42 protein-coding genes (2 of these 42 running past the window's edge) are annotated in these 57671 nt (G+C 47.1%); 25 read left to right on the forward strand and 17 right to left on the reverse strand.

Features of this window, described 5'->3' with window-relative positions; genetic code table 11:
- Positions 1–828, reverse strand: the 5' portion of a protein-coding gene (locus MESINF_RS08660; RefSeq protein ID WP_169699448.1) for a serine/threonine protein kinase. Its footprint begins 33 nt before the window's first position; 828 of the gene's 861 nt are visible here — the first part of the coding sequence; it begins with the start codon at positions 826–828; its stop codon lies beyond the left edge, outside the window.
- 50 nt (positions 829–878) lie between these two features.
- Here MESINF_RS08660 and MESINF_RS08665 point away from each other — a divergent pair, with 50 nt between their 5' ends.
- Positions 879–1721 (forward strand): PHP domain-containing protein, encoded by an 843-nt coding sequence (locus MESINF_RS08665; protein WP_169699449.1) that lies wholly within the window; start codon positions 879–881, stop codon positions 1719–1721.
- Here the strand turns inward: MESINF_RS08665 and MESINF_RS08670 are convergent.
- Genes MESINF_RS08670 through argS form a run of 4 tightly spaced genes read right to left on the reverse strand, consistent with a single transcriptional unit; the run spans position 1693 to position 5764 of the window.
- A complete protein-coding gene (locus MESINF_RS08670; protein ID WP_169699450.1) occupies positions 1693–1881 on the reverse strand; it encodes a MoaD/ThiS family protein in 189 nt (62 codons plus the stop codon). The two genes, MESINF_RS08665 and MESINF_RS08670, sit on opposite strands and share 29 nt — an antisense overlap.
- Positions 1878–2774, reverse strand: a complete 897-nt coding sequence (locus MESINF_RS08675) for a bifunctional enoyl-CoA hydratase/phosphate acetyltransferase (protein WP_408631272.1) — start codon at positions 2772–2774, stop codon at positions 1878–1880. Before MESINF_RS08675 ends, MESINF_RS08670 begins: the two co-directional genes overlap by 4 nt.
- Positions 2775–2793: 19 nt before the next feature.
- Positions 2794–4116, reverse strand: a complete 1323-nt coding sequence (rlmD, locus tag MESINF_RS08680; protein WP_169699452.1) for a 23S rRNA (uracil(1939)-C(5))-methyltransferase RlmD — start codon at positions 4114–4116, stop codon at positions 2794–2796.
- 19 nt (positions 4117–4135) lie between these two features.
- On the reverse strand, positions 4136–5764 hold the full coding sequence (argS, locus tag MESINF_RS08685) for an arginine--tRNA ligase (RefSeq protein ID WP_169699453.1): 1629 nt from the start codon (positions 5762–5764) through the stop codon (positions 4136–4138).
- A 163-nt stretch (positions 5765–5927) separates the two neighbouring features.
- Between argS and argF the strand changes: the two genes are divergently transcribed.
- The 5 genes from argF (at position 5928) to MESINF_RS08710 (ending at position 9762) form a co-directional block, all read left to right on the forward strand.
- On the forward strand, positions 5928–6869 hold the full coding sequence (gene argF / locus MESINF_RS08690; protein WP_169699454.1) for an ornithine carbamoyltransferase: 942 nt from the start codon (positions 5928–5930) through the stop codon (positions 6867–6869).
- 8 nt (positions 6870–6877) lie between these two features.
- On the forward strand, positions 6878–7816 hold the full coding sequence (arcC, locus tag MESINF_RS08695; protein ID WP_169699455.1) for a carbamate kinase: 939 nt from the start codon (positions 6878–6880) through the stop codon (positions 7814–7816).
- Positions 7817–7910: 94 nt separating this feature from the next.
- A complete protein-coding gene (locus tag MESINF_RS08700; RefSeq protein WP_169699456.1) occupies positions 7911–8462 on the forward strand; it encodes a TetR/AcrR family transcriptional regulator in 552 nt (183 codons plus the stop codon).
- Between the two features lie 15 nt (positions 8463–8477).
- Entirely contained in the window at positions 8478–9275 is a 798-nt protein-coding gene (locus tag MESINF_RS08705; RefSeq protein ID WP_169699457.1) for a ParA family protein, read from the forward strand.
- Positions 9247–9762: a hypothetical protein gene (locus MESINF_RS08710; protein WP_169699458.1), complete on the forward strand. Its 516-nt coding sequence runs from the start codon at positions 9247–9249 to the stop codon at positions 9760–9762. Before MESINF_RS08705 ends, MESINF_RS08710 begins: the two co-directional genes overlap by 29 nt.
- On the opposite strand, the gene MESINF_RS08715 is transcribed toward MESINF_RS08710, so the two are convergent.
- The gene (locus tag MESINF_RS08715; protein ID WP_169699459.1) at positions 9754–10398 is read right to left on the reverse strand and encodes a hypothetical protein; all 645 of its coding nucleotides are present in this window, start codon (positions 10396–10398) and stop codon (positions 9754–9756) included. The two genes, MESINF_RS08710 and MESINF_RS08715, sit on opposite strands and share 9 nt — an antisense overlap.
- Positions 10399–10474: 76 nt before the next feature.
- Between MESINF_RS08715 and MESINF_RS08720 the strand changes: the two genes are divergently transcribed.
- Positions 10475–11569 carry an AI-2E family transporter gene (locus tag MESINF_RS08720; protein ID WP_231936689.1) on the forward strand — a complete coding sequence of 365 codons (1095 nt, stop codon included), beginning with the start codon at positions 10475–10477 and terminating at the stop codon, positions 11567–11569.
- A 112-nt stretch (positions 11570–11681) separates the two neighbouring features.
- Here MESINF_RS08720 and MESINF_RS08725 read toward each other — a convergent pair whose 3' ends face one another.
- A complete protein-coding gene (locus MESINF_RS08725) occupies positions 11682–13313 on the reverse strand; it encodes a capsule assembly Wzi family protein (protein ID WP_169699460.1) in 1632 nt (543 codons plus the stop codon).
- A complete protein-coding gene (locus MESINF_RS08730) occupies positions 13313–14701 on the reverse strand; it encodes a hypothetical protein (protein WP_169699461.1) in 1389 nt (462 codons plus the stop codon). The genes MESINF_RS08725 and MESINF_RS08730 overlap by 1 nt, the downstream gene beginning before the upstream one ends.
- Before the next feature lie 42 nt (positions 14702–14743).
- Here MESINF_RS08730 and MESINF_RS08735 point away from each other — a divergent pair, with 42 nt between their 5' ends.
- Positions 14744–15904 carry an MFS transporter gene (locus MESINF_RS08735; RefSeq protein WP_231936690.1) on the forward strand — a complete coding sequence of 387 codons (1161 nt, stop codon included), beginning with the start codon at positions 14744–14746 and terminating at the stop codon, positions 15902–15904.
- On the opposite strand, the gene MESINF_RS08740 is transcribed toward MESINF_RS08735, so the two are convergent.
- From MESINF_RS08740 to MESINF_RS08755, 4 genes are read right to left on the reverse strand one after another with little or no spacing between them, the layout of a single operon-like run.
- Positions 15897–16988 (reverse strand): YncE family protein, encoded by a 1092-nt coding sequence (locus MESINF_RS08740; RefSeq protein WP_169699462.1) that lies wholly within the window; start codon positions 16986–16988, stop codon positions 15897–15899. The genes MESINF_RS08735 and MESINF_RS08740 overlap by 8 nt on opposite strands.
- The gene (locus MESINF_RS08745) at positions 16985–18778 is read right to left on the reverse strand and encodes a peptidoglycan DD-metalloendopeptidase family protein (protein ID WP_231936691.1); all 1794 of its coding nucleotides are present in this window, start codon (positions 18776–18778) and stop codon (positions 16985–16987) included. Before MESINF_RS08745 ends, MESINF_RS08740 begins: the two co-directional genes overlap by 4 nt.
- A 5-nt stretch (positions 18779–18783) precedes the next feature.
- The gene (locus MESINF_RS08750; protein ID WP_169699464.1) at positions 18784–19665 is read right to left on the reverse strand and encodes a DUF881 domain-containing protein; all 882 of its coding nucleotides are present in this window, start codon (positions 19663–19665) and stop codon (positions 18784–18786) included.
- A gap of 58 nt (positions 19666–19723) precedes the next feature.
- Positions 19724–19996: an HU family DNA-binding protein gene (locus MESINF_RS08755; RefSeq protein ID WP_169699465.1), complete on the reverse strand. Its 273-nt coding sequence runs from the start codon at positions 19994–19996 to the stop codon at positions 19724–19726.
- Positions 19997–20211: 215 nt separating this feature from the next.
- On the opposite strand from MESINF_RS08755, the gene MESINF_RS08760 reads away from it, so the two are divergent.
- From MESINF_RS08760 to rpsB, 9 genes are all read left to right on the forward strand, one after another.
- Positions 20212–21132, forward strand: a complete 921-nt coding sequence (locus MESINF_RS08760) for an ABC transporter substrate-binding protein (RefSeq protein ID WP_169699466.1) — start codon at positions 20212–20214, stop codon at positions 21130–21132.
- A gap of 22 nt (positions 21133–21154) precedes the next feature.
- A complete protein-coding gene (locus tag MESINF_RS08765; RefSeq protein WP_231936692.1) occupies positions 21155–21877 on the forward strand; it encodes an ABC transporter permease in 723 nt (240 codons plus the stop codon).
- Positions 21861–22550, forward strand: a complete 690-nt coding sequence (locus MESINF_RS08770) for an ABC transporter ATP-binding protein (protein ID WP_169699468.1) — start codon at positions 21861–21863, stop codon at positions 22548–22550. Before MESINF_RS08765 ends, MESINF_RS08770 begins: the two co-directional genes overlap by 17 nt.
- A 61-nt stretch (positions 22551–22611) precedes the next feature.
- Positions 22612–23148, forward strand: a complete 537-nt coding sequence (locus MESINF_RS08775) for a YceD family protein (protein WP_231936693.1) — start codon at positions 22612–22614, stop codon at positions 23146–23148.
- A gap of 17 nt (positions 23149–23165) precedes the next feature.
- A complete protein-coding gene (gene rpmF, locus MESINF_RS08780) occupies positions 23166–23348 on the forward strand; it encodes a 50S ribosomal protein L32 (RefSeq protein ID WP_169699469.1) in 183 nt (60 codons plus the stop codon).
- A 3-nt stretch (positions 23349–23351) separates the two neighbouring features.
- The gene (plsX, locus tag MESINF_RS08785) at positions 23352–24347 is read left to right on the forward strand and encodes a phosphate acyltransferase PlsX (protein ID WP_169699470.1); all 996 of its coding nucleotides are present in this window, start codon (positions 23352–23354) and stop codon (positions 24345–24347) included.
- Positions 24348–24352: 5 nt separating this feature from the next.
- Positions 24353–26176: a glutamine--fructose-6-phosphate transaminase (isomerizing) gene (gene glmS / locus MESINF_RS08790; protein ID WP_169699471.1), complete on the forward strand. Its 1824-nt coding sequence runs from the start codon at positions 24353–24355 to the stop codon at positions 26174–26176.
- A 32-nt stretch (positions 26177–26208) separates the two neighbouring features.
- The gene (gene rsfS / locus MESINF_RS08795) at positions 26209–26577 is read left to right on the forward strand and encodes a ribosome silencing factor (protein WP_231936694.1); all 369 of its coding nucleotides are present in this window, start codon (positions 26209–26211) and stop codon (positions 26575–26577) included.
- Between the two features lie 91 nt (positions 26578–26668).
- Complete coding sequence (rpsB, locus tag MESINF_RS08800; protein ID WP_408631273.1) at positions 26669–27439, forward strand: 30S ribosomal protein S2; 771 nt, start codon at positions 26669–26671, stop codon at positions 27437–27439.
- A 49-nt stretch (positions 27440–27488) separates the two neighbouring features.
- Here rpsB and MESINF_RS08805 read toward each other — a convergent pair whose 3' ends face one another.
- Positions 27489–28652, reverse strand: coding sequence for a cytochrome c biogenesis CcdA family protein (locus MESINF_RS08805; RefSeq protein WP_169699474.1), 1164 nt, complete (start codon positions 28650–28652; stop codon positions 27489–27491).
- Positions 28653–28876: 224 nt separating this feature from the next.
- On the opposite strand from MESINF_RS08805, the gene MESINF_RS08810 reads away from it, so the two are divergent.
- The 5 genes from MESINF_RS08810 (at position 28877) to MESINF_RS08830 (ending at position 39476) form a co-directional block, all read left to right on the forward strand.
- The gene (locus tag MESINF_RS08810; protein ID WP_169700981.1) at positions 28877–30076 is read left to right on the forward strand and encodes a DDE-type integrase/transposase/recombinase; all 1200 of its coding nucleotides are present in this window, start codon (positions 28877–28879) and stop codon (positions 30074–30076) included.
- A gap of 375 nt (positions 30077–30451) precedes the next feature.
- Positions 30452–30775 carry an integrase core domain-containing protein gene (locus MESINF_RS13785; RefSeq protein WP_169699475.1) on the forward strand — a complete coding sequence of 108 codons (324 nt, stop codon included), beginning with the start codon at positions 30452–30454 and terminating at the stop codon, positions 30773–30775.
- Positions 30776–31090: 315 nt separating this feature from the next.
- The gene (locus MESINF_RS08820; protein ID WP_169699476.1) at positions 31091–33340 is read left to right on the forward strand and encodes an InlB B-repeat-containing protein; all 2250 of its coding nucleotides are present in this window, start codon (positions 31091–31093) and stop codon (positions 33338–33340) included.
- A 112-nt stretch (positions 33341–33452) separates the two neighbouring features.
- On the forward strand, positions 33453–37613 hold the full coding sequence (locus tag MESINF_RS08825; protein WP_169699477.1) for an InlB B-repeat-containing protein: 4161 nt from the start codon (positions 33453–33455) through the stop codon (positions 37611–37613).
- A 150-nt stretch (positions 37614–37763) separates the two neighbouring features.
- A complete protein-coding gene (locus MESINF_RS08830; protein ID WP_169699478.1) occupies positions 37764–39476 on the forward strand; it encodes an InlB B-repeat-containing protein in 1713 nt (570 codons plus the stop codon).
- A 237-nt stretch (positions 39477–39713) separates the two neighbouring features.
- On the opposite strand, the gene MESINF_RS08835 is transcribed toward MESINF_RS08830, so the two are convergent.
- Complete coding sequence (locus MESINF_RS08835; RefSeq protein ID WP_169699479.1) at positions 39714–44483, reverse strand: InlB B-repeat-containing protein; 4770 nt, start codon at positions 44481–44483, stop codon at positions 39714–39716.
- Positions 44484–44734: 251 nt separating this feature from the next.
- Between MESINF_RS08835 and MESINF_RS08840 the strand changes: the two genes are divergently transcribed.
- The 3 genes from MESINF_RS08840 (at position 44735) to MESINF_RS08850 (ending at position 51098) form a co-directional block, all read left to right on the forward strand.
- Complete coding sequence (locus tag MESINF_RS08840) at positions 44735–46225, forward strand: right-handed parallel beta-helix repeat-containing protein (RefSeq protein WP_169699480.1); 1491 nt, start codon at positions 44735–44737, stop codon at positions 46223–46225.
- Between the two features lie 526 nt (positions 46226–46751).
- The gene (locus MESINF_RS08845; protein ID WP_169699481.1) at positions 46752–47606 is read left to right on the forward strand and encodes a hypothetical protein; all 855 of its coding nucleotides are present in this window, start codon (positions 46752–46754) and stop codon (positions 47604–47606) included.
- Positions 47607–47786: 180 nt separating this feature from the next.
- On the forward strand, positions 47787–51098 hold the full coding sequence (locus tag MESINF_RS08850) for a hypothetical protein (RefSeq protein ID WP_169699482.1): 3312 nt from the start codon (positions 47787–47789) through the stop codon (positions 51096–51098).
- A 54-nt stretch (positions 51099–51152) separates the two neighbouring features.
- On the opposite strand, the gene MESINF_RS08855 is transcribed toward MESINF_RS08850, so the two are convergent.
- From MESINF_RS08855 to MESINF_RS08865, 3 genes are all read right to left on the reverse strand, one after another.
- Complete coding sequence (locus tag MESINF_RS08855) at positions 51153–56237, reverse strand: InlB B-repeat-containing protein (protein WP_169699483.1); 5085 nt, start codon at positions 56235–56237, stop codon at positions 51153–51155.
- A gap of 487 nt (positions 56238–56724) precedes the next feature.
- Entirely contained in the window at positions 56725–57186 is a 462-nt protein-coding gene (locus tag MESINF_RS08860) for a hypothetical protein (protein ID WP_169699484.1), read from the reverse strand.
- Between the two features lie 22 nt (positions 57187–57208).
- Positions 57209–57671, reverse strand: the final stretch of a protein-coding gene (locus MESINF_RS08865) for a hypothetical protein (protein WP_169699485.1). The gene runs 605 nt beyond the window's last position; only the last 463 of its 1068 coding nucleotides appear in the window; the start codon falls outside the window, past its right edge; it ends in the stop codon at positions 57209–57211.

Raw genomic sequence — 57671 nt, forward strand, 5'->3', positions numbered from 1 at the left:
GAATTTGTCGGAGTCACGGTATCTTTTTTTTGGAGAGAAGGACATCGCTTTCTCAATAATCAGCCTGGCCTTTCTGTTTGATATGAGGCTCATTTCGAGAGGAATTCCCTTGACCCTTTCCGTGGCTGGAACTGGGTCTTTGCCACTCAGAAGAAAGAACATTATGCCTCCTATGGAATAAATATCCCAGGAATAATCAGGTACAGACGAAGCGAAGAATTTCTCGGGACATGAATAGCTTATCGAAATAACCTTGGCAGAAAGAAAAGAGAAGAAGGCATCCTTGAGACATGCGGCGCCAAAATCCATGACCTTTATCCTCCCATCGTCCGTGGCCATGATGTTTGTGGGCTTGAGATCACCGTGTATGTACCCCCTGTCGTGAATAGAATCCACGCCGTCCAGGATGTCAAGCAAGATTCTGTAACATGTTTTCAGGTCGGGTATTCCGTTGCTTTTAACATATTCTTTGAGGTTCAAACCATCTATAAACTCCATTACATAGTACGCCGTGTTATTCTCCGTGAAGAAATCCAGAACCTTCACAACGTGGTCGTTGCTTATGGTGGAGATTATCCTGAACTCTTCGGAAAAGGACGAGAGTTTGTCGTAATAGACCTCCTTCAAGTCGTCGGCAACGGGACTCACATCGTTACCGCTCCTCTCCGCACCTCTGGGAAAGAATTCCTTCACGGCGACCCTTTCTCCGCTCTGAAGATCGGTGCACAGATAAGTTATTCCGAAGCCGCCCTTTCCAAGAGGTTCGTTTATTCTGTAACGTCTGTTCAAAATCGTTCCCTGCTCCAGGTAGTATTCTATTAATATCACCTCTTGCGTCCGGATAATAGCATTTTACCTCATTAACGGGGGTGTTTTACATGTTGGTAGATCTACACTGTCATTCCGATCGTTCAGACGGCACAGATCCTGTCCGATCTCTGGTCAATAAAGCCTGTGAGAAGGGGATTAAGATCCTATCAGTAACTGATCATGACACAGTTGCTGCCCAGAATGACGCCAGGGTTTTCGCTGAATCGAAAGGAATAACCTATGTCAGCGGACTAGAAATAAGTTGCGATTATCATGAAACTCTCGACATTCTCGGATACGGGTACGATCTGGACCTCGATTATCTCGAGAAGACTCTTTCCCGACTGAGGGATATGAGAGACGATCGCAACGGTCAAATTCTGAGAAAGCTTCGAGAACTCGGCATCTCTCTCGATGAGAGAGAACTTGAGGAGAACTTTCCCGGCGAAAGCTTGGGAAGGCCCCACATAGCAAACCTGTTGACTAAAAAAGGCTACGTCTCCTCTATGGAGGAGGCCTTTCGCCTCTACATAGGCAGAGGTGCCGCTGCCTTTGTCGAAAAAGGAAAACTCGAGATAGGTCGATCGATAGAACTCATAATTTCCGGTGGCGGGGTTCCCGTTCTGGCACATCCCATATCTTTAAAACTAGACTTGCATGAACTGAAAGAGATGATCCGCAAACTTAAAAACCTCGGGCTCGAGGGTATTGAGGTATTTTACAAAGAGTACGATCAAGATCTCAAGAAGGAACTCTTAGCCATTGCCCGTGAGATGGATCTGATACTGACTGGGGGCAGCGACTACCATGGCGAACACAAAGCCCATCTGGATCTGGGAATCGAGTTGCCCGATGAGCTGGCGTCGAATTTTCTGGAATATCTCAACCGCCGACGACGGCCTTCAAGATGATTACGCTTGAAGAATCTTCGATCTTCTCTTCAAGTGGTACCAGAGAACCATCTTTTATGACCAGATGATCTTCAAAATCCAATCCCAACCGATCAAGCAACTCGTGAGCGGTCATTTCCCCTTCCAGTGAAAGGAAACCGTCGGCGTACTCCACTTTCATGGATTACCCCCCGTAGAAAGGCTTGCCAGAGCTATGGAAGCTAGCTTAGAAGAAGCCGAGTCGGCCCTTGAGACTATAACTATGGGAGCGATGGCGCCCACGACCAGGCCGGCGATGGTACCCCCGGCGAGGTAGACGGCCGATTTGCCGAGAAAATTTCCGGCAGCTATTTCTGGAACCACCAGAAGGTCGGCCATACCGGCGACCGGACCTGTTACGTTTTTTATCTTCGCCGCTTCTAGAGACAGAGCGTTATCGAGGCCAAGCGGGCCGTCCACTTCGCAACTGGATATCTGTCCCCTTTGAGCCATCTTGGCTATAACGGCCGCATCTAGAGTTTCAGGCATCTCATCGTTTACAACTTCCACGGCCGTTATCAGTGCCACCTTCGGTTTCTCATAACCGATGGATCTCAAAAACTTGACAGCATTTTCGATTATCGAGACCTTCGTCTGGAGGTCGGGCTTTATTATCATTCCCCCGTCCGTGACGAAGACAATCCTGTCGATTGAAGGTACGTCGAGTGCGGCGATATGGCTCAAAACCTTTCCCGAACGCAATCCCCACTCTTTGTTTAGAACGGCCTTCAGAAGTGTGGAAGTCTTTACGAGTCCCTTCATGACTATATCGGCCCGGCCCTGTCGTACGAGTTTCACTCCCTTCTCACAGGCCTCATCGCTGCTGTAAGCGGGGATCACTTCTATTTCTAGCCCTTCTTCGGAGAGGATCTGCGAGGTCCGCTTCTCGTCACCAACGAAGATCGGCAGTGCGATACCCTCTTCGACTGCCAATTTAAGAGCCTTGACACCTTCTCGATCTTCCGAACCGATGAGAACTACTCTCTTTGGTTCTCTGCCTTTTGCAAGGCGGATCAGATCCGAGAAGTTCTTCATATCTACCATAATCACCCTCCTATGACTTAGAACTCGAGAGCACGACAACGGTCTCCACGTGCCAGGTCTGCGGAAACATATCGAAGGCTTTTACGGAAACAATTTCAAACCCGGAGCTTTTCAGAAGGGATATGTCTCTGGCCAGGGTCGTGGGGTCACATGAGATATAGGCCACCTTCGAAGGTTTGAATTTCTCCACCAAGATTATATCTCTTCCGACACCCGATCTGGGTGGATCCATAACGACCGTTGTGAAGGAATCTAGTTGCTTTTTAAGATAATCTACGACGTTGCTCTCGACAGACTGTGTCGCGAACATCCCGTTGATCTTCGCGTTCGCCCTGAAGGCCTTCGCCGAGACGGGACTTGATTCCACGGCTACGACTCTTCTCAACTTCCTTCCAAGTGTGAGAGAAAAAGTTCCCACCCCCGCGTAGAGATCGAGAAGCGAATCTTCGTCGGTCATTCCTAGCTCTCTTTCTAGATGATCGATAATTGCCTCCGTTACACCTGAATTGTTCTGATAAAAGGCGGTTGGGGGAATCTCGAATCTCTGCCAGGATAGTTGGTGGGACAGCACTCCATCGCCGTACAAAACGCGGGCAACACCTCTCAAGACCACTTTATCGCTGGTGTTTATAAGGTGAACTAGAGTCTTCACATTTTTCAGACGCTTTTGAACGTTCTCAACTATGTAAGCTTCGCCCGGAAGATTCTCGCCCTTCGTGATCAGTATGGCCATCGTCTGGTTGCCGTTTCCACGTAGAACGAGATGCTTGAGTTCGCCACTTCCACCGTTCCTGTCGTAAGGTCTCAGGGGAGTCTTTCTCAAAATCTCCTGAAAGGTCCGTCTCGTTTCATCGAAGCCCTTTAAACCCAGAACACAGCCGTCGCAATCGACCGGTGTGAGACTGCCTCTGGCGTACAGGCCGAGTGAAAGGCCTTCCTTCCCAGGGTATGAGACGAACTCCATTTTGTTTCTGTAATTCACTCTCTGTTGAGAAGGTACAACTACCAGTTGGGAGAGTTCCATCTTTCCGACTCTTCTGAACTGTTCTTTGACGATCTCGCCCTTCCAGTACAACTGATGAAAGTATTCTAGGTCCTGCCAGTCGCATCCGCCACACTTTGGAAAGTTTTCGCACAGTCTTTCTCTCCTGTGTTCTGAAGGCGATATGAGATGACTGACCTTCATTATTTGAAAGTCCTGTTTTCCCTTCACGGAACTGGCAATCACAGTCTCGCCCGGATAACCCTCTTGAAGAAAGACGACTTTTCCGTCGCTCCTTCTTGCGAGTGAATAGCCGCCCGCGACTAACTTTTCAATCTTCAGTCTTTCCATCGGCTCCATAAAGATTCGGTCACATGCTCTCCGGTGCGCTTACTCCCAGCAGTTCGAGCCCGCTTTTGAGGATGTTTTTGACCGACTCGCACATTGCAAGTCTTGCACCGGAGGTTTTCATGTTGCCTGGATCGACGACTATATACTTATTATAATAAGCGTGGAAGGCCCTTGAAAGATCTTCAAGATAAGAAGTCAAACGGTTGGTCCTGTAATCGAGAACTATCGAATCCAGAATCTCGGGGAACATGCTCACCAGCTTCACCAGATTCCTTTCCTCGTCCGTGCTGAGAAGTTCCATGGATTCAGTATCTACCGATACGCCCTTTTCGGATGCTGTCTTGAATATACTGGCAATCCTCGCGTGAGCGTATTGCACATAGAAGACGGGATTCTCGTTCGACTTCTTTTTGGCGAGGTCTATATCGAAAAGCATGTGCGTATCGGGATCGAACATGGCGAAAAAATATCTCGTGGCATCCACACCGACAGATTCTACCAGTTCATCCAGGGTAGTGAACTCGCCTTTTCTGGTCGACATTTTCACGACCTCGCCCTCACGTTTCAGATTGACGTACTGGTGAATTATTATGTTCAAAAAATCATCGGGAAGTTCCAGCGCTTTCATTGCCGCTTTCATTCTTGGAATATGTCCCATGTGATCTGCACCCCAAATATCGTACACTTTAACGAACCCGCGTTCGAACTTGTTCGTGTGGTAGGCGATATCGGTCATGAAGTAGGTGTAGCTGCCGGTGGATCTCACTAGAACCTTATCGTCGTCCTCGCAAAACTGCGAGACTTTGAACCATTTTGCGCCTTCCGATTCGTAAACCAACCCGTTTTTCTGAAGCTTTCCAAGGACACTCTCGACAGTGCCATCCTTTATGGTCGAGCTTTCGTAGAAGATATTGTCGAATCTCACGCCGAGAACGTTCAACGTGCCGGTTATATCGGACAACATGTTTTTGAGGGCATAATCTTTGAAGAGAGATTCAACCTGAGGGTTCCAGGTATCCTTGAATTGCTCCCCGTGCTTTTCGATGAACTCTCTGGCCATATCTATCAGGTAGTCACCCTGGTATCCGTCTTCCGGAAGATCGACCGTAGAACCCAGTAGTTGATTGTATCTCACCCACAGAGAACGGCCAAGTAAGTTTATCTGTCTTCCAGCATCGTTTATATACATCTCTCTTTGAACCCTGTAGCCTCTCGAAGAGAAGATCCTACAAAGAACGTCCCCAAAAACGGCCTGTCTTCCATGTCCGACCGTAAACGGTCCGGTGGGGTTAGCGCTTGCGAACTCGAACTGTATGTCAACGCTTTCCGGTACTCTCCAGAAATCAGGGCAACTCAGCATTTCTCTCAAAACTTCGGATAGATAACTCGATGAGAAATCGACGTTTATGAAGCCGGGGCCGGCTATTTCCACTCTATCGTACTCCAGTTCTTTTTGAAGTTCTGCCACAAAAATGGAGGCGATTTCTCTTGGGTTTTTCTTCATGATTCTGGATAAAAGGAAGGCCGCGTTGGTCGAAAGGTCGCCGAATCCTTCCGGTGGAATTTCTATCTTGAATTCGATTTCTTCTTCGATTCCCATTTTCTGCAAAACTCTGTTGACCGAATCCTTCAACTTCTCCTTAAGCACTTTGCCACCTCCAAATTAGCGAAACATACCTGAGCATACGAAAGCATAACACCGCATTGTTGTGATAGAGTTTACTCCTTGTTTCTTCAGGTAGCCTGAGACAATTGAAAGCCCCGGCTTATATATGTATTATATTAGAGATGACGAAAAAAGGAGGATCGAAATGGGCGTAAATCTTAAAGGAAAGAGTTTCTTGACACTACTGGACTTCACGAGTGACGAAATACGGTATCTACTGGACATCTCGAAACAGGTTAAGGTTGAGAGGAGGGCCGGTACGCCGACGAACCGGTTCGCCGGGAAGACACTGGCGATTATATTCGAGAAGAGATCTACCAGAACCAGGACTGCATTTGAAACGGCTTTTGGAGAAGAAGGCGGACATGCAGTTTTCCTTTCCAAGGATGATATACATCTGGGAGTGAAAGAGGACCTCAAAGATACCGCCAGAGTGCTCGGAAGAATGTTTGACGCGATAGCCTTCAGAGGATTCAAACAGGAGACCGTGGAGACTCTGGCAGCTTGGTCGGGAGTCCCGGTCTATAATGGTCTAACGGATCTGTACCATCCGACGCAGATACTGGCCGACTTTCTCACCATCGAAGAAAGCCTGGGCAGTCTCAAAGGCAGAAAACTGGTTTTTATCGGCGACTCGAGAAACAATATGGCCAACTCGCTTATGATAGGATCGGCCAAGATGGGACTTCACTTCATTGCATGCGGTCCGAAGAGTCTTCACACAGATCCGGCGATAGTTGATAAGTGCAAAGAGATCGCCAGAACCTCGGGCGCCACGATTGAGGTGACTGAAGATATAGATCTGGCGGTTAAGAACGCCGACGCCATATACACGGATGTTTGGGCATCCATGGGAGAAGAGGCGAAACTCCAGGAGAGAATAGCCCTTCTCAAACCCTTCCAGGTCAACCGAGAATTGATGGAAAGAACCGGCAGGAGCGATACGATCTTTCTTCACTGCCTCCCGGCCGTCAAGGGAAACGAAGTTACCGAAGAGGTCTTCGAAAGTCCGGCATCAAGAGTATTCGAAGAAGCCGAAAACAGGAAACACACGATCAAGGCCGTAATGATCGCCACGCTTCTTTAGGTGTTTGTATGAAGAGGATCGTAATTGCCATAGGCGGGAATGCCCTCAACAAACCCAACGAAAAGCCAACTGCCGAGGTTATGCAGAGGAATTTACTTTCAACAACCTCCTACCTCGCCGATTTGATAGAAGAAGGGTACGAAGTGGTTATAACTCACGGTAACGGTCCACAGGTTGGAAACCTTCTGGTGCAGCAAGATATCGCCAAAGGAACCTTTCCGCCGTTCCCGATTGATGTCAACGATGCCATGACACAGGGCTCGATCGGCTATCTCATCGCACAGACACTCAACAACGAACTTCTCAAACGGGGCTTGAAAAAAAGCCTTGCATGTATGTTGACCCAGATAGTCGTCGATTCCAACGACCCTGGATTCCAGCATCCTTCCAAGCCCGTTGGTCCTTTCTACAGCGAGGAGACTGCCAGGGAACTGGAGGAAAGCAAAGGCTGGACAATGAAAGAAGATGCAGGAAGGGGTTACAGAAGAGTTGTACCGTCACCGATACCGCTGGATGTGCTTGAAATCGATGCAATCAAGACTCTCATCGATGCGGGGACAGTCGTGATCGCTGCCGGCGGCGGGGGAATCCCCGTCGTGAGAGAGCCTTCCGGTCTTGTGAAGGGTGTCGAAGCCGTAATAGATAAAGACAGGGCGTCGGCTCTTTTGGCCAAACTAATAGATGCCGACGCTCTCGTCATTCTCACAGGCGTCGATTTCGCTTACATTAACTTCGGCAAGGAGAACCAGAAAGCCATCACTGTTCTCAGTCTCGACGAAGGCTATAAATTGATAAAAGAAGGCCATTTCGCGAAAGGGAGCATGCTACCAAAAATCGAATCTGCGCTGGATTTCGTTTCCAACGCAGGCAGAGAAGCGATAATAACCTCTCTGGAAAAGGTCGATCTCGCCCTAAAAGGCGAGTCGGGGACGAGGATAATTCCCTGAATTTTTGAACCGGGTTAAAAAACCCGGTTCTTCATTTATAAAGAATACTGTGTTATAATTTGTGTTATACGAACGATTGAAAGGAGTGACGACTGTGCGAGGTCAGGAAACAAGAGAGAAAATAATGGAAGCGGCAATAAGAGTAATTGCAGAGGAGACGATAGAAGGGCTGAGCACTCGTAAAGTATCGGGTATAGCTGAAGTGAACCTGGCTGCCATTCATTACCATCACCGCTCGAAAGACGGTATGCTTATAGATCTTTCGAGGTACATATTGAACAATTATGTTCTGCCGAGACTCGAACCTCTAATAGATGCGGGCAAACAACCGGCCGATCTCATCAAGGATCTTTACAACGAGGTCCTGAAGATATACTCCGAGAGATCCGATATAATGATTTCGCTCGTGTATCTGTGGCTTCATGGAATGAAGAACAAGAGGATCAGGGAGATTCTCATCAACGCCAGAGCCGATTTTTACGACAGAGTGGAAAGGGCTCTTGGCTCATCGATGTCGACGAGGAGAGCCGCCAAGGTCTCGAGAAGAATGTTGACCTACATAGCCGGAAAGATAATGGAAATGTCCGTAGATGGAGAAACGCCTGACGAACGAGAGATAGAAGACATGGCAAAGTTGCTCTCGTGATACCGGAGTGATACCATGCCGGTAATTGCGGTTGCCAACCATAAAGGCGGAGTTGGAAAGACGACTCTCGCTTACAGCCTGGCTTACGAATACGCTCTAGGTGGTAATAAAACGTTGATCATAGACCTTGATCCCTCAGGAAACCTCACCATTGCGCTTGACCTGGATCCGTACACGACCGAAAAGCCCAACCTGGCCTCGATAGTATCAGGAGACAGGATAGCCTCTTGCGAAGGTATATTAAGAACGGTAAACAAGGGATTCGCTTTCATCGACATAATTCCCTCTTCCGATGAGCTTTACAGGGTTGAATCGATGAACAACGGCCTTGGAAGTCTCTTCACTCTCAAAGACTTTCTGAAAAAATTCGGCTTGCTGGATCGTTATAGAGTGATACTCCTCGATACTCCACCTAACCTGGGCGTTCTTACGAACATTGCCCTTGTCTGTGCCGATTACTTCCTGGTTCCTGTATCACCGGGGAAATACGCGCTCAAGGGATTGGATAGAATGTTCGAAATAGCACAGATAGTTAAGAAAACCGTCAATCCGGACCTCGGTTTCCTGGGGATCGTTATAAACAACTTCCGCAAGCATGAGCAACCTTCCAGAGCTCTTGAGAAATCGGTGAGGGATCTTTACAAAGACAGCTACATTGCACCGCCCGTGAGGAGAACCGTGGATCTCCAGAAGTCCGAAATAATGAGCGAACCCATTCAACTGGCTTTTCCCAATTCCGACGTGGTCAACGATATAAAGAGACTTTCTATGGAGGTGTTGAAGCGTGGCGAACCAAAAAAACAAGAAGCTTGACATAGATTCCCTCTCTTCTTCGATGAAAGACTCTCTGAAGCACAAAGACGACGAAGTCTCCAGAGGCCTTATGGAAGAAAGAGAGAAAGCCTTGAAGGCTTTTCAGGAACACTTCATGGGCAAAACAAAAGAGACAGATCCTCCAGTTGAGACCAGAAAAGGCAGGAAAACCGGCAAGAGACTCACCAAAGGGAAATCAAAAGTTGCGGCCGATAAAGGGTTGCAGCTCTTTGACAGGATACGTGAAAGGTACGACCTGGATCTTTTTTCGAGGATCGATCTCACCTCGACGGAAAAACTGCTGATTCTATTTTTGCAGAGAATCGACCCCGAGAGAAACGGTGTACAGATAAGCGTACGCAATCTCGCCGCCGCGCTTGGGGTCAACAAAAACACTGCTCTTGATACTATTATCAGTCTCGAATTGAAGGAGATAATCTCCAGATCTTCGACACCCAGAGGGACGGCTCTAAGACTTTCACTTTAATATGCTGATGTTTACCTGTACGCCGACGAAGCTGTACGCCGGAAAGGGGTTGAACTTAGTCAGGTCGTCCTCGATCTCCCATTTCAGAGAGCCGACTACCTCGACACTTTCTAGGTTGAGGAAATAAAACTCTTTGCCTATATCGAACTTTCTTCTGGCCGAAAAGCCTACGGAAGTGAAGCTCATCCTTCCGATTTCGCCGGCCACTTTTTGAAACCGTCCAAGACTCGCGCTGACAATGCTAAAGCTGTTGTCGAAAAAGAACTCCGACTTGAGATGTCCTCCGAGGAAGGAAGCTCCCGGAGAATTGTATTCGTAAAGGGCGCCGACTTCCAGATACACGAGTTTGAAATCGTATCCGAATTCTGCCGTCACCTTTGCCTGTTCGAGAGACGAGAAGGAAATTCTCGAGGCGATGTGAAAGTTGCTGTCGTACCCGAGTGCGAAATAGGGGCCTTCATTCATGAACCATCCGGCCTCGAGAAAGGATAGGATGCCGATTCGCAGGCCGAAGTCGCTGAACCCTCCGGTGATTCTCAAGGAACCGGGCTGCGTGAGTCTCGAAGAATAACCGGTTCCGAAAAGTATTGAAGAAACGAGGAAAAATACGACGATAATAAGATATACTCTTCTCATAAAGGACACCTCGGGCAACTAACGGTAGTTCAAGTATATAATAATTCCGGCTTTTTTCGATGGAGGGCTTGCTTTTATGATTAAGACAACTCGAAACTGGGTTCTTGGATACTTTCTCGTCCTCTTTTCCACTCTCTTTCTCTTTCCAATGACATCTAGAGTACTTGGACTGGCTTTTCTCTTTTCTCTGATAATAAATGCTCCATCAGAATTTGTCAGCAAAAAGGTGTCTAAAAGTGTTCTGAGCCTGGCAACCGGACTCGCACTTCTCGGTTTCATGTTCTTTCTTATCTACAGTGCTATACCCATTACTATAAATGGTGCCATGAGCATCGCCGAAGAACTCGAAGCCCTCTTAAAAGACGGCAGGTTCGATTCGTGGCTTGAGAAGCTGCCCGTGTTCATTTCCAGTGCGATAACCGATCTCGGTGAAACCGCTTCGAAATGGCTCAGCGAAAGCGCGATCAACATCGGCCGTTTCGTGGCGTCGAACATCACATCCTGGCTCACCGGTACAATTCTGCTGATCGTCGCGGCTTTCTTCATAGCCAGAAGAACCGGCGTCATAAGGAGAAACGGCCAGCTCCTCTTTCCGCTCTGTGACCACAAAAAAGTGGAGGAGTTTCTCGATTCGCTTTACAGGGATTTTCAGACTTACGTTACCGGCCAGCTCTTGATAGCGCTGACAGTGGGAGCGATAATAGGTACGGGGACGGCGATCATCGGTGTTCCAAATGCATTGTTTCTAGGACTCCTCGCCGGCATAACCAATTTCATACCCTTTCTGGGCGTGGTGATAACGGCCATTCCGATGCTGGTGCTTTCTTTTGTAAACAAGGGCTTTTGGGGCCTGGTAGGGGCCGTAGTCGTTCTGGTTATAGCCAACCAGCTGGAAATGTGGGTACTGTCTCCTAGAATCCTTTCCAACAGAGTGAAGATCAACTGGTTCATAGTTCTGGTTTCACTCGTGGCCTTCGGCGAACTGCTGGGTGTGTTTGGAGTAGTCTTCGCAGTTCCCTTGTTGATATTCGTCAAACGCTTCTGGAAGGAATTCGTTCTTGTCGAAAGGAGTGGTAAGAATTGGGAATCTACGACAGGGACTGGTATAAAGAAAGCCAGAAAGAAGAAGGAACCGTCTCAAGAAAAAGCGACAGATTCACAAAAGGATTGATAACCGGTCTGGTGATCGGTTTTGTGATCGGTTTTCTGGTTTTCGGTTTCATCTGATCCGTAAATGACACGCCGCCCTTAAGGGCGGCGTGTGACCTATCTACAGAACGGCTCTAAAATACGTAAGAGATGTATGGTCTGATTTCGAAGATCGCTTTCTCGTAGCCTCCGTACTTCTTGAAGTAGTCTCCGAAGTAAAGCGAGAAATCTCCGCCGAAAGTGAAATCGCGGTACGGAAAGGCAATCGCCAGCGTCACTATGTTTGCGCTCACCGTTTTGCCGACAGGGCCGGCCCAGTCTTCCGGATCTGTGAACTCACCGGGGTCGTCGGATGGATCGTCCATATTTAGGTAGGGGGTCTTGAGCGTTACCTCTCCCTGCCTGAAGTGGTCGTAAACCAGGCTAACCGTCATTCCGTTCTGGAAGAAACCTTTTGCCGATAAAGAAAAAGCGTTCATATCGGGACCGTATTTGAAGCCCAGCGGATAATCCGTAAAATCGCGGCTGCCCGGCAACTCGGATTTCGTATAGATCCGGTTCGTGAAGATGAGGAGAGGCTGCCACCTGTTATACATCCAGGTGTCGGTGTGATAGAGTTCGATCGAAGCCAGGAGCATGATTTCCTTTAACTGTGTCGAATACCTTATACCCCCGCCATAGGCAAGTGCGGTCGGTTTTCCCCTGGCTCCAGCTTCGGTAGCTCCGAAGGCCACGTCGTCGCTGACTAACTCTCCGTAAAGCTCCACCCCTTTGAAAGGCACCACCGAAAAATCAACACTCGCCATAACGTTGGAGAAATCTTCGCCGTAAGTGTTGTGAAAAATCACGAAGGGATTAATATCGTTCAGATCGGGATGCTTTCCTCCCACCAGGTTGACCTCACCGACTCCGAGCCTTACCCAGGGTGCGAACTGAACATCGAAGCGGTGCCCTATTATCGTTTTCGCCCCTTCGGTGTAGGGCCTTCTCTGATTGAGGTCCCAGACTTTGTCCTGCTTTATCCATTCTTCGGAGTTCAGCATGGAGTTTGAGGAAATGAAAACGAACGAGTAAGTGAAACGACCGCTGCTTCCCAGTGCCGTCGTGTAGGTCGATGATATGTTGTCGTAGTACATGGAAGCATCGCTTATCATTAGACCGTTCCTCATCGGACCCCAGGCGATTTTATACCTCCCGAGCGACGCGTAGAAGCCGCCGTTGCCGTAAGAGATGTACCCGAAGGATGGCCAGCTCATATCGATCGCCTGTAGTTTTCCCTCGAAGATTTCTACGGGAAAGTTCATATAAGGCTTGGTGTTGAAATCGATCCCGTGGCTGATATAGCTTCTGTAATCCTTGGGAACGTCCAGGTTGATATACCCCTTCAGATTCTGAGAGATATCGCTTTCAAAGGCGAGCACAGTCCATGGTTTCAGAGTATCGTACCTGTACCTGAGATAGAGGGGCACTTTAGACTCAAGCCAAGAGGTCTCCTTGAAAGGCTCGAAATTGTGGATCAGAAACTGCGGGGTAAGTCTGAAAGAGACCTCGGTAACGCTGCTAGATTTCAACGGGGAAGTACCCATCTGAACTGACGCGAACGATTCGGGAATGGCGGTATTGGGTGTGAAGAGAGTCTTTCCTTCGATCAGGTTTCTTCCCAGAAGCAGATCGTGTTCGAGTGTACCCTTCAGGATAAGTTCACCCTGATTCGCAAGAAGTGCGATCGAGAGTACGAGGAGTATCGGCAGAAGGATCTTTTTCATCATAAACCTCCCTTGATTGTAAATGTTTTTATGAAACCGATATTCGTATAGAAGTGAAAGCGCTCCTTGAACATGAATCTGGCCGAGGCGAAGATAGATGCGTCATTTCCAATCGCCAGCAATCCCTTCAGGGAGAGCGATACAGATCGCTTTATAGGCTCTTTCGGACCGTACCAGTCGGGATCAAAAGGCGGATAATACGGAGAAGTGATATCTATTGAACCGGTCCTCACATATTCGAGAAGGCCCGTGAAGGACAGCTCGGGTCTTTCGTATTTCACGCCTACCAGATCCACGACAGAGTCGGGACCGTAAGGAAAGCCGAAAAACCCCGATACTATGGGCCATGAGTCCAGCCAGAGTACGTTGAACCTATAAGCGTACGTGAACTTACCTATATCCTCGCCCCTGTTGTAAAGATAGGTTGTCGCGTGGTAGTGTTCGTAGAAGAGTTTCATGCCGCCTGCGGCTGCCAGTGTTTCATCTCTTATCGCGTGTTTCCTGTCGATCATATCGGGCCCCGCGTAGGCCTCTCCCGGTATCGAGTAAGATATTCCGGCCAGCCAGCCGAAGGCGGTGGGATTGGAGTTGGATCCTTCGCTCGCCAGTCTGAAATCGTCCAGGGTGAATTCACCGTAGATAAGACTTTCACCGAACTTCGCCTCGGCCGCCAGCGTTGCCGTCACGTTGGAACGGTCCTGGTAAGTGTGGTGGTATATCAGAAAGGGCCCCAGGTCCTGAAGATCTGGATAGACACCGTAAACCAGATTTTCTTCGCCGAAAGTCACCTTGAGTTTTTCGTTCATGAAGCCGAACCTGTGCCCAAGAAGTGTTTTCGGTGCACCGTAGATCGTTCTGTCCGCCGATATGGCAAAAAAGTTGTAGAAATACTCCCCCGCTTTTCCCCCCGCCGAAAGTCGGATCCAGAGGTTATCGAAATAAGGCAAAACGTCCGACAGAACGAAGCTGTAGGTCGCCGGACCGAGACTGAGTTTTCGCCGACCGATAGAGAGATGTACGTTTTCGTCGAGCCACTGATAGTAACCTATCCTAGGAAAGTTCATATCAACGGCCGGAACTATTGAACCTGGAGAAAAAGGCAGATTGGAAAAATGGTTTCCGGTGAGAAAGGAAGAAAATTCCTGTCTCAGATCCATATTAACGTAAGCGGTTGATTTTCCTAATTCGATATTCAATCCTCCCGAAAATGCGGGCGGTAGATCGAAATATCTATTGAGATCTTCGAGATCGGGCTTATAACTTCCGGAAAACGGAGAAAAGTTATCAAGCGAGAGAGCCGGTGAAACTACCACAAAAAAACCGGTACCGCCTATGCAAATGAGTGGTATCATTATTAGAATCGTTAATAGCAGACAATTTTTTGTCATGATCGTCCCCCCCACTCGATTTTACACCGGAGGTATAGGGTTTTGTCTGATTTGAAACTCGTAACGGGAAAATCGAATATGAGAGAGATTTTCACGGAGTTTCTCGCCTATTCGAACCTGAGTTTGACCGCTCTTTTCAGTCAGTTCTTCGATTCAAAAGGCTATTCGCCGATACAGATTGGGATTTTAATGGCCATATCGCCGACTTTCTCGCTGCTGGCCAACCCCTTCTGGTTTTCGCTTTCAAGGAAGAAGAGCGCGCCGGGAATACTGGGATTGATGACCTTTATCGCGGCAATGGTTGTCTGGGGCATATACCTTTCAAGCAGTTTCGTTTTATCCTTTATCTCGGTGTCGGCTGTGGCCTTCTTCATCGCTAGTCTTATTCCGATCGCTGAATCCATAGTCGTCCCCTCCCTGTACATCAAAGGCAGAAGGTTCGATAGAGTCAGGCTCTTTGGGACGGTCGGATATGCTTCGACGGCACTCCTGTCGAGCTTTCTGGTAGAAATAAGCTTCTCCAGTATCTTCATTCTCTCCTCTGTGGCCTTGCTACTTCTCAGCGTTATCAGTCGTGGTTATCCCTCGCGCAGCGCTACGGTGAATAACGAACGAACTGGTAGCGGCAGACTCCCGGGTACTTTCATCGTGATGCTGGCCGTGGGCGTGACTTCTATCACCATAGGAGCCTTCGGCTCGACTTTTTTTCCCGTTTTAACCAGAGAACTCGGTTTCGATCTTTCAGCCGCCGGGTTGGGCTACTCCCTCATGGCCTTTTCAGAGGTCCCGTTTCTATTTTTCGCTGACAGGCTCCTTGTGAAGTTCGGCAATTTCAAGATACTGCTGTTCGGCTTATTTTTAACCGGCCTGAGATGGGTCCTTACCTCCCTGGTGGATTCCTTTCCCCTGTTCATGGCTTTGCAGTCTCTTCACGGACTGAACTACGTAATCGTCTATTATTCGGTGTTCAATTACATACATTTTAAACTTCCCGGCGATGTTGCGCTGAAGGCTCAGGCGATTTACTGGATGTCCACGATGGGTATAAGTTATTTACTGGGTTCTGTGGCAGGAGGCTTCCTGGTCGATGCTTTTGGATTGAAAACCGTCTATTTCTCGCTGGGGATGTCAGGTATGATGTTATCGGTAGTGTTTACCGTCATGTTGATACATACTGCAAAAAGATTCCGACCGATCAGTTGAGTCTCATGGTCAGCATAGCTCCTGTGTTCTTACCGGTTTTCCAGTCTTCCTGGAGCAGTACGGCGGCGTCTCTTCCACTGAAGACTATATCAACCGGGTATCCTTCGAGCTTTACAGTTTCAACGAATCTGCCGGTTTCGTCGAGTATTTCGAGAGTGCCAGTTATCGTCTCGAGAACATAGATCATGCCACCGTGAGGGACGGTCTTTATTGGCCCTTTACCGAGAAGATCGTAATATGTGGCCTCATAACTCTCGAGATCTATGCTCGCTACCCTGTCTTCGCCGGTTATGGAGATCCATAACTTGCCATTTTGTATGACCGGATAGTTAGGATATCTTCCGAGCTCGATCGTCCTTATTACCTTAAGGGTGGCTTTGTCGATGACTTTCAGACTCTCTTCCATGTACGAGATTAGAAACAATCTCTCCCCATCGATAGAGATGTAGGAGGGTCTCTTGCCGATATCCAGGCTAGCCGAAAGCTGACCGTCGATATCGAAGACCATCAACCCCTTTTGCGTCTCCATTGAACGGTCCAGCGTGTTGTAATTATAGAAGAGAGAGACATAGAAGTGACTGGAATCTTCCGCTATCGTCAGTGCCGTTACTGGCAGCTTATAGCGCTTCAAAATCGTTCTGTTGATGGTTTCGAGCACTATAAACTCACTTTCATTCGAAAGTATACCAAGCCTTCCATCGATAAAAGCGCCGGTTATTAACCTGCTAGAAGTAGGAATCTCGTCTATCTTTTTCCACCTGCCCGGGTAGCCTGAAGCGTCTATGATTACGAGTCTGCCGCTGAAGAAACCAAAACAGTACAGTTTCCCATCTCTGTAGATAATATCGTTCACACCGTCGTTTTTAACGGTGTCCATAATGGTTACCGGTTTGAAAGAGGAATCGAAGACTATCAGCTCCGAATCGCCTTTTACCAGGGTAACGTAATAAGTGCCATAACCGTTTTCTACCTTCACGATTCCCGAGGGCATTATACCCAGCGGGTACCTCTGACCGATTACTACCGAGCCGGATGCAATAGACACGATCACCAAACAGATTGAAATAAAGGATAATCTCTTCAAGGCTTCTTCACCACGTAAACCAGCAATTCCTCTTTGAAATTCGAGGCTATGTTGAAGTCATGGGTGTAAACGTCCAGTTTGTTTCCTTTAATGGAACTTCCAGTGTCCTCGACAACGAAGAACCCTTTGTTGGGAGATGACGAGAAGAACGGTATATACACTATGGAACCGGTCGGAATGACCGTCGGGTCTGTGGCCACGGTTCTGTAACCCTTCACGTAGTTGCCGCTGGCGGTCATCTTGAAAGACGGGGAGGTCGGATTCTTGCCATCGTCCCATTCGGTGTACATGGTGACCTGGAAGGTACCGGCGTTGTCGAAGATGATGTCTGCCGGATTGACTGGAACGTCGGATTTCCAGAATTCGAAGTGCAGGTTTCCCTTTGCTTCGCTCGCGATTCCGATCGTGTCGCCAACCCTCACAAAATCTCCTTTGGATACGGTTCTGCTTCCCAGACGCGCATAGACCGTCTTGATATTGTTCCCATGGTCCACTACGACCATTTCTCCGTACAGGTCGTTGACCCTTTCCGAGAGTATTACCTTGCCTGGCAGGAATGCCGTGATCCTCGAATTGACCGGCACCGTGAGGTCTATGCCGGGATTGGCGTAGCCGTAGTCGTAGCTTCCGAAGTTGGATTCGATAGAATCGACGAGAAACTCGATTCCCAGATTGAGCCCAAAGTGTGAAGCTAGAGAGGCCTTGGCCATAAGGTTGTCCAGCGAGAGAGGTATTTTGATCTCATCTCCCTTGTATATAAGGTTCCAGTTGGTTATTTCTGGGTTCATCTCTTTCAGCTGATCCATAGTTATACCATAAGCCTTCGCGATACTTGAGAGATTGTCGCCGGATTTCACTATATAGGAAATATAAGAGACGGGTTCTATGGTTTCGTAAGCCGCCGCCCCGAGTCTGCTCCTTATGTCGGAGATCTCGCCTAGGAAAGTGCTCATAGAAACATAGTCGTCCGAGTTCTCAGACTGAACGTTTTCGGCCAGACTCCTGGTCCTTGCGTCCATCTCGTCTATGCGTGAGACCAGCTCGTTGAAAAGCTCCCTGTCTATGACGGAGGATCCCACGGTTCTTTCGAGCTCGCTCAGCCTTGTGAGAAGCGATTCGTATTTTGCGTTGTCGATCTCGGTGTTGTCGGATCTGGAGGCCAGTTCCTCGATCTTCGCCATCAGTTCTTCGTACCTGCCATCGTCGGTTTCCTGAATATTTATCACAGGTGGCTGGCTTTCGATCTCGTCGAGCCTTGTCAGAAGTTCCAGGTACTTGGTATCGTCTATGGAGCTGTCGTAGCTGTTGATCTCGGAAATTCTCTCGACCAGCTCGGTGTATCTGGAGTAATTGAGAGTCTCCAGGGCCTGCACTTTCCTGTTCAGATCATCGATCTCCTTGGTGACTATGTTGTTCTGTACCGAAGAGCCGAGAACGCCGTCTATCTTGTCGTAAAGCGTTCTCACTATGGCGGCTGAAGAGGCGGAATCGATTGCCGATTCCGCCAGCAGATTCTTTATTAACCGAAGTTCGTACTTGAGCTGTTCTATATCTTCATAACCTATAGAGGCCGGTTCAATTGCCTGGACGAAGTTGAAACGGAAAGTAAGTTCTTCGATCGCGTCTTCCAGCTGCACTATTCGCCGCTGTTCCATGGCCAGAGAATCTATTTTCTTCTCCAGGGCGTCCATTCTGAGAAGAAAATCATCTCGGGTTATGAAAATAGAATTACAACCTGTGAAGATAATCAGGCTCGCCGAAGCTATTACCAGAAGGATGATCTTTTTCACCTGAATCAACCCCCTCCCGCGGGAATGGTTATGAACTCGAGGGGCAAGAAAGTCATATCAATCTCTCTCCCCTTGAAAACCTCGCTCAAAAGGCCCAGACCGGATACCAGATAATCGTAATCACCCAGAACCTCTATCACGATGGGTGAAATAGTTGTAGGTTCACCATCGATTATAACAGTTGAACCTATACATCTTATATAAGTATAAGGCAAAATTCTCTTTCCGTTCAAGGAGATGCTCGTTGCCTTGAGCGAGTACAGTTCGTTCATCACTACCAGAAGATCGCTGTCGTGTAGTATGCTGCTCCCCTTGAAGCCCGACTCGATCCTGATCCTTATACCGCTGCCCTCTGTCGCGTCGTACGTAGGTACAGTTGAAATTTCCGGGAGTCTTATGGAATCCAGTCTGGAAATCACTTCTCCCTTAATCGACTCGACGTTCTTTAGGAATTCCGACTCCATGAGCTCTATCTTCCCCGCTAGTTCCTCTATTTTATATTGATATTCCGGGATTTCTTCACTCATAACCACAAGCGATTGCAATTCATTCACGGACTCTTCGAGACTTTCCAGTGATTCTTTCAGCGTCGAGTATCCGTGAGAATCTTGAAGTGTGAGACTGCCGATGACCGCTTCGAGTCTTGCAAAATCCTCCTTGAGAGAGAGTATGTGCGGGCTGTAATCCACGATATAGAGAGATTCGACCTTGTCTTTGACTTTCTCGATTTCGGTGGAAAGCGTCTTCAGTTCGATTTCCAGATTTTCAGTTCCGATACTGTCTATACTGGAAAGGATATCGTTCCTCAGGCCGACAGTGTATATGATGGTTATTACCGAAATGACAATTAGAGCGGCCACCAGCGAAGCGGTCAGGACGGTTTTCATAGAAGCTCACCTCCAATAAAAAAGCGGCGGCCTGAGAGCCGCCGCGCAGCCTTGAAGACTATTTTACCTTTTCTTTCAGTTCCTTGCCAGGTACAAACTTCGGTACCTTTCCGCCGGGGATGGTGATGGGTTTCTTCGTTCTCGGGTTGACTCCCTTTCTTGCCTTTCTGGAAGCCACCATGAATGTACCGAAACCTACGAGTCTGACAACTTCGCCCTTGGACAGGGTCTTTTCGACTATTTCGATTACGGTGTCCAGGGTCTTGCCGGCATCTTTTTTGGTTACGCCTGTTCTCTCTGCGATTTCAGCGATGAGTTCCTTTTTGTTCATACAGTTCCCCCCTTCGCATGAGATATCGCTATTATTCTACCACTCCGCGGCTCAATTACCAAATCCCTTTCAGAGGTCGATTCCATTCGCTATCTCCGGAATTTCCCTCTGAGAACCAAATAATGGCTTTCAGGCTCTCCATATGGCGTCAAAAGCTGGAAAGCCCTCGCTACATAACCAAAGTCAGTGTATAATTTCGATGGAGGTGGTTATTCGTGAAGATATTTTTGGTAGCTACTCTTTTGATTTTTTCGACTCTTTTGTCGGCCACAGTAAACTTCATAAACCCGGTTGGACCGACACTGGTTCCGATCGCCCAGCTTCTATCTTCAAACGTTCCGGAGGAAGTTCCCGGTCTCGAGATAAATTTCTGGCGTTCGGTTGACGAAGCCATTTCACTTATCGTCGGCAAAAAGGCTCAGATTAGCCTTCTTCCTGTAACTATCGGAGCGAAACTGGCCTCTAGCGGTATAGATATCAAGCTGGTTGCGGTCAGTATGTGGAACGGTTTTTACTTCATAACCATAGAAAAGGCGATTTCCAGTGTCGAAGATCTTGTGGGTATGGAGGTTTTCACGCTTCATGCCCCCGGGCAGACGGCCGATATCATCCTGAAAGGAGCCATTGAGAAGAGCGCCCTCAAGATCGGGAAAGACATAAAGATCGCCTATGTCGGCGGTGCCGAGGCCGTCCAGCTTCTGGCCTCCGGTAAGACCAGAGCTATACTGGTTCCCGAACCCTTTGCGACTCTCGCGATGACGAAGGTAGAAAAAGCCGTTAGATCGATGCCAATCGAAGAACTATGGGCCTCCTTCAACGAAGAGAGGATCAACATCCCAACCTCGGGGCTTTTCGTCAGCGGCGATCTTGATAGAAGTGTCGTAGAAGCGTTCTTGATGCTCTACGGTCAATCGATGAGCCTCTCTCTGGCAGATCGAGTGGGAACCGCTTCGGTCGTTTCGGAAAAGATGGGTGGCTTTCCGATCCCGGTACTGGAGAAGGCGATAGATACGGCCGGTTTCAGATTCGCAGATTCGCAGGAAGCGAGGAGAGAAGTCACGATTTATCTGAGAAAGCTCTTTGAGCTAGATCCAGAGTTAACAGGTGAAGTGAATCTAGATGGGTTCTTCTTCTAGAAAGAAGGTAATATCTCCGCTATTGTCTATATTCATATTGATACTCGTATGGTTTGTGTCGGCGGAGATAGTTTCAAGCGACCTTCTTCTTCCCGGGCCCGTCGAGACTTTTGGGGGTCTCTGGAAAATCGTTACCAGCATCGATGGCTGGGAAACGATACTTGAAACGTGCGTCAAAGCCTTCACTGGGCTTTTCATAGCTCTGGGAATGGCGCTGGTAAGCGGTTTCGTCATGGGCCTTGTCGAGATCGTTTACGAGCTACTAAAGCCAGTTGTGACCGTTCTCCAGTCTATACCCATAGTCTCCTGGCTTGCACTTGCCATATTCTGGTGGGGAGTGGGGTTCAGGTCGCCGGTTTACATCGTCTTCCTGACCCTGTTCCCCATATTCACCATAAACATCGCGGAGGGTGTAAGGAACGTTGACAAGAAACTGGTAGAAATGGCGAAGATCTACAGATTGCCAAAAAGGGTCGTTCTGACAAAAATCTACTTCTCTTCGGCCTTTCCTTTCATAGTATCTTCGATGAGGATTGGCATAGGCATCATGTGGAAGTCCGTTGCCGTTGCCGAGTTCATGGTTGGAACGTCCGGGATCGGAAGAGTCATAGCCGACTCGAAGTATTCCATAAATATCGTGAGGGTTTTCGCCTATACGCTTGTGCTTGTTGTGCTGGGTATAGTTACCGAAAAGGCTCTCGATTTCATAATAAAGAAGGGTAACCGCTATGCTCTTAAAAATTGACGGACTGACGAAAAAGTTCGATGGAGAGACGGTTATAAATGACCTAACATACAGTATAGAGGGTAAATTCTTTCTCACTATACTCGGTAGTTCTGGGTGTGGAAAGACAACTTTGCTCCGGATTCTCAGTGGCGTTCTCAAACCCGACGGTGGTACGGTGCGCCTGTCTAGCGAGCGCCTTGCCTTTGTCTTTCAGGACGACCGGTTGATACCCTGGATAACGGCTAGAGAAAACATCGAAATAGCCTCGCCCGGCTGCGACGTGAACGGTTACCTGAGACTGGTGGGCCTGGAGGACCACGGAGGGAAGTATCCCTCCCAGATGAGCGGTGGAATGAAACGAAGGCTCAACATAGCGAGGGCGATCGCCTTCGAGCCGGATCTGATACTCATGGACGAACCCTTCAACTCACTGGATGTCGTAATGAAGGATCATTTGCTTGAAGAGATCAAAGAGATTTGGCATGAGAGGAAACTCAGTATAGTAATGGTTACGCACGACCCGAGAGAGGCTGCCAGACTTTCAACTGAGATAATGCTTGTTCGCGATGGCTTCAACAAAACTGAAATAGTTAAGCTGGAAAACCCCATAGGCAGAAGCGCAGACGACATCGATACCATATCGAGAAGGTTGCTCGAGAGGATGAAAGAATTTTCTTCTTATGTTCAATAAAAAGCGAATGAATCGAAATAACCTTGATGTAGTATTTGCTGGCAGCGAAGAGGTGATTATTGTGAACGACAGAAGAGATCTGGTGATAGACCTAAATACATTCGAGTTCAAAAAAAGCATAGACGCTTCGTTCGGGACAGACTTCACGGATGAAGTGACTCTGATGGAACCGGTAGATGTCCATATAGATCTCTACAAAGACAAAGATTCGGTTATCGTTACGGGGACCGTCAACACATCGGTCGAAGAGAGTTGTGCCCGCTGCCTGAAGCCGGTGGTTATACAGATAAGGGGAACGATCGAAGCAACTTACGTTCACGAGATAATGCTGAAAAGCGTCGATGATGCCGGCAAAGACGAGCTGGAGAACGTTATAAAGTTAGAGGGAGAGCTTCTGGACTTGTCAGATCGAGTTATTGAGGCTATAATTGTTGAGGTTCCGTTGAAGACTCTATGCAGTAAGGATTGTGCGGGTCTGTGTCCGGCCTGTGGAACCAATCTGAACGAGAATCCCGATCACAAGTGCCAGGATCGGGTGATTGTTGATGACAGCTGGCACAAAGCGATCTCAGAATTGAAAACCAAATTGAAGAATTAAATACAGGAGGGATTGAAGTGGCCGTTCCAAAGCAAAAACGAAGTAGAAGCAGGACACATCTCAAAAGAGCGAAGACGTACAGGGCGATCACGGTCTCCGTTTCTACGTGTCCTAACTGCGGAGAACCGAAGCAACCCCACAGAGTTTGTCTGCACTGTGGTCATTACGGAGGAAGACAGATTCTTGAGATTGGTGAATAATCCATGCCTGGCGTGAGGATCGCGCTCGATTCTGCTGGAGGAGACAAAGCGCCGAAAGTGAATCTTGAAGGCGCTCTTATGGCTCTGAAGGAGTTTCCAGACCTTGAAATACTTCTGGTCGGCAGGCAAGAGGAACTTTCCCCCGGTTTGAAAGGATATCCGGAGGCTTCAAGAATAAGAATAATCGATGCAAGAGAGGTCTTTCCAATGTCTGAAAAGCCCTCTCTTTTGTTGAGAAAGAAAGAGACTTCCCTGTATATAACGGCTCTTCAGGTAAAGGAGGGCACTGCAGATGCTATGGTATCGGCCGGAAACACAGGCGGTGTCCTTGTCGCGTCGCTTTTCGTTATCGGAAGGATCAAGGGTGTCGAAAGAGGCGCGATCGCCGTCAAAATACCTTCGAAAAACGGTTATACGATCCTCATAGATGCCGGTGCGAACGCCGAAGTCAGGGCCGAACACCTGAGGGATTTCGGACTTATGGGTTACGAGTACGCCAGATTCCTGGGAAGAGAGCCGATCAAAGTGGGGCTCCTCAACGTCGGCGAGGAGGAAGAGAAGGGCACCGATCTGACCAAAACGGCCTTTAATTACTTGAAGTCGGAACTGGGAGACAGTTTTGTAGGAAACGTCGAGGGAAGAGATATAAACTTCGGCGAAGTCGACGTTATAGTCAGTGGAGGGTTCGAAGGCAACGTAGCTCTGAAGGCCATCGAAGGGGCCGGAAAACTCATCTCTCAAAGGCTAAGAGAAGAGATAAAAAAGAGTGGAATTGCAGGTCTCATTGGCGCTTTATTGCTGAAAAAGGCCCTAGGGAGGCTCAGAGACTCCATGAATCCCAGCCAGTACGGCGGGGCCTTTATACTGGGAGTCAGTGGAGTGGTCTCCAAAGCTCACGGAAATTCCGACTCTCTCGCCATAAAAAACGCCATTAGAGTTGCGTACGAAGGTGTCAAAAGGGAGCTTGTTGAGAAACTTGGAAAGAGATTCGGGGGGTAAGTGATTTGTGTGGAATAGTTGGAATGGTGGGTGGCGACTTAACGATCAAGAAACTCGTTGATGCGCTAAGGAAGCTGGAGTACCGGGGTTACGACTCGGCCGGCATAGCCTTCAGAACAAACGAAGGCCTGAGAGTGGAAAAGTCTGCCGGTAAGATAGATGTTCTCGAGTCTCATCTGGGAAATATGATGAGCACCGGTGTACTTCAGGGCATGGCCCATACCAGGTGGGCAACGCACGGAGAACCTTCGGATTTCAACGCCCATCCACACACTGACTGTACAGGAAAGATCGCCGTCGTTCACAACGGCATAATCGAGAACTTCGATGAGCTGAGAACGGCCCTGGAAAGCAACGGTCATATATTCAAATCCTCTACGGACACCGAAGTTATAGCCCATCTCATCGAGGACCATTACAGGGGAGACCTGATCACCGCCTTGAGACACACGCTGGTTGACCTTGAAGGCGCGTACGCGATAGGTGTGATGCATCAGGACCATCCCGATATAATAGTCGCGGCAAGAAAGGGCAGCCCCCTTGTCATAGGCGCCACGCAGGGCGGGGGATTCATGGCTTCGGATGTCACTCCTTTGCTCAAGTATCTGAGAGATGTACATTTCATGGAAGACGGGGAGCTGGCCGTAATAAAAACGGGAAACGTGCAGATCTTGAAACTGGATGGCACACCCAAAGTCAAAGCCCCTACGAGGATCACCTGGAGCGAGGACGCAGCAGAAAAGGGTGGATATCCTCACTTCATGTTGAAAGAGATATACGAAGAGCCCCAGACACTAAGAAATGCTATCACTGGAAGAATAAAGAGCAAACTGCCCCATTTCAGAGAGCTCGAAAAGATGGGCGAGGATTTAACGAAAATTAAAGGGATAACCGTGCTGGCCTGCGGAACCAGCTACCATGCCGGGCTTGTTTTCCAGCGTTTCGTTCAGGATTACGCCGGCATAAGAGCCGAGATAGACGTAGCTTCGGAGTTCAGGTACAGAAACTTGCCGCTCGGCGAAGGAGATGTCGTGATCGCCATATCGCAGTCGGGGGAGACTGCCGACACACTCGAGGGCATAAGAAAGGCCAGACAATCCGGAGCAAAGGTTGTTTCGCTCACCAACGTCGTCGGATCCACTATATCCAGAGAAAGCGATGCGGTCATATACATAAACGCCGGTCCGGAGATCGGCGTCGCTGCCACGAAAACTTACGTCGCTCAGCTGGCGGTGCTCTTGTTATTGGGCGCGTCGCTGGCGCTCAACAAAAGAAATCCAGAGGTCATATCACAACTGGTGAACGAAATAGAAGGCTTGCCCACGGTATTCGAAAGCGTTCTGGCCTCGGCCGACGAGCAATGCCAGAGACTGGCGAGAGAATACTACCAATTCAGGCACTTCATGTACATAGGAAGGGGTTACAGTTACCCTTCGGCACTCGAAGGGGCTCTCAAGCTAAAGGAAATCAGTTATATCCATGCCAGCGGATATCAGGCCGGAGAGCTGAAGCACGGACCCATAGCCTTGTTGGATAGAGATTTTCCCGTCTTCGCGATAATCCCCGAAGATGAACTCAAGGCCAAGATGCTCTCCAACATAATGGAGACCAGGGCCAGGGATGCCAAGGTAGTCGCAATCTGTAGCGAAAGCGACAGAGAGGTCTCGAGGGCTGTGAACAGCAGAATAGAAGTTCCGAAGGTTTCAGCGCCCCTCTATCCGCTGGTGATGTCACCGTACCTCCAGCTCTTTGCCTACCATGTTGCCGTAGCGAGAGGGTACGATCCCGACAGACCGAGGAATCTGGCTAAAAGCGTCACTGTAGAATGAGCGGCGAACCGACAAAAATGGGAGAGTTTGATTTGGACGATATAGTAAAAGAAATCACAGAAATTCTTGACAAAAAACTGGGAGAAGAGATAGTAATACTAGATGTCTCGAAAGTCTCCAATCTTTCCGACTACTTCGTAGTCGCTACGGCCAACTCGGATCCTCACATGGAGGCTCTCAGGGAGGCCGTTCTAGAATATCTGGAAAAGGCAAGTATCCCGATAGTGTACTACGATAAAGGCAGAGGCTACGACTGGATGGTCGTTGACGGAGGATACTTCATAGTGCACATCTTCAGCAAAAAGGGAAGGGAATTCTATTCCCTCGAAGATCTCTGGTTGAATGCGAAGAGATACACATACAGAGAACTCGTCAAAGACGAGAAAAACACACGGCAATAAGCGCTTGGATCCCGGTGCCTCGAAAGGGGTCGATCCATGGCACGCGCCGGAGGCAAACCAAATCGGAGGTGTTTACGTGGCAGTAGTATCTATGAAACAACTTCTTGAAGCCGGTGTCCACTTCGGTCACAGGACGAGAAGATGGAATCCGAAAATGAAACCCTACATCTACGGTGAGAGAAAGGGAATCTACATCGTGGATCTTCAAAAGACTCTCAAGCTTATCGAAGAGGCCTACGAACACGTGAGAAACCGTGCCCAGGAGGGCGCAACGTTTCTCTTCGTCGGAACCAAGAGACAGGCCCAGCAAATAGTCGAGGAGGAAGCCAAGAGGAGCGGTTCTTTCTATGTCAACAACCGCTGGCTAGGTGGTTTGCTGACCAACTTCAGCACCATTAAAAGACGAATAGAAGCACTGAAGAACTTCGAAGAAATGGAGACTAGCGGAAAGCTTGCGGCCCTGCCAAAGAAAGAGCAGAGCATGATAAACAAGAGACTGGAAAAGCTAAGAAAGAACCTTAACGGCGTAAAAGAGATGCAAAAGCTTCCCGACGTGATTTTTATAGTCGATCCCAAACAGGAAGAGATAGCAGTCGCCGAGGCAAACAAACTCGGAATAAAAGTGGTCGGGATAGCCGATACCAATTGCGATCCCGATGTAATAGATTTCATTATTCCCGGCAACGACGACGCGATAAGGGCGATCCAGCTGATAGTACACACGATGGCCGATGCCATTCTCGAAGGTAGAGAAGGACTTGACGCATCGGTGCTAGCGGCTAAGTCAAGCGAGGCCACGACCGTTGAAGAGCCTGAGGAACTCCCCGACATAGATGATATTGAAGAAGAAACTGAAGAATAAAGCACTGACAGGGATAAAAAACGGCAACCTCAAAGGTTGCCGTTTTTATTTATTTGATTACATTAAATGTTCTGAACGTTATGTTGAGCATTATAATAAAAAACACGGTGAACAGGGCACCCATGATCAGTTTGATCTTTGCGGCCGCGTTCGTAGATGTCATGTACTCCTGGATCTTTTTCGTCGAAGAACTGAAATACGCGATAAGCGTTATGGCGATTACAGGCACGGTGAAGCCGAGATTGTAGATCACCAGGAAACCGAGCGCATCGGCCGATACCCCTGCACTGTTGATTACATAGACTATTGTCGGGAGATAGACCTGCCCGGTACACATGAACTCAACGAAGGATACGAGAACACCCGTTACGAGTGAAGCGATCCAGATGGTTTTCGCCCTGGCATTTTTGCGTATTATGTCGTGGGTCTTTTTCTTCAAACCTGCCGAGAGTTCGAGAACGGCCTTTTTTCCTTTGTAGTGCATCCTGTAAAAATCCAGGATAGATAGAACGGCAAGAATGCCTGTGAAAATGGCCATCGCCGGGTAAAACACTAGCTGAAAGATCTTCGAGATACTCTCGAGATAGCCAACCGCACCCAGGAGACCCGTACCCATCGCCAGATATGCGCCGAAGATGCCAATAGCGAAGAATAGACCGGCAATGAGTATTTCGTTCCTGCCTCTGCCAACGTAATAGAGGTACGAAACCAGGAATATCAGCACCACGAAAGCGCAGGGATTTATCCCGTCGATAAGGCCGGCACTGAGAACCACCATGACGCTGAACTGCTCATATCTGTCTTTCAATCTCTGGCTCACGTCTTCTTCGAGCCCTTCGATCTCCTTCAGTTTCGCCTCTCTCTCCTCCTGCGAGTAATTTTGCATACTCGTCAGTATCTCGTCGGGGTTCATGTTCGCTGGATAGAAGGCGTCTTTGCCTATAAAAATCAGAGGATACAGATCGTATTGGTTCTCAGGAATATCGTACACTCTGGCGTATTTAAGCTTCAACTCCTGGTTCTTCGCCTCGGTGAGCATGAATTTGTTCAGCACGACATCGTCGTCGATTTCGTACTTCAAACTTTCGAGCAACATCTCGGCCTCGAAGCACTCCTGACAGGTGGCTACACCGAAGAAATCTATAACTACTGAAGCAAAAAAAGTCGAGACTGCAAAGAGAAATGAGAAAGAAATCAGAAGGTATTTTTTCATCCAGCCACCCCGTTATTCATACAAAGTTTGTCAAGTAAAGATTGCTAATAATTATACCACCAAATCCGCTTTAGTTACTCAACCTCGATATGCATCACAAAAAATCTACTTGAAAAGGGTAACGATGCATCAAAAATGAAACTACTCGAAAGGTAAGGGTAAAGGGGATAATCTTCGCGAATGACAAGTTGAAAGAGGTTGACACGAAGATGAAGAGAATAGACATGACTGGACTGATCGAGAAATACTCAAAGAAGTACAGAAAGTCTGGAAAGAAGGAGAAGAGTAGAATTCTTAACGAGTTTACTGAGGTAACTGAGTACAACCGGAGCTATGCATCATTAATACTTAGGAGGGGTTATTCTAAGAAGAACAAGAGAAGCAAATTCACAAAGAGGCGCGGGAGAAAGAAGAAATATGATTTGGAAGTATTGAGAAAACTTGTTGAGATATGGGAGATCCTGGACTTTCCTTGCGGCAAGAGATTCAAAGCGATTATTGAAGAGGTGATAGACAATCTGAACAAGAATGGTCATTTGTCTTTGAGGGAAGAAGTTAAGCAGAAGCTTTTGGAAATAAGTTCCTCCACAATGGATAGACTTCTTCGAAGTGAAAGGAAGAAGATGGAACTGAAGGGTAGGTCACATACAAAACCCGGTACTCTCTTGAAGAAACACATAAGGATAAAGACTCATCACGAATGGGATGACACAAAACCAGGTTTTGTTGAGGTGGATCTTGTCGGTCACGAAGGAGGTAATAGTTCGGGAGAATTCTGTTATAGCCTGAATATGGTGGATGTTGCCAGTGGTTGGAGTGTCGTTGCACCAATAAGGAACAAAGCTCAAAGATGGACCCTCGAAGCTATAATCGCATTGAGAGCTTTACTTCCTTTCCCTCTTTTGGGAATTCATTCCGACAATGGTTCGGAGTTTATTAATGCTCATTTGTATAAGTATTGCTTGGATGAAAGATTGGTCTTTACCAGAACCCGGAGTTACAACAAGAACGATAATCCCCATGTGGAACAGAAGAATTGGTCTTTGGTCAGAAGGGCCGTTGGCTATTACAGATACGACACTTTGGAGGAACTGACTATCTTGAAGGAGCTATATGCAAGCTTGAATCTCTACAACAACCATTTCCAGCCTACTCATAAGATGATCCAAAAGACCAGAGATGGTACAAGAATAGTGAAAAAATACGACAAGTTCGCTACTCCCTACGAAAGAGTTCTTAACTCTCCCTGGATTGACTCCACAAAAAAAGATGAGCTTCGCAAGGTTCACGAAGCCCTAGATTTATATATACTCAAGAGTAATATAGCACATTTTCAAGAATCACTGGTTGATATACAGATAATGAAGTCTAAATCTAACTCAAAGGGAGGTGTTCTCAATCTCCTTCTATTCGATTTTGAATAGATTCTATTTTGATGCATTAACTCTCTCTTGAGTAGATTTAATTTTGATGCATTACGAACCTAATGCATATTGACTTTACAGAAAGAAGGAAATAGAACACTGTCTGAAAAAGGCATGAAATCATCGTATATTCGTGGAGGTCAAACCATACGAAAGGATTATTTTATGCCCACCACGAATATCACAGATTACTTCGGATGTCGTCGGTTGGTTCGCTTCTTCCGTATAGAGCAGAGATAGAGCAGAGAAGGTTTGTTGAAGGGTATTCCTGTTCTCTCTTCCTGTCCGCTCACAAGGACACCAGCGGACTGGTCACCTTCTGTTCTTCTTCTCAGTCCTCCATCTCGAGATTGTTGAGCTCTCAGTTCATTTCCAGTGATTAGGATAAGGCATGAATTCATAGAGAAGGGCAAACCGCAACAGAATGGATTCAGCGAGTCATTTAATGCCAGATTCGAAGATGAATGCCTTAGAATGCTCGATCTCAACCTCATTCGAGCATCGCTTATGAAACGCCGATCAGACTCCGTATTCTCAGTTACTGATTCGCAAGTGATGATTCACAGTGAATCATCACTATTGAAAAGCTCTTTATTCAACACTTTCTCTTTATACTTGTCTCACTTTTGGGGGCATATCAGATATCTTTCTGTATTATCTCAACAGATGGTCCATAGAGTCCTATTTCAAGACTGCTAAACAACACTTCTTACAAGAATTTTCGTTAAACTCAATCTTCAGATATAGCGGTCTTTGAGTGGATATTAGTTTGGTATTTGAAAAGCTACAGTGTATAATATCTTTCAAGATGAGTACTGCATTCTGGATTGAGAGTTTTTATCCTTAGACAATATAGAGGATTTTATTTGACATGGATTCTGTAAACGTGATAAAATCAGAATGGTGCTTGTGTGCGTTTGTGGTGCATAGTTCAAAATGTTCAAACGATATCATTGATGTTGTTCGTGGAAATATAAACCGTGACAAACAAACGCTTCTTAGGGGGTGTTCAAGGTGGCAAGACGGTCTCGTGTTCTCCTGATTCTTATTCTGTTTATTGGCCTTGCTTTTCTCCTGACTGGATGTCTAAAAAAGATTGACGTAACTCTTACTGTGGCTATCCAGGGCTTAGGAGAAACTGATCCTGATGTAGGTGCCCACGTTTTCAAGTATGGGGCTATTGTGACACTTACAGCGACGCCAGCAGAAGGCTATGATTTCGAGAAATGGGAAATTGAGGGTCTGGGAAGCTTTAACGAAAGCGTTAAAGAAATCAAGTTGAAAGATTCCATATTGGCGACTGCTTTTTTTGCTAAGAAATCTTTCAATATAGAAGCTTCGGTTGACCCTGAAAATGGTGGCATTGTAACAGGTACCGGTTCATATCTTTTTGGTGATACAGCTTCACTAACAGCAGTAGCTGCTGAGGGATTCAAGTTCGTTGAGTGGACTGAGAATGGAGCCCCAATTGGTTCAGACAATCCGCTCGAGTTTGTTGTCAACGCTAACAGGGCTTTCGTAGCGCACTTCCGCCAGGAGTACACTGTCACTGTTAGTGTCACACCTGAAGAAGGCGGAACAGCTACTGGCGGCGGCGTGTACGCTTATGGAACTGAAGCCACGGTAGTGGCTACTCCCGCAGATTGCTACGACTTCGAAGGCTGGTTCGTGGACGATACTCTCGTCAGCGAAGATGCAGAGTACACCTTCACAGTCACAGAAGATGTCGACCTGGTAGCGGTCTTCACGCTTAAGACGTTCGAAGTCACCGTTACTGCCGAGCCCGATGAGGGTGGAGTGGTTGATGGAGGCGGCACTTACGACTGCGGAGAAGAAGCTACCGTAACAGCTGTAGCAGATGAGTGCTACGACTTCAACGGCTGGTTCGTGGGTGAAACTCTCGTCAGCGAAGATGCAGAGTACACCTTCACAGTCACAGAAGATGTTGACCTGGTAGCGGTCTTCACGCTTAAGACGTTCGGGGTCACCGTCACTGCCGAGCCCGATGAGGGCGGAGTGGTTGATGGAGGCGGCACTTACGACTGCGGAGAAGAAGTGACAGTAACAGCTGTAGCAGATGAGTGCTACGACTTCGAAGGCTGGTTCGTGGGTGAAACTCTCGTCAGCGAAGACGCAGAATATACATTCACTGCTGAGGCCGATGTTGATCTGGTAGCGATTTTCACCATCAAGACCTACGTAGTTACTTCAACAGCCGGAGAAAACGGAGCAGTCGATCCAGAAGGCGAAACGGTAGTCGATTGTGGAGATGATCTTCTGTTCACTTTCACTCCCGATGAGGGTTACGGTGTTGACCAGGTAACGGTCGATGGGGCTCCCGTCGATGTAGTCGGTTATCCAGATATAACCGATAAGACCTACAATCTTGAAGATATACGTGACAATCATGCCATAGACGCTACTTTCAAGCAGGTCTTCTTTGTAACCGATTTTGATTTCCAGGCTCAGAGTCCGCTGGGAAATAGATACGACGCACATATCGAAGTCGATCCGGAAGTCACTCTACTGAAGTTCTCCTATCCTGACGACGATACTGAGCTTCCTGTTCCCGAAGCGCCAGTAGTCGGTGGAGTAGCCAATATCGTCAATTTCTTCACACTTGACGATGCGGATTTCCTTTTGATAAGAGCCTTCACGGCCGATGGTAATCTTCTGGCAGAGATAGTGGTGGAGCTGGATTATAGCGAAGCCTTCCTGAAGGTTGCGACATTTACTCCAAAGAGAGAATGGTCTTTGCCTTCCGCAGTTATTTATGATGTTCATATCGAAGTCTCAGACAATATCGATAGAGTAGAGTTCTCCTACCCCGACAATCCAGAGGCCGAACCGATACCTGCAATGGCCGTTCCAGTCGGTGGAGTAATAGACATAGAGATGAACTCCGTAGATTTCGATGCCGAAGAAATAACCGTTATGGCATACAGCGGTGCCGAGCTGCTGGTTTCAAAGAACTTCGATCTCCTGAAAGTTATAGAGGCAACCTGTGAGTTTGTCGCTGATTATCCGATCCTGGGTATTTCCGAGTACAAATTCACCGTGGTTGTTAATTCGCCATTCTGTGCTTCCATCGAGTTCGTCGCGGATGGAGAAATACAGGTTATTGAAGGTAATCCCTTTGCAGTTCCGGGTCTTGGCACTTATGAGTTCCGTGTCTTTGTAGCTTCGGTATTGAACAGAGTTGACGTCATGGCTAAAGACGGTGCGGACGATAAAATAGCTGAGAGAAACATTGATCTTCCTTAGTATCAGTTTGTTATTGGTTCCAGAGAGTACTAAGTAGTGTTTATGGAATACAGGTTTTGCAAGTTAGTCTTTGTTATGATTGAGTTGAACCTAAAAAGGAGGTTGAGTTTGCATGCTTAAACGCAAGGGTTTCTACGGTCTCGTACTGGCAATAGTCGTACTAACGCTTTTCTTGCCTGCATGTTTCAAACTTGGCGGAGAACCCTCAATTGATGCCGAATTCACTCTGACCCGTGAGATTTCACTCATGGGAATCAGCGAGTTTGCTTTCAGCGTCGATGTGAAGGGAGTAAAGGACGCGGCGGTTGTCGAGTTCGACAACGGTATGCCTTCCGTGGCGCTGAGTGGAGGCAAGGCCGAATCGAGATTCTTCGCGAACATTGGGACAGGCGAAGTGACACTCTCAGTTAGAGACTCCAGGGGTGTGGAGCTTCTAAAGAAGACAGTTGCACTTGAAGAAACAAAGTCAACATTCGACATGGCAGCAGTGGAAGACAAGACAGGAATCTACGTACTCATAGACGACGAGCTTATCTTCTACTCTCTCGAATGCCTAGAGAACATGACATTTGCAGAGAAGGTCGAGCTGCTCATTAACGTAATACTTGTGAACGATTCTTATGTTGTAATTCAGTCGGGAGAAGATGCGTGGATCTGGGACTTCGCAACATATCCAAACAACCCGAAGTATGACCTGACACAGGATACGCTTGACACACTCGGACTCCCGAACTACGCGCTTGCAATCTGTGAAGGCGGATTCTTCAACATACTCAACGGGAAGTCGCTGTATATCCTTGACCTGACGGTAGTTGGAGACGGGGAAGTAACAGTCGATCCTGAAGAGCTGCTGTATGAAGAGGGAACGGAAGTCTCGCTGACGGCGCTGGCGGGAACCGGCTGGTACTTTGGTGGCTGGACGGGAGACCTGGAAAGCTCCGACCCAGAAGAGACGATCGTGATGGATGAAGACAAAGCGATTACGGCAAACTTTGTCGAGGAATTCTCTCCATACATTGTTGATTACAGCTACGAACCCGATCCGGTGTGTGAAGGCACAGACTTCGAAATAACGGTAGAAGTGCAGAACGCAGAAGTAGTGGAGATAACATTTGAAGGCGAAACAGTGGTAGCCGAAAAGAACGGCGACATCTACACGGCGTCGTTCACAGCTCCGATGGTATCACTGAACACCTTCAAGCCGCTGGCGATAAAGGCAACAAACGTTACGAAATCAGTGACAAAGGACTACGCAGAAGGTATATATGTACTCAACAGTGAAGGAGCAATCGAAATTCTTGACTTCTGGTACGAAGAATTCGATTGCGACGCCACTGGCACATATCTGTACGTAAAGACTTGCTGCAATCCGGACCCTGTATATTTCGACATACTTGTAGAAGGTCCATTCGAAACAGAGCCGGAGTTTGTGAGCAAGGAACTCGTACCGGGAGAATGCGAATATCTGATCACCTTCTGGTGGGAATTCGGAACGGTAGCCTGCGCCGATGCGACATTGACGGCGGTAGTAAAAGACTACTGTGGGAACACTGACGAATGGCCACTTGTGATAGAAGATATAAACGGACTCACAAATGACGATGTAATCTTCATAGGATTCGATCCAGAAGAAGTGCCGTGCGATGCTACGACACTGACCTTCCCGGTGAAGATCAACTACTTCGACATACTTAACGTAACGAAGGTAGAGCTGTATGCCTGCTGGGGAACTGTAGAAGATAGATTCGCGAAAGAAGCCGAACTACTCACCACGGGCGAAGCCACAGTAACATACAACTTCCCGGGTTATGACTGTGAAGAGATGTGCGTAACGGTCAAAGTATGGGCGGAAGATTGTGGAGAATGCGAACTCTTCTACGAACTGTGCTACACGTTCGACATTGACAACGTTCCTCCGGAGGAAGACCTTGACGTGAAACACGTAGATGTTGAATGCAACACAGTGTCCACTGAAGTGAACTGGGACTTTTACGACAACTGCTTCTATGGAACAACAATAGCCGTAACCCACGGAAGCCTCTTCCACTATGAAGAAATTGGAGAAGACATTTGGGATTGGGTTAACAAGGGACAGTTCGTCGAGGGACTGGGTTACGAAGACGATGGCAACTGGGAATGGAGATTCCCCAATACCGAATGTGAAGACATCACAATAACGATAACCGGAGAAGACGACTGCGGGAACACAACGACCTGGACAGAGACCTTCTTTGTGGACAACGTGGCTCCTGTGGTTGAATTCGATCTTGGAGAAGATATCTGCAGCCCAACAGCGACTTCGCTGGTATTCAGCTGGACGATATCCGATTGCCAGGATGCAACATTCACCGGAATCCAAGCCATCTTCAACTGCGGCTTTGATGACGCCTTCGCCGAAGCCGTCCATTATGGTCCGAAGGTTGATTACGAACTCAGTGAAGACGGGCTTAGCGGTATGGCCACACTGACCTGGGACCCCGTTGACTGCTGCGAACTTGAAGTGACAGTCTATGCGACCGACGCTTGCGGGAACGAAGGATACCACACCGATTCCATATCAGTGGACAACCTGGCGCCGGTAATAAAATACTTTAACGTAGTGGACGAAGAAGAATGCGTAACTGGCAGATCAGTCAATATCAACTATGAAGTTGAAGAGAACTGCCTCGATTACGTGATGATAAACGTATCCAAGGGCTGTCTCGACGAGGGACTTGATTGCTTCACGTGGATATGCGAAAGCGACTGCTGGTCCGGAGAAGTACTGTGGAAACTGCCGGAGATAGACTGTGAAGTACTCACGTACACGATAACCGCAGTTGACTATTGCGGACACACAACGACGAAAGAAGCTACGCTTCTTGTTGACAACATGGCGCCTTCGATAGAGCTGGACATACTCGAACCGGATCACTGCGCTACATTCACGACATTCAACTGGGACGTAACAGACAACTGCATCGAAAAAGTAAGCCTCGCGGTTAACTATGGAACGCTAGACGCGACGCCTTTGGTTTACACGCAGGTATTGGATGGAAATGGCGGCATACTCGTTGGTCCTACTGGAAATGCGACATGGACATTCGAGAATCTCGATTGTGGGGATATAACGCTCACAATAACCGCTATCGACAGCTGTGGAAACGAGACGGTAGCGACGGCGACCTACAACATAGACAACGTAAAGCCCGAGATCCTATCCTGGGAATTCGACATGGAACCGGTGCCGGATCCGGAGGAATTATGCGACGTCGTGTACAACTCGCCGACCACACTTCTCACATGGGAAGCAACCGACAACTGTCCAGAAGGCTTCGTGATAGAAGTGACAGCCGGATATATTGAACACTGGGAAGACGTAGACCCCGATCCGAATGTAACCAACATGCAGTGGGTACCTTACGGACAGAAGCCCAATGCTCCATGGAAGAACGATGAGGATGGCCAGGGTAATTCTAACTGGAGATGGAACATATCCGGACTTGACTGCCAGATGGCGGAAATAACCTTCACGGCATGGGATGCCTGTGGAAAGACATCCGACGGGACAGAGATCAAGGTAGACACACTGGCCCCGGACATTTCACTTGAAGTCGAACCATATGAGCAATGTGAAGCCGAATGTGTAACGCTCACCTGGGAGATCACAAGCGAAGACTGTTTGGTATGCAACGATAACTGTATTGAATGGTGGGTAGGAACGATAGAAGCGAATATCGGAACTATCGACGGACAAGCGAAGAAGCAAATCTCCGTACCTTGCAATAGTTCGCTGCCCATAAGCGGCACAGTAACATGGTGCTTTGGAGAAATCGATTGCGAAACAACACTGGTGGCCACGTTCACGGCCTGGGACGCAGCCGGCAACGAGGTTGAAGCAGCAGTCGTAATAGGTAACATAGACACAAAACCACCGGTGATAAGCTACTTCTCGTTTGGAGATGTGAAATACGATGGAAACGAAGATCCTTACCTGGAATTGAGCTGGGAAGCGACGGATAACTGCTTCAACATAGCATCTGTCTGGGTAAGCCAGGGAAGTCTGGAAGCCACGGTCACTGAGTCTGAAACTGATTCGTTTGACTTTGATCTTCAGGCCGGAGACTTCTTCGTGCCGGACGAGTTCACAGACCAGTACATAAGTAAAAAGTGGAAGAACACGCTTTACTGGTTCCTGGACGACGAAGCTACTGGAACAGCCTGGCTTGCAGTTCAGGATGTATGCTGCAACGAGGCTACCGCGACGACAGTGTACTACCCACAACCACAATAATTATTAGCTTACAGCGGGGAGAAATCCCCGCTGTTTCTTTCTTCTATTACCAATCTCCGTAACTCCATATGAACAACCTTTTTGCTGCCATGGTAGAATACTGTATAGAGAGCTGCGAAAGTATCCTTTGCTAGAAAGGGGTAGATTCATATGAAAAGAGCTATCCGAATTTTCCTGGCATTTTCCCTTCTCATGATGCTGGTTCAGGGTTGTGTGCTCAAAGTGGTAAAACTGAATATCCAAACAGACTCTCTTCAGATAGCTGTCGGAGAATCTATTCTTATTGCTTATACAGTCGATCCTGCAGATTCAAAAGTTTCTTTTTCAACTAATAACGATTCTATCGCGACTGTCTCTTCGGAGGGATTAGTCACCGCTGTTGCACAGGGCACAACCTCTATCACAGTCGAGGCTACCAGAGACGGGTTCAAGAAGGCTCGAGGAACAGTAAATGTTACCGTGCTTCCAGCACCGTTGTATGTCATAACCTTCAATGTTCATGATATTCAGGGTGCGGTTCAGGGAGCCTCAATAGTTTTTAACTCCCAAGCAAAGATGACAGATGCTGACGGTAAGGCAGTATTTTCGGATGTTCCACCGGGAAACAAGACATATACCGTAAGCAAAGAGGGATACCATGACATCACCGGAGATATCAACGTGGATAGCAACAAACAGGTAGATATCACTCTTTCCAAGAAAAGCTACCTGCTTACTACTAATACAATCGGTCAGGGCACTATCGTGAAAAGCCCGGACAAAACGTCTTATCTGCACGGTGAAGTCGTTCAGCTCACCGCTGTTCCCGATGATGGCTGGAGCTTCACCGGCTGGAACGGAGCGATTGTTGGTAATGCCAATCCCGTCAATATTACGATGAATTCAGATCGTTCAGTAACTGCCATTTTCTCAATCATGAAGCTTACAGTCACGGCTTCTTCTAATCCCGCAGCTGGTGGATCAGTTAAAGGAACAGGAGTGTTCGACTATGGAGAAGTAGTAACCCTTATTGCTACACCAAATGAGGGCTATGAATTTGTCAACTGGACGGAGGATGGAGCTCAGGTTAGTCTGGATCCAGAATACTCTTTCATTTTAACCACTGATCGATCCCTTGTGGCAAACTTTGCAGTGAAAACCTATGAGTTGGGAGTAAATGTTCTGGGTAACGGAAGCGTACAAAAGAGCCCAGATCTTGATAAGTATCTGCATGGAGAAATAGTGGAATTAGCAGCTGAACCTGCACAAGGATGGAGCTTCGATAGTTGGAGTGGAGATCTTGAAGGGTCTCAGAATCCCGCAAGCATTACAATGAATGCTAACAAAGAAGTGACAGCCACGTTCAGAGCCAATCAGTACACAGTAAACGTTTTTTCGAGTCCTGAAGAAGGCGGATTAGTGACTGGCGGTGGCTCTTTCACATTCGGAGAGGAGATAGTTGTCACAGCGCTGGCCAACGACTGTTATATGTTTATCGGATGGTATGAAGATGGGCTTCTTGTGAGCGAAGAAAACGAATTCTGCTTCGTCGTGGAGAGAGATATAGAACTCGAAGCCAGATTTGTGAATGCAGTTAAATCGAAAGAGTTCAAATTCATTCTCGAGAATCTATTTCTGGGTCGTAAATATGAGGTCACTATGAAACTGGATTTGAGAATAACAAAAGTCAGGTTTATATATCCTAATATTGATCCGGATATTCAGACTCCTATACCCGGAGAGGTGGTACCTGACGGGAATGGAGATGTTTACATCAATTCTTTCTGGACCAATACAGAGGCCGAATCCATACTGATTCTTTGCTATTCAGGTGATAAGCTTGTTTCGCAATGTGTGGAATCTCTTTTAAAAGACCTGAAATGATCAGAGATGTGCCCTTTTGTGGCCAAAGAACATGTTGAATTCCGCGAGTCGTTTCCGTTCGGCTGAATTTGTGCGGTGATCAGTAAGCATATATTTTTCAATTGGGTGTACTGTAAATGCGATATGGACGAGAATCTTGATAGTGACGGCGACCTACAACACTCTAAGGTTGCAACTTACAGCGGGGAGAAATCCCCGCTGTTTTTCATCTGAGAAAAGAGTTTGAAAGAAAAGCTATTACTGACTGCTCATATTGTCATCGTAGCCAACGATTGTGTTCGCATGGTTCGTGTTAGGATTGGTGTAATTGTTTGAATTCCAGACATCGTTTGCTGTAAGATAGTCATACTTGTAAGCATCGACGGAAATGGAAACTAGATATCCGGCATTTATGTAGGCTTTTAGTGTCTGAATGTCCTGATCGTTTTCCACTCTCAGGACACTCATTACATTAGTATGGCTCCTGTACCTCGGGGCTTCTCTCCACGCAGACTCCGAAGGCCAAGTCTTGCTGTCGTTAGGATTATAGGGCATCTCTTTCCAGCTGCTCACGCCTGTATTAGATATAAGCTTCATCGCATCCTGGTATGCGGAACCTGCAGATGCGCTTCCGTTGTTTATCTGGTGATAGATGAAATCTGGACTGAGTATCCTGTCCTGGTAGGACACGGTGGGCGCTCCGTAGTATCCTCCCACCCATTGAGCACCGCTTAGGTCCCAGTTCCTGTCACAGGCTTCATAAAAAGTGGCCGTGTAATACCCTACTGAGAAGGCTACACATGAACCTTCACTTCCCTGATTACCTATCGGTGGAAAGTGGATCGAACTTGAATGGTCCAGAGAAACAGGTAGCGTCTCCTGCAGATCAAAAGGCTTCATCTCATACCAGCTGTTTGCTATCTCTTCCCACTCTTCAACCGAGGGCGGTCTCAGACCAGTGCCGTAACCGTTTATTATCTCGTTGTAGTCTCTTCCCTCTTCATACACACCCATCGTTTCTTTCATTCCTTCGAGTAGTCTCTTTGAAAGACCTCCAGCGTTTGAAGAGAGATCATAGTTCGAAATGGCCGAAACTGTGACACCCGGAATCTGTACATTCACATAAGAGTTGTTGACGGTGTTCTTTGGTGTCTGTGTGGATATGAAGACATTTGAAGGAATTCCCGATGGATAGTTGTCGTATATCTCTACCGAGAAGAACTCGATAGTGCCTGTGCTGCCTGTCTTCGTATCATATACTTTCAGATACAAAGTCTCGTTGTTGAATGGAAGGAGTTCGGTTATGTCCAGAACCATTTTGTTGTCTGGATAAGGATATGGACCGCTACATTGATAATAGTCATCGAACCTCTTCTCTCTTGAAGGAGAAGAGGGGTTTCCTACGCCTACATATACGAAGCAATCATTCCTGACGGAATGTGATATCTTGAAAACGGCTATCGCTCTGGGTTCATAGTTATCTTTCGGATCAACTGCAAAGCACAGAACCTTATTCTGTTTCATGGCTTCATAGGTTATATACAGAAAACCGTCAGGGACGTTTTCCCATCCACCTATTCCCCAGGAGTTAGCAACTTTAAACCCTCCCACCTCTTGCTGAATTGAGAAGTTCGCAACTAGCGTTCTGTTCTTTGTAGCCGTAAATGAATAACTGGCGTTAGTACTTACCTGTGCTCCATTCTCTGTCCAGTTGACGAACCTGTATCCCTCTTTGGGGGTGGCTGAAAGATTGACAGTATCTCCATGGGTGTAGACCCCTCCACCGGCAGCAGTTCCTCCGGCTGCAGGATTGGCCGAAACGGCTATTGTATAGGTCTTCTTTGTCAGGATAATATCTACCGTCTTGTCTCCATCGACATTGACGTTATCAGTCACGTTGTTGTATCCCGTCTTGCTTATCGTGTATGATCTTGTTCCTGACTGAACGTTTGTGAAGACGGCCTTTCCCTGCGCGTCGGTGCTCTTGTTCTCACCGTTGAAGGCGACGTTAGCGCCCTGAACTTTTCCCTGGTTATCGCTTACATTGAAAGTTACCGTATATACTCTGACGAAATCGGCAGTCACCGTTTTGTTTCCGTTCATAGTCAGATTGGCCGGGTTTGCAGAGCCGCTCAAATCTCCGCTCCAGGTGTCGAAAGCCCAGCCGGCAGAAGGATTGGCTGTGAGCTGAACGACTTCACCATGAGTATATGTTGCTTTGTCTGGATTCTTCGTGACAGTCCCCTGACCAATTACGTTTGTCGTTAGGCTATAGGTCTTGAGTTTGAATGTGACGGAGATAGTATGACTGGCAGTCACGTTGTTGAATGTGTAGCTGGATACGGCTCCAATGGAAACTCCGTCTACCTTCACATCTTCTATGTCATATCCGGTGTCCGGAGTTATCGTGAATGACTGATTAGAGCCGTGGGTAACGTTCACACTCCCCGCGGGATTTATGCTTCCTCCCGTGCCCGCCGTTGCGGTGATCGTGTAGGTCTTAAGTCTGAAGTTGGCCACGAGTGTCCTGTTCGCGGTCGCCGTGAACGAGTAAGCGGCATTCGCGCTCACCTGCACTGCGTTCTCCGTCCAGTTGACAAATTCATAGCCTTCGCTTGGAGTGGCCACAAGGTTTACAGTATCTCCGTGAGTGTAGTTTCCTCCGCCGCTCACACTTCCTCCGGCAGGAGGATTTGCCGACGCGGCTATCGTGTACTTCTTTATTGTGAAGGTCGCCGTTACTGTCTTATTTGAGTCCATTGTTATGTTTGCCGGATTGGCAGTACCACTAAGGTCTCCGCTCCAGCCGGTGAAGTTCCAGCCCGTTGATGGAATCGCCGTCAGCTGAACTATCTCGCCGTGAGCGTAAGTCGATTTGTCGGGATTTTTCGAGACCGAACCCTGCCCGACCGCGTTAGTCGAAAGCGTGTAAGTCTTTTTAGCTAGAGAGACATTCACGCTCTTGTCTGAATCTACATTAACACTTCCGGTAGAGTTCTCGTATCCGATCTTGCTTACCGTGTATGCCCTGTTCCCGACCGGAACTTCCGAAAAGACGGCCCGGCCCTGGGAATCTGTCTGTTGAGACTCTCCATTGAAACTCACATTTGCTCCCTGAAGCGGAACAGAGTCATCGCTGACACTGAATGCAATTTCAAATTCTGCGAGATTTTCCTTCGAAAGAACCGCTTCACATTGCGAGACAACCTCATCCCCTACATAACAGACGATAATCACGGCCTGTGCATCTCTGTTAGTCCAGAAGGCCGAAAGATCCACAACTCCATTTCCGTCAGGAATTGCTTCTTCAGGAATCGGGGTTTGAATCTCTGGATCGATATCTGGATATATGAATCTCACTTTTATGATCGCCGGGTCTAGCTCAAGCCTTACTTCATACTTACAACCGAAAAATGCGCTCTCCAGAACGAATCTGAAATCCTTAGACAATACAGATGCCACGAATTTGGCCTCAATCACTCTATCATTAAAGACGTCGAATCTGTACTCCCGGTCTTCACTGACAAGCTGGCCATTTTCGTACCAGCCGGAGAACATATAGCATTCACTTGCCTCAGCGATTAGTAGGGCTTCTTCACCGTAGGCATATGTACCACCACCGGAGACAGCACCTCCATCTTCTGGACTGGCATATACCTCAACAGAATACCGGTGTTCCAAAAAGTGTGCGGTTACACTCTTATCACCGTCCATTGTAATGGACGTTGGATTCAGAGAGCCTTCCAGATCTCCGGTCCAACCATTGAAGTTCCATCCACTGGCCGGTATAGCCGTCAGCTCGACAATCTCCCCATGGTTGTACCTTTCCTTTTCAATCGACCTCGAGATCGAGCCATCTCCGGAAACCAGAGTTGTCAGTTCATAGGTTTTCCCAACCAATACTATGTCAACGGTTTTGTCGGAATCTACGATCACGTTTCCTGCCAGGTCTTCGTATCCCAACTTGGTTATCGTGTAATCCTTGTTTCCTGGAGTTATTTCGTAGAATTCCACTTTCCCTTGAGCATCAGTCTCTCTTTCTTCTCCGGCAAAACTAACAAGTGCTCCCTCTACTGCTCCTTCAAAATCGCTCACAAAGAAAGTAACCGTATATCTCTCGAGCTTGAAACTGGCCGTAATTGACTTATCGCTATCCATAGTGATTACGATCTCTGTGTCCGATCCGGTGGCATCGCCTGTCCACTGCTCGAATAACCAGCCCTCAGCCGGTTCTGCCGTAAGGGAGACTTCCGTCCCTTCTTCATATATACTCTCTTCAGGAGCAACAACTACCGAACCATTTCCTTCAGTTGAAACCACGAGCTCATAAAGGAACCTACCATTAAGTATGTTGAAAAGACTAACTTCACAGATGGCAAGCGCGTAGTTTGGAAGTCCGAGTGTGTCAAGCGTATCCTGTGTCAGGTCATACTTAGGATTTGCAGGATATGTTTCAAAGTCCCAGATCCAGGCTCCAAAAGGCTGTGTGTCTATGATCACATAAGAATCATTGACGGAGAGTACTTTAATAAGCAGTTCGACCTTCTCTTCAAATGTCATGTTCTCAAGGCATTCAAGAGAGTAGAAGATAAGCTCGTCGTCTATGAGTACATAGACTCCAGTCCTGTCTTCCACTGCTGCAATGTCGAATGTTGACTTAGTCTCAGGAAGAGCAACCGTCTTCTTTAGAAGCTCCACACCCCTGGAGTCTCTAACTGAGAGTGTCACTTGCTCTGTCCCGGTATTCGCGAAGAATCTCGATTCGGCCTTGCCTCCACTCAGTGCTATTGAAGGCATCCCGTTGTCGAAATCGACAACTGCCGCATCCTTTAATCCCTTCACATCGACGCTGAAAGCAAATTCGCTGATTCCCATGAGTGAAATCTCACGGGTCAGAGTGAATTCAGTATCGATCGAGGGTTCTCCGCCAAGTTTGAAACATGCAGGCAAGAAAAGTGTTAGTATGACTATTGCCAGTACTCCATTAAACAGAATCCGAAGTGTTGAGTCTCCTCTTCCATTTCTCATATAATCAAGCCCCCATAGGTATTTAGTCCAAAGATTGAACCGATTAAAATAGTTGATAATTTATTATATCAAAGTCTTTCATGATTTTAGAAGAGACCGATCCAATACCCTTCTAACAAAAACGAATGTACTGAGATACTTTCATAAAACACATGATAGCGAGAGTTGTTTCCAGTTGAATGTAGAGCCTTTCAAGTCAACGCTGCGTGTTATAATTGTTCGATCTCTCATTCATGATTGGAGGTATTTTAATGCGCAAGAAGCATGCGTTTCCTATATTCGTTGCCCTTTTAGTGTTGCTCATTAGTGCATGCAGTTCACCCAAACCACCCAAATTCGAGATTCCCGATCAAAGAATTGAAGAAGGCTCCGTTCTACGGCTTTTGTTAACGGATTTTGCCGAGGTCTCAACTAACGAAAAACTTTCTTTCGAGCTGAAAGAAGGAAAAGGAAAAATAGAGGGAAACAATTACCTGTATTCAGCTTCATTCGAAGATTCAGGTACAAGCAAGGTAATTATAATTGCAAAGACTGACAAAGGCAAGGAAACAGAGGCGGCTTTTAATCTTATCATAGAAGACAAGAACCGTAGTCCGATAATCTCAATTGATAATCTTGAATTATCTCGCGAAGGCGAACTCACTCTGGACCTGAAAAAGATGGCAAGTGATCCAGATGGTGATTCACTTTCATTCTTCCTAAGTTCGGGAAAAGGAACTATAGAAAGTTATAAGCTCAAGGTTGTCGGGAAAGATCTCGACTATGGAGAGAATAAGTTTTCTGTACAAGTTATTGATACAAAAGGCGCAACAGCACTTACGAATTTTTCAATCGTCGTTCCTTTACCATCTGTAGTGGATTCCGGGAATACATTGTATGCCGGACTAGGCGGAGATTACGAAACCATACAGCAAGCAGTTAGCGCTGCAAAGACCGGTGATACGGTATTTATCCTTCCTGGCAATTATACTGAGAATATAAGTATTTCAAAAAGCATACATATTGTAGGATCTTCTAGAGACGAAGTTGTTATTAGCGCAAGTAATGAGTCATCGGCAATTATTTACGTTCGTAATGGTAATGGTGTCAAGATATCTGGACTGACATTGAAAACTCTGGGACCGGCAATCCAGTTTTCGAGGTCATCTGGTGAAATCAATGACTGCATTATCAAAGGTGGTAGATTCGGAGTGTCTTTTAGCGGTTCTTCCGGTACTTATATAACTGTTACCAATTGTACTTTCTCCGCTCTAGAAAGCGAGTACAATCCCGAAAAGCTGGGAGAACGTTTGACAGGGCTTTACGCTTATGGTACTGGAAAAGTAGAAGTTGCCAACTCGGTTTTTGTACGAAACGGCACTGGCCTATATCTTTCAAATGAGATCACCTTCAAAGTTTTGAATTCAACCTTCGATCAGAATACGATAGGCATTTCGATAACAGGAACGGCTAACGGACTAATTCGAGACAATCTAATTATGAGAAACATGGACAATGGAATACTTCTGAGAAGCACCTCTACCGTAGAGTTCGAAAACAACCGATTCTTGGACAATATTCGTCACGGTTTCGATCTCTATCTCAAAAGTTGTACCGATTGCGGTTGTGGCGGTACTGTCTTCAATGGGACTGTTCTGGGCTCTGGAAACGTATTTGATGACGAGAAAGCGATTTGCCCCAGAGACTTCAGTTGGCCCGAAGGCTTCTATAAGGTGGATGAGCAGATCTCAAAAACCAACTAGACCACTCAGAAGAATAAACATGCAGAACCGGCCTGATTTATGGGCCGGTTCTTCTATGTTTCTTAGCATTTCTACAAAGAAAGATACAGAAAAAAGAGCAATTTCGTGTTTCTAGATAACGAGTGGCTAGTTCACCAATCAAGCGTTCTTGCTTGCGAAAAGCCCTTCATTGCAAACGACAGTACAATAAACCAGTATTGATTACAGCAAACGTATGTATCAATCGATTAAGTATAACGAACATTTTATGACTGCTTTTGGCAGTCATCACCCTTTAGGTCTTTTCTACTATTTTAACATAGACAGATTGTCGATTCTCTACTGTTATTAGTATCTATATTCCAATTCTAAAGTAAGCGCCATCGAACCATGAATCCATAGAATGCACCCGCTGTCAAATTAATGTAATAATTATAACATCTATATTTTACTAATTTCTCTTTATCATTCGTATGATTTTGAGCTCGTTTGGAGTAGAATATGTTAAAGGTTACTCGTTATTGAACTGGGAAGTGAGGTAAGAAGAATGTCGAAGATTGGGTTAGTTCTGACTATAGCGATTCTGATATTCACAGCGAGCGGTTGCCTGCTTACACCTCGATTGACTGGCGAACCTGCAGAAAACGTTATCTCTCTTGAGCCCCAGATTCTACCACCGGACGCTTTTGGTGTCCGAAGAACAGAGATTGTTGTCGCAGGAGCGAGTGTTGGAACCTTCTCTTTTTGGATTGAAAACGATTCACTTATCCTCAGTTTTGAGGGTCTTGATGGATGGATGTTCAGCAGAATCGCTTTCGAGACTAAAGAAACAATTGATGAATTCAAGCTTGACGATAGCGGTATATTGGATATTGCATCCTTTTCTACAAATGTGCACTTTGACAATGTTGTCAATTTTGCTTCCTATGAAGTTGATCTAGATTTTCTCGATGATTTTACAACGAGTTTCTTCACCGCAATTTATCTAGAAATGAGAAACGCCGACGACATTGAGATCTCGACTATTCCAACAGCCTATCTTGGTACGATATATAGAGACTCAGGCCAGATTGATCTGAATTCAATACTTACCGGCGAACTTCGCGTCGAACGCCGAAACGGTTTGGCTTACTGTGATCTATCTCTTATAAATGAGGGTAATACTGAAGCTTTGTTTATTACTGTGGAACTTCTCTTTGAGATCGAAGAAGAAGGAACATGGCTCGAGTTTGAGAGAGTGAAATTGGTTTCCTTTGGAGATGAATTTAGTTTAGCTTCGGGCGCTTCAACTAAACTGAGTGCTGAAATCCCTGAAAAAGGCAATATAAGAGTTACAGCAGACATTAGCTCGATAAACAGCGATAGCGTTCGACTGGTTTACATATATGAAGGTGATTTCTAAGCATACGTTTGTATTTGATTTATGGTATGATAATTAAAGAAACTTCATTGTTCTTCTTCTTATGATTACTTCGGCACTTTATTATTTCTTTTTGAGAGATTTCGGGGTGGCCTGGCATATAGTTGCATATCAATCGACTGGATAAGGTTATTTTACACCCATTGAGGTGGAGGTGGAGTTATGAAAAGAAGTTTGATTATTGTAGTAGCGATTCTTATACTCTTAGTTCTGGCAGGTTGTATAAGACCGCAAGAACAGGAAGAGTTGATAATTGAAGAGTTTCCGGAAAACGAGATACAGTTCGAACTTGGTTCGATAAGCGGGCTTAGGTCTTCTTACGAAATAGTCGTCAAGGGTGAGTTATTAGCAACCGTACATGCATGGATTGAGGATGATGCGACTTTGTTCTTAAGATTTGAAGCTTCTGATGGTTGGCTTCTTCTTGAAAGCCGTGCAGCAACCTCAACAACACTAACTGGGATGCCTAAGAACGAAGATGGCAAGACAGACCCGTCATTGTTCTCTGGAGAAGTTCATATTACTCCTCTTAAAGAATACACACTGTCTCTTCCTCTTGGAAAGCTATCAGATGGTCAAAAAGTATATTTCGGTACTTACAGCGAGTTTCGAAAAGTTGGCACGAGAACCAGAGTTAAATATGGTGTTTGTATCAATTCATTCATATATCACGACGATACTCCGGTGATAGATAAGAAACCAAAGCTCGAGGGTGATATAGATGATCCGCTTGTCAGAGGTTTTACCTATGACTGGGAAATCGAAAAGAGTGTCGATCCCGAATCTGTGGAGTTGAAACTCGGAGAATCGGCGGCTTTAAGCTATACTATCAATGCGACCAGAACTCCGGCAGATGGATCTTTTTCGCTTTCCGGGGCAGTTAATCTCAACAGCACCGGCGAACTGCCGGCTTCAAACATTTCAATAACTGTGATACTTCAGTATCTTCTTGGAGATGTATATACAGATCTGGAAGGTTTCACCGCGATAAATGTCGATACTTCGGCGACTCCCACTTTGAACCCGGGAGAATCCAGTTCATATAAGTATGATTTCACCTTCGATCCAAAGGAAGGCGTTGATGAGTACAGAATTCGGGCTTCGATTACAGCGGACGATCTCTTCCCCTTCACTCTGAATGCTACCTTCACATTGAGCGGACTTGCAGAGTCCACGGACGCCACCGCAACGATAGCTGACCAGTTGAGGGATATTGAAAGCGAAATACCCGGTGGGTTTAGTGCAGCATATGTACCACCGACAACGGGAAGCTGGGTATTGGAGAAATTGGGAGATGGAATTCAGACCTTCTCGCTAGTCTATGAGGTTCTCCTCACTAACGAAAAGATAGAAGATCCACAACAGGATTTCTACATACTCGATAACACGGCAACACTGACCGAATATGACAGCAAGACCGAGCACTCAGACGATGCGCGTGTAATAATAACAGTTCCGCAGCCTTTCATAGATAATCCGGATCTAAAGATAGAGAACGAGCACGAAATGGAATGGGATCAGGAGAAGGCATACAGCTGGGAGATAGAGAAGAGCGCTACACCCGAGAGTATAGAGCTGGAAGAAGGGGAAGACGGCACATTCACATACACCCTTCTGGCGACCAGGACAGTTGAGGAAACGAACATAGCGACACTGACCGGTCTTGCCACAGTTACGAACACGGGTAATGTCGATCTCACGAACATAGCTGTAGAGATAATCCTGGAAGACGCAGACGGAGTGGAGATAGACAAATACACCACCACGATAGCCGCACTTGCAGTCGGAGCGCAAGAAGGTTTACCGTACTCCTTCACATTCGACCCGACAGGCTACACGGCGCCGTTCAAGGTAATAGCGAAGGCGACGGCGGGAACTGCTTCGGACGAAGTCCAGACCGAGCAGCTCCTTCCGACTCCTAACTTGACGGAGATAGATGAAGACGCGTACGTAGAGGACACCTTCGATCCGTTCAGCGTGACCGGAATAGCGATAGAAGGAAACATCGATCGTGACTGGCTCAACATAATAGAAGGCTCAGACTGGAATTCACTAACCAGCAGTTGGAGTGTGAGCTACACAGTTGTAGCGACCAACACCGGAGCCGCTCCTGGAGAATACCCGCTTGACAACACGGTCGTAATCTACGGTGAAGATACTGAAGATGAATACGACCGTGACGATGAAGAAGTAAAGATAATAGTTCCCGAAGACAGCGATCTAAAGATAGAGAACGAACACGATATGGAATGGGATCAGGAGAAGGCATACAGCTGGGAGATAGAGAAGAGCGCTACACCCGAGAGTATAGAGCTGGAAGAAGGGGAAGACGGCACATTCACATACACCCTTCTGGCGACCAGGACAGTTGAGGAAACGAACATAGCGACACTGACCGGTCTTGCCACAGTTACGAACACGGGTAACGTCGATCTCACGAACATAGCTGTAGAGATAATCCTGGAAGACGCAGACGGAGTGGAGATAGACAAATACACCACCACGATAGCCGCACTTGCAGTCGGAGCGCAAGAAGGTTTACCGTACTCCTTCACATTCGACCCGACAGTCTACACGGCGCCGTTCAAGGTAATAGCGAAGGCGACGGCGGGAACTGCTTCGGACGAAGTCCAGACCGAGCAGCTCCTTCCGACTCCTAACGTGACGGAGATAGATAAAGACGCATACGTAGAGGACACCTTCGATCCGTTCAGCGTGACCGGAATAGCGATAGAAGGAAACATCGATCGTGACTGGCTCAACATAATAGAAGGCTCAGACTGGAATTCACTAACCAGCAGCTGGAGTGTAAGCTACACAGTTGTGGCGACCAACACCGGAGCCGCTCCTGGAGAATACCAGCTTCACAACACGGTCGTAATCTACGGTGAAGATACCCGTTTAGAACATGATCGTGACGATGAAAAAGTAAAGATTCTTGTTTCAAAGATAGAACCCGGCGATTTCAGAACCCAGACGATGGGTGGATGGGGAACAGCTGCTTCTGGTAACAATCCTGGAACTTACAGGGATGCAAACTTCGCCTCTGCGTTCCCGAACGGTCTGTTGGTTGGAAGCTTGAGTGGTTATAGTGCTCTTTTTGATAGTTCACTGGCCATACAGAATTTCTTGCCCGCTGGTGGTCCTTCAGGATCTTTCAACAAAAGCTATACGAATCCCACTTCGACAAACGCCGGAACACTTGCGGGACAGGCAGTGGCTCTAACGTTAAGTATTGGATTTGATCTTCATGATCCTGATTTCGGGGCCAGTTCTTACAATCTAAAAGACTTACTTGTGGTTTCCGGTGATTTCTTAGGCTGGACAGTTGAAGAAGTACTGGCTGAGGCCAATCGTTTTCTTGCCGGCCTGGGAAGCGCTTACTCAGCTACTCAGTTGAACGAAGTACTCAATTCTATAAACGAGAACTTCGTAGATGGAAATACCAACAAAGGGTTCTTGAGATTACCCTGAGATCTTTTATTTTAGAACAGGGCGTGCTTCGCGCCCTGTTTCTTTTAGAGAACATCACTTGCATATTCCGACATACTGTATGGAACTTCCCGAATTACCCGGATCCGTAAAACTCGGGTTTATTGTCTTGAATATTGCGCTTCCGCCCCTCAGATTCTTCGCACCGCCGGTGTAGTATGAGACCGTTATGCCGTCGAAACTGCTATCGCCTCTGAAACCATACAATCCCGTCGGTTTCTTGAGGAGAAGCGCGATCCTAAACGCTGTCATGAGATCTCCAAATCCGACATTGACCCCTCTCTTTGCCAGCGTCGCCGTCACTGCCCTCTGATCATTACAACTATCCAGAAGAATATCTCTGAATATAGCGGGATCTCCTCCACCCTGTGTTCTGACATACTGCAAGAAAAGGTATGAGAGCGAGTAATTAGCAAGCACATCGCCGTTGTCATTCCAGTAAAGCAGAGACTGTCCGTTCTTTATGCTGGTGGCGTAATTGTAGTAGCTGATCCTGCTTGTCAGAGTCCCCTTGTAGATATGTTCGGCAGACATCGACAAACCTTCATTTAACCACTTCGGCATTGAACTACCCTTCTCCACAAAGTAGTTTCTGTTAAAGTTGACCATGTGCTGGAACTCGTGAACCAGAGTGCTGTAAGCTCTTGAAACATCTACCGGGTTCGATGCCGGGTAGCGCATCGTCGGATAGGTGTCTATATAGAAGATCTCCATCTTGTTTGAAGTACTGGTATTGAAGAGATCTCCAGAGCTGAAATAACCGCCCACATAAGCTCCAGTGTTGTCGAAATCGTCCTGAATATCGAAACAGAGGATCGCAACTCTTCCGTCTCCGTTTACATCTGATGGAGTGTAGAAGTATTCAGTAGCCAGAGGATAGATGACGTTATCGAACTCCTGACCAAGCTGCGTCGCCTTGGAAACAGTTATTTCCGAAGGATTCTCGACCCATATTTCGCAGGTCTCTCCAATATACTGAAGAGTCGCGGTTATCTGGTAATTCAAATTCGTTCTGAAATTGTTAACGTGGAAGGATCTCGTGCTGCCTACGGCTGCGAGTTCGAAGCCTGCCTCAACTAGATCCGGTCGCATCTTCATCGACAGATCGATGTCATCGGGGAGAGGTATCTCGGGATTTATAGCATACGCTTCAATCGGTAAATTTTTAGGAAGAACATCCCCTGATGGAAGATAATCGGAACTGAGCGTTCCAGTGTACTCTGTAGTGTTTGCGCTCTCTGATTCATTGCTTACTAGAAGGACATTACCCGTGTAAACCGGCCCGTTCATGTCTATACCGTCTTCGGGTGGTATTTCGGCGGCTTCTGTTCTGAACTTCCAGACATCTCCCTGGGTAGTTGCTCCCTTAGCGTCTGTCGCTACTATCTTCCAGTAGTAATCCTTTCCATTCTGAAGATTGCCGGGGTTGTAAGATTTCGTTGTTATTCCCGAGGCCACCTTCGATGGATTCGAGCTCTCGCCGAAGTAGACATCGTATTTCAGAGAGTCTCCATCGGGGTCGCTGCAATTCCATGAGAGAGTTATTGAAGCAGCGATATCACTGCTGTTATTTGCGGGATTGGGGCTTGAAGGCTTCGCGGGTGGCTGATTGCTCTTTGTGGTGAAGTTCCAGAGATCTCCTGCCGTTTCGAGGCCCTTCGCATCTCTGGCGACAACTTTCCAGTAATACTTCGTGCTTTCAGCGAGATTCGAAGCCGTGTAGCTTCTTGCCGTCTGTCCAGCCGAAACTCTCGCAGGGTTTGTCGTGGTACCGAAGTAGATGTCATATACAAGTGCGTCGCCGTCGGGATCAGAACAGTTCCATGAAAGTGTTATAGATGTTCCGACACCCGTAGCACCGCTCGATGGGGCTGGATTTGAAGGCTTCAGAGGAGCGTTATTGGAAGACTCAACAGTTATGCTGAAAGTATCGGTCGCTTCTCCGCCCCTGCCGTCGCTCGCTCTAACGGTCACCGAATAGGTTCCTGCAGTGTTCGCATTGTAGCTGAACTGGTTTCCGCTTATCGTTCCAACTCCAGATACTTTGGAGAATACAATAGGATCACCATCTGAGTCTGAGACGAAGTTTCTCAGGTCCAGAACCAGATTCGTTCCAGTGCACACTGTCTGATCCGGGATCTCCAGAGTGGGGATCGCGTTGTATCTGGCGATAACTTTCTTCGGACTGTCAAGATTTATCTGAAGCGGGTTATCATTTAGTGTCTCTCCGTTCACCGTCCAGTTGAGGAAGGAGTAGCCTTCGACCTGCGGAGCGGTGAGCGTTAGGCTGCTGCCCTTCTCGTACCAACCGCTTCCGGGAATAGAGACTACCGATGAGCTCACGCTTACGAGATACTCACTCTTCATCTGGGCTGTATAGGAGACAGAAGAAGAGAGAACGAGATTCCTGGTTGTCGAAGTGTTTCCGTCATTCCACTTCAAGAAAGTGTATCTGCTGTCTATACCGTCTATTCTATCCGATTCGTCTCTCTCCTGGAGAGCGGTTATTCCGAAACTGTGCGAAGAACCTTCCCAATCTTCTATCATTGCCGGTGCCTTCTTCTTTGCTCCATCTATAAGGATTTCGAGCCCGGCAGGATAGGTACTCACTGTCAGATTGTACTTTCCAAGTTGCCCGTAGATGGCTTCGACTTTCGAAGGTTCGCTTACCGTTATACAGAGTTCTTGATTCTCGACTATCTCTCCGTTCACCGTCCAGTTGAGGAAGGAGTAGCCTTCGACCTGCGGAGCGGTGAGCGTTAGGCTGCTGCCCTTCTCGTACCAACCGCTTCCGGGAATAGAGACTACCGATGAGCTCACGCTTACGAGATACTCACTCTTCATCTGGGCTGTCAACGATACGTTTTCGGTTACGGTTATCGTTCTCGCCTTCGCAGTGCTTTCGTCGCTCCACTTGGTGAAACTGTACCTTGTGTCTATTCCTTCTACATTACCGCTCTCGTCTCTCTCCTGTGGCGTTACTATCTCAAGTGATACCGTGTCTCCATGATTGACTACCACACTTGCCGGAGCTACCTTCTTGACTCCGTTCACTTTCACTTCCAGCCCCGAAGGCTCAGTGTTTACATTCACGCTGTATCCCTTGAGCGTATATACGGCGACTATCTTTTTTGGTGAATCATGAGTTATCTCTACGCTTCTTCCATCTATCCTGATCCCGTTTACTTCCCAGTGCGAAAAGTCGTATCCGATTGAATCAGGTGATACATAAGAAAAAAGAGAGTCCTTTACTTCCCAGCCCGCGCCATCTATGCTGGCAACTCCTTCGGGCAGTGTCGAGGTCTCGACTAGATATCGTGTCTCCGTCTGGACTGTGTAGCTCTTATCCGAATCGAGGAGCACCGTTCTTGGATTTGAAGTATTGGAATCGTTCCATGACTTGAAAGTATATCTTGTGTCTACACCGGATACGAAAGAGCTTTCGTCTCTCTCCTGAGCTTTGAACTCTATCGTATGGGAAGTTCCCTCTCTTGCCTGAATGCTCGAAGGTGATGTGTACTCAAGTGAGTCTATGATTATCTTCAAACCTTCGGGTTCGCTTCCAACCGAAAGAGTCCTGAAAGGTATTTCGCTGTAAACGGCTTCGATCTTTGTGGGTTTGTCGACCGTAATCACCAGGGGGTTGTCGTTTATCGCCTCTCCGTTGACGTTCCAGCCGTTGAAGGTGTAGTTCTCGACCTGCGGGGCGGTGAGTGTGAGGCTGCTGCCCTTCTCGTACCAACCGCTTCCGGGAATAGAGACTACCGATGAGCTCACGCTTACGAGATACTCACTCTTCATCTGGGCTGTCAACGATACGTTTTCGGTTACGGTTATCGTTCTCGCCTTCGCAGTGCTTTCGTCGCTCCACTTGGTGAAACTGTACCTTGTGTCTATTCCTTCTACATTACCGCTCTCGTCTCTCTCCTGTGGCGTTACTATCTCAAGTGATACCGTGTCTCCATGATTGACTACCACACTTGCCGGAGCTACCTTCTTGACTCCGTTCACTTTCACTTCCAGCCCCGAAGGCTCAGTGTTTACATTCACGCTGTATCCCTTGAGCGTATATACGGCGACTATCTTTTTTGGTGAATCATGAGTTATCTCTACGCTTCTTCCATCTATCCTGATCCCGTTTACTTCCCAGTGCGAAAAGTCGTATCCGATTGAATCAGGTGATACATAAGAAAAAAGAGAGTCCTTTACTTCCCAGCCCGCGCCATCTATGCTGGCAACTCCTTCGGGCAGTGTCGAGGTCTCGACTAGATATCGTGTCTCCGTCTGGACTGTGTAGCTCTTATCCGAATCGAGGAGCACCGTTCTTGGATTTGAAGTATTGGAATCGTTCCATGACTTGAAAGTATATCTTGTGTCTACACCGGATACGAAAGAGCTTTCGTCTCTCTCCTGAGCTTTGAACTCTATCGTATGGGAAGTTCCCTCTCTTGCCTGAATGCTCGAAGGTGATGTGTACTCAAGTGAGTCTATGATTATCTTCAGTCCTTCGGGTTCGCTTCCAACCGAAAGAGTCCTGAAAGGTATTTCACTGTAAACGGCTTCGATCTTTGTGGGTTTGTCGACCGTAATCACCAGGGGGTTGTCGTTTATCGCCTCTCCGTTGACGTTCCAGCCGTTGAAGGTGTAGTTCTCGACCTGCGGGGCGGTGAGTGTGAGGCTGCTGCCCTTCTCGTACCAACCGCTTCCGGGAATCTCAATGAGTTTCTTAGGATCTGTGCTTACAGTAACCTTGAACTTTGTCAAAGTCTTTGCTTCAAGTTTCTTGTTGGAATCAACTGTTATTACTCTGGGATTGTCTTGTGATCCATCGCTCCAAACGTCAAAAACGTGAATCTCGTTAAGCTCTTCAGAAGGCTCTTCGTCCACGACTCTAACTACGACTCGCTCCTCAGGCTTCAAGCTAATGCTGAACGGAGTCAGACGAATATCCGAAGGCTCGAATTCAGTCTGCTCTATCTCATCCAGAAGAACGATCCCAATAGTATCGGGGTCGGAAATCACTTCCAGAGTGAAGAGTTTTACTCTCGGTACGCAACTGCTCATAAGTACTATGAAAACTACGAAAATTGATATCAGTATGCCTTTCATGTTTATCCTCATAAGTATTCCCCCATAATCAGGAATGCAACTCCATAATTATTATATACGATACAATCAAATTTTATACATATTCGATAGATACATAAGTATCAATCATATGACCTAATTTATATATCTCTCTGTATGTCATTTCGGAAATCATTGTCTGTCATATATACCTTATTATGGGAAAGGTGGAAGTATTGCTTTATCTTGCAAGCGAACGGATGACTTTTTTTATCGATACATAATCTGGCATTGTTATGAGTATATACCATTAATTTACAAAGAAAAAACATTGAAAAACGGTCATGGATTTCTGGATTATTGAGCATTTAGCGAAAGAATAGTGCGAATTATCAGTTTTCTACCGACGACGGAAGTTATCACTTTGCGGCTGAAAAAGCGTAGAGGAAAGATAGAGCATTTGAAAGAGAAAGAATCTACGGAATTCTCTAGATCTCTCTTTCAGGTAATAACATTATTGATTGCTAAATTGATATTGATTCTATTTCTTCAGGGTTCCCTTCCATTCACCGATCTCTCTTGCGAGGCTATCGAGGTAGATTTTCCCATCGTTGACAAATGTTCCGGTCGCTGTGATGGTCACAATGCCCGTGAGGATGACATCTCTTAAATCCCCAACTACTGGCGGGTATCGTACCTGCATAGTTACCGTGAGAAAATTATCGGGTTTGTCGGTTACCGTGCCTTCGACATCGACTTTTATCAGTTCGAGTCCGGGAGGCATCGTACTTCCCCAGCCCTTTATGGTATTTCCGTCCTGATAAGTAATCTTCATTGTGCCGGTACCCTTGATTGTGGTGTTGTCATGTTTCACTTCGCCTTCGAGTTGCCAGGTACCAAGAACGGCAGGAGCGTTTTTTGGGTCGAAGTGTCTCTTCCAGAAGCATCCTCCGAGTGTTAGTGTCAAGAGAACAACGAAAAGAACTATGATTCGAGTCTTCATCTTCTCCCTCCTGTTTTTCGTTTTATTTGTGGGCCGTCCATTCACCTATTTTTCTTACCGGATTGATAAGGAATATGCCGTAGCCTTCACCTGTACCTGATGATTCGGGGAAGATAGCGTTGCCTTCTACACGGAGTTTACCTTTCATCAGTATATCGTACTTAGTACCATTTACGGGATTTGCCATAGACCCGGTGATTGTCATCTCAGTGGAGATAAACACGATATCCACCGAATCAATCTCAATACTGAATTCTTCGAATTTGACGTTCCCGTCTTCATCTGTGTAGGTTGAGCTGGCGGTGATCTCTACCGGACCGGACATCTCCCAGTTCTGCTGGTTAATTTCTAGCGTTCCTGTTCCTGTCGCCTTAACATATCCATATGTCGAGCTTTCATAGTCTATGGTTCCCGTGAAATTCCAGGTCCCGAGATAAGGATTTGCGAAGCCGTAGTTGTTGGCGAAGACCGCAAAATCCGCAAGG

The organism is Mesotoga infera, assembly GCF_900157305.1.
GTDB classification, from domain to species: Bacteria; Thermotogota; Thermotogae; order Petrotogales; family Kosmotogaceae; genus Mesotoga; species Mesotoga infera.

Excerpts from the sequence above, each read along its gene's own strand:
- MESINF_RS08825 (WP_169699477.1), top strand. The coding sequence starts at position 33,453 with ATGCTTAAACGCAAGGGTTTCTACGGTCTCGTACTGGCAATAGTCGTA.
- MESINF_RS08805 (WP_169699474.1), bottom strand. The coding sequence starts at position 28,652 with ATGAAAAAATACCTTCTGATTTCTTTCTCATTTCTCTTTGCAGTCTCG.
- MESINF_RS08840 (WP_169699480.1), top strand. The coding sequence starts at position 44,735 with ATGCGCAAGAAGCATGCGTTTCCTATATTCGTTGCCCTTTTAGTGTTG.
- MESINF_RS08810 (WP_169700981.1), top strand. The coding sequence starts at position 28,877 with ATGACTGGACTGATCGAGAAATACTCAAAGAAGTACAGAAAGTCTGGA.
- MESINF_RS08665 (WP_169699449.1), top strand. The coding sequence starts at position 879 with ATGTTGGTAGATCTACACTGTCATTCCGATCGTTCAGACGGCACAGAT.
- MESINF_RS08675 (WP_408631272.1), bottom strand. The coding sequence starts at position 2,774 with ATGAAGAACTTCTCGGATCTGATCCGCCTTGCAAAAGGCAGAGAACCA.
- MESINF_RS08715 (WP_169699459.1), bottom strand. The coding sequence starts at position 10,398 with ATGAGAAGAGTATATCTTATTATCGTCGTATTTTTCCTCGTTTCTTCA.
- MESINF_RS08725 (WP_169699460.1), bottom strand. The coding sequence starts at position 13,313 with ATGAAAAAGATCCTTCTGCCGATACTCCTCGTACTCTCGATCGCACTT.
- MESINF_RS08830 (WP_169699478.1), top strand. The coding sequence starts at position 37,764 with ATGAAAAGAGCTATCCGAATTTTCCTGGCATTTTCCCTTCTCATGATG.
- MESINF_RS08850 (WP_169699482.1), top strand. The coding sequence starts at position 47,787 with ATGAAAAGAAGTTTGATTATTGTAGTAGCGATTCTTATACTCTTAGTT.
- rpsB (WP_408631273.1), top strand. The coding sequence starts at position 26,669 with ATGAAACAACTTCTTGAAGCCGGTGTCCACTTCGGTCACAGGACGAGA.
- plsX (WP_169699470.1), top strand. The coding sequence starts at position 23,352 with ATGCCTGGCGTGAGGATCGCGCTCGATTCTGCTGGAGGAGACAAAGCG.
- rlmD (WP_169699452.1), bottom strand. The coding sequence starts at position 4,116 with ATGGAAAGACTGAAGATTGAAAAGTTAGTCGCGGGCGGCTATTCACTC.
- MESINF_RS08750 (WP_169699464.1), bottom strand. The coding sequence starts at position 19,665 with ATGAAAACCGTCCTGACCGCTTCGCTGGTGGCCGCTCTAATTGTCATT.
- MESINF_RS08670 (WP_169699450.1), bottom strand. The coding sequence starts at position 1,881 with ATGAAAGTGGAGTACGCCGACGGTTTCCTTTCACTGGAAGGGGAAATG.
- MESINF_RS08720 (WP_231936689.1), top strand. The coding sequence starts at position 10,475 with ATGATTAAGACAACTCGAAACTGGGTTCTTGGATACTTTCTCGTCCTC.
- MESINF_RS08860 (WP_169699484.1), bottom strand. The coding sequence starts at position 57,186 with ATGAAGACTCGAATCATAGTTCTTTTCGTTGTTCTCTTGACACTAACA.
- MESINF_RS08730 (WP_169699461.1), bottom strand. The coding sequence starts at position 14,701 with ATGACAAAAAATTGTCTGCTATTAACGATTCTAATAATGATACCACTC.
- MESINF_RS08845 (WP_169699481.1), top strand. The coding sequence starts at position 46,752 with ATGTCGAAGATTGGGTTAGTTCTGACTATAGCGATTCTGATATTCACA.
- argF (WP_169699454.1), top strand. The coding sequence starts at position 5,928 with ATGGGCGTAAATCTTAAAGGAAAGAGTTTCTTGACACTACTGGACTTC.
- MESINF_RS08770 (WP_169699468.1), top strand. The coding sequence starts at position 21,861 with ATGCTCTTAAAAATTGACGGACTGACGAAAAAGTTCGATGGAGAGACG.
- MESINF_RS08835 (WP_169699479.1), bottom strand. The coding sequence starts at position 44,483 with ATGAGAAATGGAAGAGGAGACTCAACACTTCGGATTCTGTTTAATGGA.
- MESINF_RS08855 (WP_169699483.1), bottom strand. The coding sequence starts at position 56,237 with ATGAGGATAAACATGAAAGGCATACTGATATCAATTTTCGTAGTTTTC.
- arcC (WP_169699455.1), top strand. The coding sequence starts at position 6,878 with ATGAAGAGGATCGTAATTGCCATAGGCGGGAATGCCCTCAACAAACCC.
- MESINF_RS08705 (WP_169699457.1), top strand. The coding sequence starts at position 8,478 with ATGCCGGTAATTGCGGTTGCCAACCATAAAGGCGGAGTTGGAAAGACG.
- MESINF_RS08755 (WP_169699465.1), bottom strand. The coding sequence starts at position 19,996 with ATGAACAAAAAGGAACTCATCGCTGAAATCGCAGAGAGAACAGGCGTA.